Here is a 46540-nt window from a genome sequence, read left to right as displayed (position 1 = left end):
CAGGTGGGAGAGTAGGTCGTTGCCTTTCTTTATAAACCTCATTACTTGATGTAATGAGGTTTTTTGTTTTATATGATCTCTACTATTACAACTAAAAAAAAGCCTGTATAAAGCCTTTTTTATCCTTATATACCCAATCCTTTATTGTAAAGTCTACTTGGCTTAGAAAGACTGTTTGAACGATAGCACCATAAAAAAACTCAACCTGAATAGATTGAGTTTGTGCTGTATAGTTATAATCTTAGGAGTTCTTATATGGAATCTTATTTGTATTATGTAAATTTTCTTAGAGTTAAGAAGTGGTATTGTTTTGAATATCATTTTTTTTAAACTATATTTATGTTCATATTAATAATGATAATGAAAAAATTGCCAGATTTATCTAAGTTTGATGAAATATGTGATAATGATGAGGAATTTAAAATGCAAATGCTAGCTATTCTTATAAAAGAGTTCCCTCTAGAAAAAAAAGCATTTTTAGATTCAATAGAAAGAAAGAGTTATAGAGAAAGTGCAGAAATTGTTCACAAACTAAAGCATAAGATAAATCTTTTAAATTTAGGAGACGGTTATTTGTTGGCTTCTAAATTTGAAAGTCAGTTGTTCAATAATTCCAAGGAATTATATGATGAGTTTATCATTATTCTTAACCAAATAGAACAATTCCTTAAAAAACTATAAATGATAAATTCAATAATAATAGATGATGATGAACTAGCTAGAGTAATTATTGAGAAATATTGCTCTAAAGTAGATTACATCAATATTCTGTCAACTTTTGATAATGCGCTTGATGCTATCGATTTTATTAATACTAATAAAGTTGATTTAGTATTTTTAGATATTCATATGCCTGAATTAAGCGGATTTGATTTTATAGACAGTTTAAACAATCCTCCAAATATTATATTAACCACATCAGATGAAAATTTTGCTCTTAATGCTTTTGAGTATAAATGTATTATTGATTATCTGGTAAAGCCAATTAAATTACCTAGATTTATAAAAGCTGTAACTAAGCTTGATGTAAAAAAAGAAGAAAAGAGTGTTCCGAAGGAAGAGATAAAAAACGGAGAAGAGAAAAATGAGCTATATGTTAATATAGACAGGAGATTGGTTAAGATATTAATTCCTGATATATATTTAATTGAGGCTAAGGGTGATTATATTAATATTAAAACGGAAACAAAAAATCATATCGTTCATACTACGATGAAAAAGATAGAGGATAAGCTTCCGGACGATCTTTTTTTGAAAATACATCGATCATATATTATTAATCTTAAACAAATAATTGATATAGAAGATAATAGCGTACTTATAAAAAAGGAAGTAATCCCTGTAAGTAGATCAAACAGACCAGAGTTAATGAAGAGGCTTAATTTATTGAATTAGAAATGACATTTTAATACAATTCCTATCTCATTAAATTCAAAGCCTGAAGCATTCCCTATTGCTTGGTTGCTGTATTCAGCAAAGCCAGTAACAATAACAGTATTGCTAAATTTGTAACCTAAGTTAGCTTTTATTCTAAAACTTTGTTGTTTACTGTCATTATTAATTATTTGATAACCATAAGCAGCATTTCCATTTGCTATTAGTTTTTGAGATGGTTTGGTAAAGTTAACATCAATAAATCCTTCAAAAACAAAATATTTTTTCGGGCTGAAGTATACTTCAGCTCTTTCTTTATCAAAGCCCATTATAACTGTATTTAGTCCTACTTTTAAGGGAGTTTCCTTTTTTAATAGATAATATAATGAGGAAAATAGCAAATTTCTATTGTTATTATCTGATTGAATGGTATGATAGTACTGTGTAAAAAGCCCAATATTTACTTTTGAGATGATATGATAATTAGCATAAAAGTGATTTTGACTTATTTTACTATTAACTAATTGTACGTTGAAATTATGATATTCTTTTTGATTATAGATATTTAAATCTTGATTATAACTAAGTTTTATATGCGCGCCAATGGTGTAAATAAAATCTCGATAACTGTTATTTCCAGAAATAGAAGTATTGCCAATATTCCCTGTTAGTTTTATTTTATTAGTAAGTTGGTAAGAAGCTTTTACACCAAAGCTACCTTGCTGAGAAGATTCACGAGTAATTGTATTTGATGCTTCTCTGAAATGATAAAAAGCACCAACAGAAGTTTTGGTAGAAAGAGGATACGTAAAATCTGTATTAGAGTTTATTGATTGGTTATGGCCACTATCAGATGTAATGCTGTTTTTCTGAACTATCTGCATTGTATATTTTTGGGTAATTGATTTTTTTAAATTAATAAGTTGTTGGTTTTTTACGTCTAACAATAAAGCTTTATCTATAGTTTCTAAAGCTAATTGATCTTGATTATTTGCCTGATAAGTATAAGCAAGTCCAATATATATACCCAGTATTTTAGGGTTTAGTAAAATACCTTTGTTATAATGATGTATGGCAGTTTCAAATTTTTTAAGATTACTATATGTGTTGGCAAGACCAAGTTCAATAATAGGATTTGGGTCATAATTTTTTTCAAGTTCTTTATATTCAATTAAAGCAACTTCAAATTGTTTATCCCAAAGTAAACATTCTGCAGCATTAATTCTGAATTCTAAATTGTGAGGCTCTGAGTTTAACAGTTCATCGAAAATTACTTTTGCTTGCTTCGGGTTTCCACTTAAACCAACGGCTCTTCCATAACATAATTTAGCAGTTTTGTTCTCAGGATAATCTTTTAAATAGGCTTCAAAAAATAATTTGGCTTTGGCAAATTCTCCTTGTTCTAATAAACTAAAGCCAGAGTTCATGCCTGATTGAGAAACAATAGTTGAAGAAAGTAATAAAATACCATATAAGAATAATAACTGTACACTGTTTTTCATAATTTTTTGGTTTCTGATTTATAAGCAAGTTAAGAGATAATCATGCTTCATTAATCTTTGATAATCTGCATTTTGTCGAAACAAATAGAAAAATGAGGGTAAATTCAAGAATTTTGACGTAGGATTAATTTTAAAAACTTAAAAAATGCTACAAATAAATTATACCAAAGGAAAATATGAGTTAAAAGGAAGTTTAGAACTTGAAAACTCTAAAAGCTTATTATCATACTTTAACACCCTTTTAAAATATGACTCAAAAATAGTGTTAAGCCTAAAAAATCTTAAAACTATTGATACTTCAGGAATTGAAGCATTGAAGGAATTGTATAAAACAGCAGCTACTCATAATAAAAGAGTTAAGATTTTTAGAAAAGTAAATGAAAAAATTGCATGGATATTAAATGAACCTAAATTAAAAGGTATTATTAAATCATAAATTTGAAAGTTATGCAGGTAACAACACTTAATAATAGAATTAAATTATCATCTGCTCAATGGTTTATGATCAGTGTTATGATTGTTAACGCAGGTAATTATGTATATAATTTAGTTTTAGGAAGATGGTTGGGACCTGAAATTTTTGCAGATGTTGCCGTATTAATAACCTTATTATTAATACTGTCGTTTTTAGCAATGACAATTCAATTATTGAGTGCCAAGTTTGTTATTGAATTACCGGAAGAAAAAATAAAGAACTTTAAAAAGGTAGTATATAAATATACTTTGTACGTAAGTGCTATTGTGGGGGTACTTTGCATTTTATCTGCAGAAACCTTAAGAAATATATTTCAGCTTCCTAATAAATATGTTTTTTATTTTTTAGGAATAGGTGTTCCTATATATTTTATAATGAGTATTTCACGAGGATTACATCAAGGAAAGCAAGAATTTTTTGCTTTATCTCAATCGTACTTATTAGAAATGTTTGGAAGGTTGTTTGTAACCTTCTTTCTAATTGGTTTTCATTTAGCAGAGCCAACAATTGCTGTTGCGATAAGTATTCTTATATCATTTGTTATGGGAGTTTTTCCTAATCAATTTAGTTTTTCCAGTATTAGAGAAAAATCGATTTTGAATAAAATAGAAATTAAAAGTATTTATAGTTTTTTATTGATAACAGCTTTATATGAGGGAACACAAATAATTATAAATAACTCAGATATCTTAATAGTTAAACATTTTTTTAATTCTAAAGAAGCAGGTTTATATGCTTCTTTAGCGTTAATAGGAAGAGTAGTTTATTTTATAATTTGGATGCTTGTTATGGTGTTATTACCTAAAGTAATACAAGCAAAGAAGGATGGTGAAAATCCACAAAAAATATTAAATAATTATTTAAAAGTTATACTAATTCTGACCATTACATTAGTTGTTTTTTGTTATGTGTTTCCAAAAACAATTATAACTCTTCTTTTTGGAGAACAGTATATCAGTTTAGGTTATTTATTGTATAAGTACGCTTTGGCTACTTCTTTGTTTGCTTTAGCTAATGTATTTGTATACTATTTTTTATCTCTTTCAAAATATACACCTGTTATTATAGCTATGGTTTTTGGGGTTTTACAGGTGGTTTTATTATTTAATTTTCATACTTCATTAAACCAAGTTGTTCATATTCAAATAATATTGATGTTTCTTTTGTTAGTCAGTACATTATTTTATAAATTATACACAGAAAGTAAACTAAAGTAATCCTATGTAGAAATAGGAGCTAAACCTTTCTCTTTTTCCTTTTTCTTTTTGAAGTTTTCCCCTTATTTTTTATTTGATAAGATCTCTATTTATAAAATATAGCAGATCTTAATCGATTTTATGGATCTTTACTTTAGGTTTAAAATTCTGTAATTTAATTGCAGGATTTTTTAGTTATATGAAAAATTAATATCATTAGTTTGGAAAATCGGATACAAAAAGGTTAATGAGTATATAAGGTTATGATGGTAAGAATATACTCAGATAATTTTATATTAGAACAAGCAAAGAAGCTTTAATTCCTAAAGTATTAAAAAATCCTTAAGTTATAAAGTACAGAGTGATTTAGTTACTTGTTTTCTTGAAAAAGCTTTTTATATGTTCTTATTGGAATAGAAAAAAGACATTCTTATTATAAGAATGTCTTAAAAAAATAAATGCTTCTTGTGAAGTTAAGCCAAAGCTTGGTTTAAATTAACTTTTTCTTGAGTTTTAAATGCATGTAAATACATCTCACATATTTTTTTCATAGGATAAGCTGTAGCAGCCTTGTAGTTGTTTTTTTCTAAACTTAACCTGTAATTATCATTTTGTAAAATAGTTTGTATAGCATCTGCTAAACTTTCAACGCTTTCCGGATTAAAAAATTCTCCGGCATATCCTTCATCTTGAATTAATTCTTTTAAATCACCAATATTAGGTAGTACAACTGCTTTTCCATAGCTACCAGCTTGGTGTAAAACGCCCGAGCTTCCGGTAGTAGAAGTGTAAGGAAAAACAACAACAGTACTTTCATTAAAAATTTGTTCAACATCTTCTTCAGGAACATACCCGGTAAAATGTATATTAGGAATGTGTTTGTATTTTTCTTCAACACTTTTAAGATACCCTAAAGTATTTGGGTTGTCTGTGCCTGCAATAACAATTTCTATAGATTCATTGGTACGCTGTCTTATTTTTTCAACAGCTTCAATTAAGATTTCAACTTTTTTATAGGTGCCAAACTTACCAAATGTCATTACTCTTTTGATAGTGTAAGAAGATGTATATTCAGGTTTTTTGGCAATTTCAAATGTACCGTGAGGAATCACTGTAATGTTTTTGGCTTTGTACTTTTTTTCTAGAATGCGCTTATATCTCGCAATGGTTACAGCTACTGTATTGGCACTTAAAATAAACTTGGTTAAACAAAACCCAATAGCATTATAAGCCGTTTTTAGAATCGGGTTTTTAGTAAAACCAGCACTTTCTAAATCTACAGCTTCTAAAATATTATGAATTAAAACAGTGGTAGGAATTCCACTAAGACGGATGGCTTTTGGTAATAATAGTCCTAGGGCTGCTACTGTTTTTTTATCGCCAAATTTCATGAATTGAAGGTTAAACAAAACTTGATTCGGTTTGTGCTTTTTTACTTCTTTTACTACTGAGAATAATGTTTTATGATTATTAAACTCCCAACATTCAACAATTGTTACTTTTTCAGAAAAAGGAAAGTCAAGTACTTTATCTTCATGAGTTTTATCACAAAACAATATTACTTCTTCAACTTTATCAAGTGAAACAAACCCTTTAACTAAATGATAAGCATATTCATTTAGGGTTATTTTACTTGGTGGAAACGATGATACGATACCTAATTTCATATTATTATGTTTTAGTTGTACTGTAAAATTATGAAGCATAACATGTTACGATTAGGTATTTCGATTAAAACACACTAAGTATAGATAAGAAGCAAAAAGAAACCCATTCTGGTGAGAATGGGTAACTATAAAAAACATATTGTCTAAAGCCCCCCCGACTTTAAACTGGGCAAATTTTGTAAAATAAATTTAAAAATCCGATAAGTAGTAACCCTGAAAGATGTTAAGTGTTATCCCTGAGTTGATATACCTAAAAACCCTAGTTTGCATATGGGATTATATATTTTGAAGAAGGCTTTAGTTGTCCGTTTACATCAATAAAACCGTAGTGTTTTTGAGGTCCCGTTTTATATGGAGCCCTACCAAATATAGAAGCATCTATTTCAGGGAAGTCATAGAGTGTCCAACTAACAAAATGCTTAACACCTAAACTTTTGAAGTTTGTTTGCATTTCTTTATGATAGGCAGCCTGTTTTTTTTCACTATGGCTATATAGGTTCCATATACTATTATATGAATGTCTACCAAATTCCTGAATAACAATTGGCTTGTTAGTTTTTTCTTTTACCATTAAATAAGCATCTTTAAATTTTTCGGGAGATTTATAATAGTGAAAAGAAATAAAATCAACTTTTTTTTCTAGTATAGAAGTAGATTCAGGAGCGTACCATCCAATGGTAACAGGGGTATTTTTATCATAATTTTTTACCTGTTGAATAACAAAATCTAACCAATTAATTACTTTTTGCTTGTTGTGTATTTTGAAGTCTAAATCAGGTTCATTTTTAACGTCATATTGAATTAAGGCCGGATGATTTTTAATATGTGTTATAATGGTTTCTAAATGTCTATCACAAAGAGTATAGTCTAAAACCTCATAATTGCTGTAAAAGTCAAAAAAAGTAACGATTATTTTTATATTGTTTTTTTGAGCAATATCAAGTGTAGTTTTTAAATGGTTTAAATGAGTTGTTAATACTTTTTCTTTTCCGAATACTTCATAAGGAATAAAAATTCTGATAGCATTTAATCCTAACTTTTTTATTAAACTGAAATCTTTATTTACAACTAAACTATCGTAAGCATTCCAAAATTTAAACCAAGGCTTTTTTTGCGGATAATAGTTGATGCCTTTTATATTAAAAGGATAATCCTTAGTTTTAACGGTGTCCTTTTCAGGCTTATATACAGTATCACTTACTAAATGTCTCACTCTCCAAAAGCCATCTTCAAGCAACAGTATAGCTTTATAGTTTTTAATTGTTTTTTCTTGATGTATTAATTGATTTTGTTGGTAGAAAAATGTTTGTTCATGAACCTTACTATCATTAACATAAGCAACTTGACCATCTTCTGAAAAAAAACGAATATTAAGATTATGATTAAGAGAGGTCGAGTGAATTGTAATTTTACTTTTAGCGTTGTTATTAATTATTCTTTTAATTTTTACTTGAGCAGAATCGGTATAAAAATCTTCAATAGCTTTTGCATCGTTATTTTGTAAAGCATATTTTCTTACGTACCAAGATTTAATATAATCTTCTCTAATGTTTTTTATTATTTCTTCATTTAGTTTTCTTCCTTCAGTATTTTCAGTATAGATATTAATTTTAGGTAAATAATAATTGTTAAACTTTAAATCAATGTGTAAAAGATTACTTCTATCAGCTCCGGAATTAAATTCGTAATAGATAGTTGATAATAAGCTTATCACAGCAAAATTAGTTAGTAAAAAAACGATAATAACAAGTATTTGTTTTGTTTTTCGTTGGTTCCAGTGTAATCTTTTCATAGTTTAATAATTGGCTTTAATATAGTTAATTATTAGGCTGTTACTTGAAGAAAAATTTTCTACATAAGCTTTTACGGTGTATTTTTTTTCTTCTGTTGGATGAACAAATTTAGCTGTAGCAATTCCGTTAATAGTTGATCCGTAAGCTTTCATATATATAGAGTCATTAGTAGTCATATAAAAGCTAACTAAAGTTCCGTTTTCAATACTATTTCCATATATATCTTTAATAACTGAGGTTTTTAAAGTGGTTAGTTCTTTACCATCAGCAAAAGAAGTATTTCTATGATATGTAATTGTAAAGTTTACAGGATTATTAGCTAAAATAGACAATTCAAGTGTTTTTGATTTGATACTGTCTGTATAAGCTTTGACAAATATTTTCCCTTTTTTTTCTTTGCTATTAATATTACTATAACCTAAAAGTTCATGATTATCAACATATTTATCAATCTTTTTTTCATTATACATTTCAGAAGTAAAATAACCGGACGCATTTGGATTATCATATAAATCATTAGGAATAACTACTAGCATAGAGTAATCTTTATCTGAAGCCACTAAATAAGACGGTCCACAATAAGTTTCTAAAAGCTGAGCATAAGGTATAGGTTTTATTGTAACTGTTCCTTTATCTATAATTTGTCCGTTTGTAGTTAGAGAAAAAAGGAACTCTCCGGATATTTTTGTAAAAAAACTAGGAATGGCAAAAGTTAGTTTATTACCTTGTAGAGTAGGTTCTATAATAGTATTTCCGTAATCGTTAGTAATAAAAAGATACGTGTTTTTTGTATTAAGGTTTCCGGTTAAAATAAAGTTCATATTTTCATTAGCATACGAAGCAGTAGGCTTTTGAATCCAATTAAATACTATTTCAGATGAAAAATTTGATAGTTCATCTGTATCTCTATGATTACAAGAAATAAAAAATAGTAAAAGTATGCTAAAAATAAATTTCATAGTTGTGATCAGTTACCAATAAAGTTAGCAATTTGAAGTTTCATTTGGTTATTATTTTGAACTACCATAATGTTTTTATCTTCTAAGTTGTTAAATCTTTCTAGTCTGTCAGCAGCGCCAACAGTATTTTGTAAACCATTTACAAAGCAATTGTTTGTGGTATTGGTTATAATTTCAATGACAGATGTATTTAAGGTTTTGTAATTAAAAGTTCTTTTTCTATGTGGTCTTACACTTTCTTTAATGAATTGATGATCAATCCATAATAACTCATTTTCTTTATAATATGAAATTAATAACTGGGGTATAGTAACTTCTTTAGCACCTGCGTTAAAAAGCAATCCATTAATATAGTTGTTATCAAAAGTTAACTCATTAATTTGAACTGATTGATATAAATTTTTTGTGGCTACACTGGTGCTTACATGTAAAATGAACTTTACAGGTTTATGTGAAAATGTTTTTTGATGAAATTCATTAGGGTTAAAACTCTTCTCTTTTTTATTTGAATGTATCCAAGCTACTTCTTCAAAATCAATTTTAAAAACTGTTTTTTCAAACGGATTCAAATAATGTTTGTTTTGAAACTTAGAGCTGTACGAAGCTAATTCTACATTATTTTCATCGTATAAAACGGCTTTTAGATTTATAGCTGAAGGAAAATAATCTACATTTTGAATTTCTCCAATTACATGATATTGATTTTCGTTTTTATTAAAAATTAATTTAGCCTGTTGCACATACGCTACAGGTTGTGGTAAAATATCTTCATGATAAGTTTGTTGTGTTGTAATTTTACGTCTACCCTGATTATAAAATGTAGTTTCATTTACATTAAAAAATAAATTGGCAGGTATATATTCGTCATTTTTTTCGGGAATTATATACCATTTACTATTTCGTTGTAATGTTTTAATTATCTGTTTTTTATAGATAGTTTCTAGAGGCGTAATCCATTTTGTTTGTGTTTCAACAAAAGTAGTATCGCCGTTTTTCTGTACTATTTTGGTCGTAATATCTTCCAATTTTGCATAAGAACTTAATAAACCATCAGAAACTGAAATTTCTAACATGAACTGATCTAGTGATTTTTTAACATTAGCATCTAAATAAGAATGTGCTGTTGTAAACTTTTTAAAATCAAGAGCATCAAAATAAGATTGCACTACATTTTCTGATGAAATTTGAGAATTGTTTTTAATATAAAATAAATAAGAACCGTACATGGTAGCTCCTGTTAAAAAAATATTCCATACCCACATAGTTTTTGAAAATTTTAAAGAAGTAGCCTTATGTTTGATATTGTAAGCTGAGTGATGATTGTAAAAAGTTAAGGTTAGTAAAAACCATATAATACTTATAGATATTAAACTTACAGGAATAAACGACCAAATTATTTTTTGATATAAGGGTACATCAATTCGAGGAATAATTACAGGTAAAGGTTTTATGTTTTTTTTCTCCCAAACCATAATTCCGTTTTCTAAAAGAGATAGTTTTTCCCAACCGGTAAAGAAAAGAATGGGGTCATAAAATTTATCATTAGAAAAAATGTATTTTAAATTAAATTTTTCTGAATTTGCTAAAAATTGTTGAAGCGACCCTATACCTTCAATACCTCTGAATTTAGAGTTTTCTAAGCGTTCAACAGCTTTTGTAGTAAGCTCCGGCAAGCGTCTGGCAGAATGATAATTACCATCTACCGTAAGTGCTTGGGTTTGGGCAGATAGCCAAGCCATTTGATCTCCAAAACCTAAAGTTAAATAGCGCCATTTATAATGCATATCCTGATTTAAAAAATTAATGATAGGCAGCATTTTTATAGCTTGAGGTTGACTTGGTCTTAATTTACCTAAATTAATAGTGAAAATGGAAAAAAAAGTTATCAGGCTCCCCAATAAAATTATAATAGAAGTAAAATAAATTCTTCCAAATTTTTGTATTAAATAATCCTTATAGTCCTTTTTGGCTATTCTATATAAAAATTCACCTACTAAAGGTAAACTCATTATTGATGCCCAAAAGGTAAAACGATCGAGTGTTAAAATTGAAAAGGCATTTTCTCCAAGAATCATTTTAGGGAGTGGAGTAGTTCCTCCGGTGCCAAGTAAGAATAGCATTGAAAATGATAATCCAAAAAATAATAGACGTTTAGAGAAAAAACGATAAAAAATATAAGGAAACAAGACTATTATTACCCCATAAGGAATTAAAAAGAAAACCAGCCCGGAAGATAAAACTTCTAAAAAATTATCACGGGAACCATGAGGAATAGGAACTTGTGTTATTGGATTTTTCTTAGTGTTTATCCAATATGGTAAAATACAAGTAATCATTAAAAATAATGAGGCTATTCCAAAAATAAGAATGGGTTTTATTGATTTGGTTAATTGCTTTATAAAAAAGGCTAATCTTATGGTAGAGTAACTTCCTGTAATTTCTTTTGAAATATCCATAATAACTAAGCCTATTAATGGAAAGATAAAAAATACCATCCCAAAAATAGGAGTTACGTGGTGTGAACATACCATAAGTCCCATTAAAAGTAAAGACGAAATTAAATACCTTACTTTTTGGGTTTTAATCCATAAATAAATTTCAGGCATAGAATGCATTAAAAGCGAGATCCCAGTTAGGGTTGGTAACTGACCAAATAAGTGAAATGTTTCTATAAAAACAGATGAGAATACCGAAAAAATAGCAGCAAATCCTGCATAATTTTCATTCTGAGTTAGTAGTAAACTAGATCTGTAAACTCCTGAAACAAATAAAATAATGATAAGAAAAGAAAAAGAAAATAAAGCAAATTTAAAACCACCAATAAACGATAATATAGCTAATACTTGATGTACTAGAGGAGGATAACCCATAACCGTAAAACCGGTATACCATTTATAAGACCAGGGTTCTTGCCAGTTACTAGCATAATGTTCAGCAAAAAATAAATGTATTAGTGCATCATAAGTTTGTTCTATAGTATAAAACAAAGCACTTCCATGAAATAGAAGAGCTAGCCCTAATGCTAAAATGAAGTATTTATTTAAACTTCTTTTCATTTATTTATCAGCAGGTTTAATTTATATTATAAAGGTAACTAGTATAATCAATAAACTAATCTATAGATATTTACCGTTCAACTTATAAAAAAATAGATTAAACGATTTTCAATATAAATGCCGCTATATGCAACTACCTTTGAATTTGTAAAACAACATATTTTATGAAGGTAGGTATCATTATTCCATGTTATAATGAAGAAAAGAGGTTAAATATTGAAGTGTTTAGAAAATGGTTAAACGATTTTGATGATTTTCATTTATGTTTTGTAAACGATGGAAGTAAAGATAACACTTTAAACATTTTAATTCAATTTAAAGAAGAATATGAAGAAAGAATTTCAATTATAAATAAAAAGAAAAATCAAGGAAAACCTATGGCTATTAGGGCAGGAGCAAGGTATTTTTATAGTATTTCAACTATAAAATATGTAGGGTATTTTGATGCTGATTTTTCGGGAGATTTTGAAAGTTTTAATGATTTATTAAAGAATTTAAAATTGAATAAAAAGTTAGAAATGACCTTTAGCTCTAGAAAAAGCGCAATAGTTACCTTATCTCATAAGATGTTGTTAAAGAGTAAAAGTTTATTAGTAACCATTTTATATAATATTAGATATAAAAAATGGACAAAAATTATAAAGTTTAGTTAGTAGTTTGTTTGTATTTTTTTTTAGTGATTTTAATAAACCTCATTATATGTATACATATAATGAGGTTTTTAATTATAATAATATAACCATTTGTCTGTGTTTTTTTACAATTCACCGATTAAACAGATAGTTTCATCGATTGACAGACCATAGTTTTTGGTTGAATGATTATTTTTATTGTTGTTAAGAGATTTTAGAAATTCGTAAACTTATAAACAAGAATAAAATACAGTTTGTAGTTTGTTTGTATCCCCCTCTGATCCTTCACAAGACCCTCATTATTATTAAATAATGAGGTTTTTTATTTACTTTAATATTTTTTTAGCTAGGTAAATTAGTCATTTCACCGTTTAAATATAACAACTCATCTATTATAATGCATATTTACATCGAAGGATAATTGTTTTAGAAACAGATATTTATTAACTTTATAGAGATAAATAAAACGTATTGTTTTTATTAGCAGATTGTATTGTATTTTCAATTTATGAAAATGGGCCTTTTTAATTGAAAGATTAAAGAGGCTTTTTCTTTAATTCAAAAAAGAAAGAAGTTCCTTGATCCGGTACACTGTCAACCCAAATTTTTCCGCCGTATAAGTCTATAATTTTTTTAACAATTGATAAGCCAATTCCGGTAGAATTTTCATCGTGTTTGCCCAAGGTTTCAAATACTTTAAAGATCTTTGAGTGATATTTTTCATCTATTCCAATACCATTATCTTGAACAGAAAACTGATATGAATGTTCGTGTTCAACTACATCAATAATAATAAAACCTTCTTCTTTATCATTATACTTAATAGCATTACTAATTAAGTTTTGAAATAGTTGTTGATACCTGTATTTATCACCATAAATTACGGGAAGTGTATTTTTAATAGTAACAGTAATATGCTTTGGAATAAAAATGGTGTCTATTATTTCAGAAACCACATCTTGTAAATTGACTTTTTGATTGTTTTTTTCAATTTTATCAATACTTGAATATTTTAAAATACCATTGATTAGAGAGTCCATTTTATCAATTTTACCTAAAAGCATGTTACAGTTGTTAGAAGTTTCCTTATCAAATTTTCCGTTATTATCTTCTTTAATCCATGAGATTAACGTAGCCATGCTTCTTAATGGTGACTTTAAGTCATGAGAAACAACATGTGCAAAGTTTTTTAGTTCTTCATTATTTTTTTCTAACTGAACTAATAAATTATCTTTTTCTTTTTGGGTTTTTCGTTCTTTTTCCAGGCTTATAGCACTATTGAATTGAGCTGATGCCAGGTTGGCAATATTTGTAAACACTTCAACATGTTCTGTGTTAAAGTAATTTTTTCTGCTATTTTCAGAATCTATCACTCCAATAACATTTCCATTTGCAATAATAGGTACAGCTAGTTCGGATAAACGAAAACAATCGTCAACATGATAATTTTTATTTTCTGAGGTATCGTTAATAAGTAAATATTTACCGGTTTTAGCTACTATACCAACAATTCCTTTACCTAAAGGAACACTTTGCGGATTGGTTATAGTGTTACCATTAATTGTTTTATTGATATAAGCAGCAATCTGTGTTAACATACCTGTTTCGTTATTAAGAGTATATACAACGCAGTCTTCTAAGTTTAAATGATTAGCTGTGCTTTTAGCTATTTCCCAAGCAATTTCATGCAAATCTCTTTTTCCTAAGATAGAAACAGAAAGCTTGTTGAGTGCATCAAGCATTTTTGTTTTTTTATCTATTTCTGTAATATTCTCAATTAATGCTACCTGGTATTTAACTTCTCCTTTTGTATTTCTAATAGCGCTTACATTGGTGTTGCATGATATGTAGGTACCGTCTTTTTTACGATATCTTTTTTTAATTGAAAATTTATCAATTTTATTGTTTTCTAATAATGCTATTTGCTTGTTGGATTTTTCTATATCATCCGGATGTGTAAAGTCTTTATTAATATTCATTTGGATGAGCTCATCATATGAATAACCCAGTAAATCAATAATTGCCTTGTTTATTTTTATGAGCTTACCATTTTGTGAAAGTACAATTCCTAAAGATGAATTATCAACAATAAGTTTAAGTTGAGCAGTTTGATCGTCTAATAACTCTTCAATTTTTTGATTTGTTTCAAAAAGTTCAAGAGATTTTTGCTCAAGAATTTCTTCAGCTTGTTTTCGGGCCTTTTTTTCTCTTTCTAAAGCACGTTCTAATATTTTTATTTTATCCTCATGCATTTTTAACTAGTGTAAATAGTACTTTAGTTCCTTTATCATTTAAAAACTCTTTTTTAATGGTAGCTTTTTCGTTATAATGTTCTAAAGTTCTTTCCATTAACCCTTGGGCGAATGCATACATGGCTCTTTCTGATTGATATTCTATAACAAGTTTAGAATCGTCTTCTTCATGATTAATGAAGTAAGGGAGTTCTGCATCAGGATAAATTTTTCTTACCTGAACATGAATGTGTTTTTCAATTCCAGCAATTAACTCAAAAGCAGTTTTATAGTAATTAAATATATAAGGATATCCATTTTTTAAGCTGTCAAAAAAATACAAGCCGTAAGAATGAATAAGTGAATTTATATCTATGGTAGTTTGTTTGCTAAGATTGGCTAATAGGTTTTGCATTTCCCAAAAATCATAAGTACCTACAGAAGTATAAGCGCCTTCAGATTTTAAGTTAGACTCCACTATTATAGTATCAACAGTTTCAATCCCGAATTTTTTTTCAACCATTTCTAAAAATTCGGTAAAAACAATTCCTTTCATCTAGTTTTTTATTGGGGGATTAATAAGTACTATTACTAGAGTTGAAGATACTAAAAAATTATAAAGTCACCAATTCATTTATAGACCAATATCCTATAATTTTTTCAATTTGGGTTACATAATCAGAATAATGTAATGGTTTTACAACATAACCTGCTATACCTATTTTATAAGCATTAATCATATCTTGATGGTTATTTGATGTTGAAAATACGACGGTTGGAACAAATTTTAAATTTTCGTCCGACTTTAATATTGATAGAAATTCCAAGCCATTCATTTTGGGCATATTTAAATCTAAAAGAATTAAATTGGGAAGTTCTTCTTTACATTTTAATAAAGCTTCCTCTCCGTTGCCCGCTTTAATTATGGTATGATTGGTCCCTAATTTTTTTAAAGCTCTTTCAAATTTTAATTTTTCAATTTCGTCATCTTCAACTAATAAAATTTTTAAATTCATAACTTTTGTATAAGTAGGCTTTTAGTGTTAAACAAATATATTTTTTTAAACTGACAAATACATTGTCAACAGGCAGTAGTAAGTATTATGTAGATGAACGGTTAATTTATATCGTTAAATGGTTTTATTCAATAATTAATTTTTCTGTATTAAACTATTTCTATGATATACTAATTTCTTCAGATATCTGAAGAAATTAGTAGTAGCGAAACTTTAATTTTTATTATTGACTTTTAATATTTTAAAGCAAAATTACAAGTGTAGCTTTACTACTGTTTTTTATTAGATTGTTGTTGTTAAAATATAGTTTAAGGGTAGGATTTGATAGATGAATAAAAATTATAAATAGTATGATTAAAGTCATATAAATCTCCAATGTTTAATCTCACCTTTGTATCAGAAAAGCAAAATGATAATACGCAAACAACATATGAAAATAGTATCACCACAAGAAGCAGTTGCCATTGTAAAATCTAACAATAAGGTATTTTTTCAAGGGGCTGCTATGACTCCTAATTTATTAATTGATTCTCTTTGTGAACGTTATAATGAACTAAAAAATGTAGAAATTATTCAAATTCATACTCATGGTAATGCAAAGTATTTAGAGCAACCGTATTCTAATTCTTTTAAATTGGTTAGTTGCTTTGTAGGAGACAATGTAAGAAAGGGAGTGAATACTAATAATGGAGATTATATTCCTATTTTTTTAAGTGAAATTCATTGGTTATTCAGAAGAGGAATTTATCCTTTAGATGTGGCTTTTATTCAAGTATCTACTCCGGATAAACATGGTTATTGTTCGTTAGGAACTTCGGTAGATATTACATTACCGGCTATACAAACTGCCAAAATAGTGGTAGCTCAAATTAATCCTAAAGTGCCAAGAACCCATGGTGACGGTATTATTCATATTAGTAATATTGATTTGGCTGTAGAGGTTGACATTCCTATTCACGAATCGATTACCGGAGAGCCTTCTGAAATAGAGAAAAAGATAGGGTTTCATGTAGCGGAATTAATTGAAGACGGAGCTACTTTGCAAATGGGAATTGGTAACATACCCAATGCCGTTTTACACAATTTACATGGCCATAGTCGTTTAGGAATTCATACTGAAATGTTTTCTGATGGTATTTTACCATTAGTAGAAAAAGGAATTATTACCGGTGAGGAGAAAGAAATTAAAACCGGGAAAATAGTAACCTGTTTTGCTGTAGGTTCACAAAAGTTATACGATTTTATAGATGATAATCCGTTAGTACATTTTAAAGAAGCGGGTTATACAAATGATACTTCAATTATAAAACTCAATCCTAAGGTAACTGCTATTAATAGTGCTATAGAGATTGATATTACCGGACAAGTTTGTGCAGATACCATTGGTAAATATCAATACTCAGGGGTTGGTGGTCAGATGGATTTTATTAGAGGAGCCTCTTTATCAAAAGGCGGTAAAGCAATTTTTGCAATGCCATCTGTTACTAATAAAGGAATATCTAAAATTACTCCGTTTTTAAAAGAGGGGGCAGGTGTAACTACTACAAGAGCGCATGTTCATTATGTAGCTACAGAGTATGGAGTGGTTAATTTATTTGGCAAAAGTTTAAAACAAAGAGCCAAAGCATTAATTTCTATAGCACACCCTAACTTTAGAGAGGAGTTAGAAAAAGAAGCATATGAGAGATTTAAAGGTTAATGATTAAATCTCAAAGCCTCAAAAGATGTTACAATCTTTTGGGGTTTCTTTTTATTAGCATGACAAATATCATGTTTTAGTTTCCAAAGTTCAGATACATTTGTTTATATAAAGGATAAAAACATCTTTTATTAAAACTAAAGAAAACATAACAAAAACAAATACCATGAAAAACATAAAATTAGGTTTAGTTATTCTTTTTTCTTCAGCTTTATTCGTGAGTTGTAAAGAGGAAAAGAAAAATAAAAACAATTTAGCAGTTGTTGATCCTACTGAAATAGCTATTAAAGGAACAATTAAGGCTGAATTAACGGCTCCTCCGCATGTGCCGGCACCGGTGGGGAACAGAGGGGCAAAAAAGCTACTGGTGAATATGGAAATTTTAGAAAAAGAAGGAGAAATGACCGATGGTGTTAAATATGTATATTGGACTTTTGGGGGCTCTGTTCCGGGAAGTTTTATAAGAACCAGAGTGGGGGATGAGGTAGAGTTTACACTGTCTAATCATCCGGACAATAAATTACCTCACAATATAGATTTACATGCTGTAACCGGACCGGGTGGTGGAGCAACTTCTTCTTTTGTAGCTCCAGGGCATGAAAAAACATTTTCTTTTAAAACATTAAATCCCGGATTATATGTTTATCACTGTGCAACGGCTCCTGTAGGTATGCATATTGCTAATGGAATGTACGGTTTGATTTTGGTAGAACCTGAAGGAGGATTACCTAAGGTTGATAAAGAGTACTATATTATGCAGGGAGATTTTTATACTAAGGGTGAAAATGGTGATCCTGGATTACAACCTTTTGATATGAAAAAAGCAGTAGATGAAGATGCTGATTACGTAGTGTTTAACGGAAAGGTCGGTGCTTTAACTGGAGATAATGCTATTACGGCTAATGTTGGAGAAACAGTACGATTATTTGTTGGAAACGGAGGACCAAATTTAACTTCATCTTTCCATGTAATCGGTGAGATTTTTGATAATGTGCATATTGAGGGTGGAAGTACCATTAATAAAAACGTGCAAACAACTTCTATTCCGGCAGGTGGTGCTGCTATTGTAGATTTTAAGGTTGATGTTCCGGGAACTTTTATTTTAGTTGATCATGCTATTTTTAGGGCATTTAATAAAGGTGCTTTAGGAATGTTGAAAGTAAAAGGAGAAGAAAAGAAACGTGTGTATTCAGGCGTTAAACAAGAAGGTATTTATAATCCGGAAGGTGGTACTATTCAGGAAATGCCGGAAACCACTAAAAAAGTAGAGGTAGTTGAACAAACAAAATCATTAGAACAAAAAATTGCTGACGGTAAACAAGTGTATATGAAAACCTGCTTTGCATGTCATCAAGCTAATGGTGAAGGTATTCCTAATGCGTTTCCTCCTTTGGCAAAATCTGATTATTTGAATGCTGATGTTAAAAGGGCTATTAGTATTGTTTTACACGGAAAAACAGGAGAAATTACAGTGAACGGTAAACAATATAATAGTGTTATGACTAAACAGGCATTGAGCGAAGAAGAGGTAGCAGATGTGTTAACCTATGTGTACAATTCATGGGGTAATAATAAAACAAACGTAGCTGTAAATACGGTTAAGGAAGTGAAAAGTAGCCACTAAAATTAATTAAAAAAGGATATCATGAAAATTGTTTTACGATTGGCAATTTGTCTATTTATTTGCTGCATTTCCAAGGTGAATTGCCAATCTAAAATGGCTATGATAAAAGGGGGAGAGTATATTCCTTTATACGGAAGAGATTCTGTAAAAGTTTTAGTAAACGATTTTTTTATAGATGTATATCCGGTAACGAATAAAGAATTTTTAGCATTTGTAAAAGAGAACAAACAGTGGAGAAAATCTAAGATTATTAAATTGTTTGCTGATAAAAACTATTTAGTTGCATGGAAAAATGACACGTTGCTAGGTGAACAACAACAACTTATTTCACCGGTAACTAATGTGTCGTGGTTTGCTGCTAAAAGTTATTGTGAAAAGAAAGGTAAGCGATTACCAACAGTTGATGAATGGGAATATGTTGCTATGGCTAATGAAAAAGTACCGGATGCCCGAAAGTTTAAAACGTACAATACTTTTATTTTAGGGTGGTATGAAAAACCTAAAACGTTTAAAAATAAGGTGGGATCAACATTTAAAAATTATTGGGGAGTATATGATTTGCATGGATTGGTATGGGAATGGACTTCAGATTTTAATTCTGTTTTGGTTTCCGGAGAGTCAAGAAAAGATGTAGATAATGATAGTAATTTATTTTGCGGAAGTGCAGCGGTTGGAGCTACTGATTTAATGAATTATGCTGCTTTTATGCGTTATGCTACACGAGGAAGTTTGAAAGCGAGATATACTATGAAAAATTTAGGGTTTAGATGTGTAAAAGATAAAAACTAATATGATAAAATTTATAAAACAGCTACTAGTTATTCTTTTTTTAATGGTTTTGATGAATGCCTGTAAAAAGGAAAATAAAACAGCTTTGGAAGAAGTTGTTGCTTACGAATGTCCTATGAAATGTGAAGGCGAAAAAGTGTATATGCATAAAGGATCATGCCCGGTTTGTAAAATGGATTTAACATTAAAAGAAGAGAAGGTATTACAAGTAGCTGATACTTCTTTTTCTGAAACATCCATTTTTAACCTAATATCTGTATGGAAAACGGAAGAAAATAAAAGTATTCATTTAAAAGATTTAAAGGGGAAAACATTGGTTATGGTAATGATTTACACGTCTTGTAAAGCTGCTTGCCCTAGGCTAGTGGCAGATATGAGAAATATTGCTGCTAAAATACCTGAAAAGTATACTGATGAGGTTCAATATGTTTTGGTAAGTATAGACCCAAAGAATGATACCCCAGAACGATTAAAAGAGTTTGCTAAAGAAAATTATATGGATGGTGATCAATGGACTTTTTTACAGGGAAATGAAGATTCTGTAAGGGAGTTTGCCAATGTTTTGGCAGTGAAGTATAAACAAATTTCACCGTTAGATTTTTCTCATTCAAATATTATAAGTGTGTTTAATTTAAAAGGAGAGTTAATACATCAACAAGAAGGTTTAGGTGTAGATAATAAAGCAACTATTGCCAGTATTTTAGATACGGTAGGTGATAAATAAAAATAAAGGTCTTTTTAAATTTAAAAAGACCTTTATTTTTTTACTTTCTATTTTCTTCAAATTGAGCTTGAATAAATTCTTTTGATTTTCCTTTTGGTATTGATGCAGATTGCCATTGTGTGTTTAAAATCATTTTACCAATGTATGCAATTTGGCCTATATGGTAGGGGTAATGCGCAATTTGCCTTGTAATACTCTCAATTAATTTTACTTTTTTATTTCGTATTATAACAGGTGTATTAAAATTTTCAGAATTTAAACTAAGTAAAGCGTCAAATAAGCAATTCCAACCTTTTTCCCATCTATTTATTAATTCTTCTTTAGAGATTAATTGTTCTTCAAATTCATTATCTCTATTTCTCCATTCTTTTTCCCCATCTGAGGTAAAAAAATCTGTCCATCTGGATTGCATATTTTCAGACATATGAATAATTATAGAAGCAATACTGTTGCTTTCTTCATTATACTTCCAATGAATATCTTTTTCCTGTAGTTGACTCAGGGTTTTATCGGCAACTTTTTTGTATGATTTAAATTGAGCTATACTATTTTCTATATATTCTTCTATCATAAATTGTGTATTAAAAAAGGAGTTCTGTACAGAACTCCTTTTTAACTCTTATATTATCTTACGATGGTTTGTTTTCGATCAGGACCTACTGATACTATTTTAACAGGAACCTCGGTTTCTTTTTCTATGAAATCAATGTAGTCTAATAAACTTTTTGGCAATTCATCATTACTAGTCATTTTAGTTAAGTCAGACTCCCAACCTTTAAATTCAGTAAATACAGGTGTTACATTTTCAGGTTCAATATTATAAGGCAAATGTGTAATTTCTTCACCTTTATATTTGTAAGCAGTACATACTTTTAAAGTGTCAAAACCAGAAAGAACATCGCCTTTCATCATCATAAGTTGCGTTACTCCGTTTACTTGAACAGCGTATTTTAAAGCAACTAAATCTAACCACCCACATCTACGAGGACGTCCGGTAGTTGCTCCGAATTCATGGCCAACTCTAGCCATCGTTTCACCATCTTCATCAAATAATTCGGTAGGGAAAGGACCAGAACCTACACGAGTAGTATAAGCTTTAAAAATACCAAAAACTTCACCTATTTTATTAGGAGCAATTCCTAAACCGGTACAAGCTCCGGCAGCAGTAGTATTAGATGATGTTACAAACGGGTAAGTACCAAAATCGATGTCTAATAAAGATCCTTGAGCTCCTTCAGCTAAAATGGTTTTTCCTTCTTTTATTGCAGAGTTTAAGAGTTCTTCAGAATCAATAAACTGTAATGTTTTTAATTTTTCAATACCTGTAATAAATTCAGCTTCTAATTCTTTTAAATTAAATTGGATATCTACTTCAAAGAAATTTAACATTTTTAAATGTTTCTCAGTCAAAATGTCATATTTCTCTTTCCAATTATCAAGTTCTAAATCGCCAACTCTCATTCCGTTTCTACCGGTTTTATCCATGTAAGTAGGACCAATTCCTTTTAAAGTAGAGCCTATTTTAGCTTTTCCTTTTGAAGTTTCAGAAGCGGCATCTAATAAACGGTGTGTAGGTAAAATTAAATGAGCTTTACGAGAAATTAATAATTTAGAAGTATAATCTATATGATAAGCATCTAAATTTTCAAGCTCTTTTTTGAAAATTACAGGATCAATTACAACTCCGTTTCCTACTACGTTTAAAGCAGTTTTGTGGAATATTCCGGAAGGAATTGTATGTAATACGTGTTTGTTACCATCAAAAATTAATGTATGACCGGCATTTGGCCCTCCTTGAAAACGTGCAATAATATCGTAGTTTTTTGTAAGTACATCTACAATTTTACCTTTTCCCTCGTCTCCCCATTGCAGACCGAGTAATAAATCTACTGCCATTTAGTGTGTATTGTTAAGTATTTATTTGTTGTTGTTAATTTTGTTTTTTCTTAGTACCGTAGAAGTATAATGAGTGGTTATGAATATCTATATCAAAAACCTCTTCAATAGTTTTCTTTATAATTTGAATTCTCGGATCACAAAACTCTTTAACTTCACCTGAATCTGTAAAGATAACATGGTCGTGATTTTTGTCGAAATAGCTTTTTTCGTATCTGGCCATTGATTGCCCGTCAAATTGATGTTTTCTAACCAATCCGCAGTCAAGTAATAAATCTATAGTGTTATATAGTGTAGCTCTACTAACACGATAGTTTTTGTTTTTCATTTTGATGTATAATGATTCAATATCAAAATGCTCATCAGCCTCATAAATTTCTTGTAAAATAGCGTAGCGCTCCGGTGTTTTACGGTGTTTATTTTCTTCCAAATAGGAAGTAAATACCTTTTTTACAATTTCTTGATTGTCTGCAGAGTTTTCCATTCTGTTTGAATTTTACGAAAAGGCAAATTTACGTTTATTTATTGATAAATAAAGCATGATGTTAAAATGATATTTACAAAGTATTAACACGCTCTACTTTTTGAACACCATCAACTTTCTTAATATTTTCTATTAATTTAGTTAACTGAGCTATGTTTTTTATACCTAGAGTTAAGCTACCTTCAAAAACACCATCGTCCCCGGTTATATTAATACCATAAATATATACATCCATGTTGGTAGAAATAATACGGGTGATATTGTTGGCAATTCCTTTTTTGTCAATACCGGATACTTTAAGCATTACTTTAAACTCTTGCTGTGTAGAGTCTATCCACTTTGCAGGCATTATTCGGTAAGCATAATTAGACTGTAAAGAAATAGCATTCGGGCAGTCATTTTTATGAACTTTAATTCCCTCATTAATGGTCACAAAGCCAAATACTTTATCACCCGGAATAGGGGCACAACATTTAGAAAGTGTGTAGTCTAGAGTTTGTTCATCTTTACCAAAAACTAAAGAATCATAATTACTGGTAACTTCTTCTTTATCAGTGACGTTTTTTGAAGGGTTTCTTCTAAAAGTACTTTTAATAAAACTCATAAAAGCACCACTTCTTTGCGCTACAAATTCTTTAAGTTTAGTGTTATCGATAGCACCATTTCCAACCCGATAGAATAAATCAAAACTTGATTTTAATCCAAAATAACTGGCTATTTCATGAATTGTTTTTTCATTAGTGCTCATTTTAAGGTGACGTAATTTACGCAGTAAAATGGCCTTTCCTTCTTCAGCAATTCTTTTTTCTTCTGCTTTTAAGGCTGATTTAATTTTTGTTCTTGCTCGTGCTGTTATTACAAAGTCTAACCATCTTACGTTAGGTTTGTTGTTTGAGGCAGTTAAAACTTCAACCTGATCACCGCTATTTAGTTTATGACTTAACGGAACCAGTTTACCGTTTACTTTAGCTCCTCTACATTTTAATCCCACATCTGTATGAACAGAGAAGGCAAAATCAAGAGCAGAGGCTCCTTTAGGAAGCGATTTTAAATCACCTTTTGGTGTAAATACATAAATTTCTTTAGCGTAGAGGTTAAGTTTAAAATCTTCAACAAAATCTACAGCATTTAAACTTTGGTTTTCAAGAGTTTCTTTTAACCTGTTTAACCAACTTTCTAAACCATTTTCTCTAAGGTTTCCTTGTTTGTACTTAAAATGTGCTGCATATCCTTTTTCTGCAATTTCATCCATTCTTTGTGAACGAATCTGAACTTCAACCCATTTTGATTGTGGTCCTATCACAGTAATATGCAAGGCTTCATATCCGGTTGATTTAGGTTGCGAAATCCAATCGCGTAAACGAGCCGGATTAGGCTTAAAGAAATCGGTTACAATAGAATAAATTTTCCAAGCATCAAACTTTTCATCTTCAGAAGAAGGTTTGTAAATAATTCTAATCGCAAATTTGTCATATACTTCATCAAAAGTTACGTTTTGATTACGCATTTTTCTTCTGATAGAAAAAATAGATTTAAAACGACCTTTTATTTCATAAGAAAAGGCTTCTTTATTTAAGGCCGTTTTAAGAATGTCCGTAAAACTATCAATATACTTTTGTTGTTCTTCTTTACTGTCTTTTATTTTAGTAAGAATATCATTGTATACATCAGGTTCTGTATACTTCAAACCTAAATCTTCCAGTTCTGTTTTTATGTTATATAATCCCAGTCTGTGAGCTAAAGGTGCGTAAATATATAAGGTTTCAGATGCTATTTTTACCTGCTTATGAGGTGGCATAGCATCCATAGTTTGCATGTTATGATACCTGTCTGCTATTTTTATAAGAATTACACGAACATCATCATGTAAGGTAAGAAGCATTTTTCTGAAGTTTTCAGCTTGGATAGAATAATCCTGCTCTTTTTTCAGGTTTGAAATTTTGGTTAGTCCGCTAACAATACGTGCTATGTTTTCACCAAATAAGCGCTCAATATCCTCTACGGTATAATGGGTGTCTTCCACAACATCATGTAGTAATGCTGCAGCAATTGATGTAGCTCCAAGTCCTATTTCATAGGCAACAATTTTGGCAACCGCAATTGGATGAAAAATGTAAGGTTCTCCTGTTTTTCTTCGTTGTTGAGAATGTGCTTCAACAGCAATTTCAAAAGCTTTACGTATTAGTTTTTTATCATCATCTGTTAGCGTTTGATATGTTCCTTTGAGTAGGTCTTTATATCTGTTGGCTATTTCTTTATTTTCCTCTTCTATCGTTGCATTATAACTCATACTCATATATACTTTTATTAGCAAAGTTTCAAAATGTAAAATACTGTAAAGTATTTTATTTAACAAAGAATTAATTGAAAATGTTTAAAGTACTTTAATAGAGATTTATTATGCGTAAAGTAAGAGAGTTAGACGTTTTTTATAAAAGAAAAAGAGAGAAGTAGCTTCTCTCTTTTTTCAAAAAAATAGGTAATGTTATTTTTTTACAAACTTTTGCACCATTTTTTCTTCACCGTCATTGATTTCCAGTAAATAAATGCCTGCTTTAAGTTGAGCTACTTCAATATAGTTTGAAGTCATGTTTCCTTGAGAAACAACCTGACCTAATAAAGTAGTAATTCGGTAACTAATAGTATCTGTATCCGTTGTGTTTGATTGTAACTGAATATTCAATATTGAACCTGATACAGGGTTAGGGTATGCTTTAAAATCGGTTTCAAGTGTATCTAAGCCTGAGTCATAATGATGTAACAAGGTAATGGTGTTATCAGTATTTGTATTTTTAGCACTTCCTGATGTTGTTTTTCCTGTGATAGTAACTTGATCTATGAAAATTTGATCTGCGTTATCAGAGGCATCATTTTGAAAACGGAATTGAGCATTATTAACAAAGTTGTATTCAGATTTATGTATAGTAACGGTTGCTGTATAAAAGTTGGTGTTTTGAAAATCAGTACCGCTAACATATGTGGCAATAGTTTTCCAGGTAGTTCCGTCAAAATAACGTAACCAAAAGTCTTCACCATTCTCCATACTGTAAGAGTAGAAGTAGAATTCAACTTCAACAGTATCATAAGATGTTATATCGTAACTTGGAGAAGTCATAGAAGAGGCTACTCCTGAGTTATCTCTTAGTCTGATTGAAAAATCACCTTCATAAGATAAAGAGCCTGAATAGCGAGCGCAATCACTTCCACCGTCTACCCAATTATCCCAACCACTTTCAAAGTATGACAGAGAAAGTACCGTAGTTGTGTTTGAAGTGTCAGATTTAGTTGTTACGCCTATTGTGTTGCTTGATGCAGAAATATTACCAGCTCCATCTAGTGCTTTAACAAAAAATGTATAGTTGGTAGCAGAAGTTAAGCCTGTAACACTATAGCTAGTTGTTGTAACGGTAGCTATTTTTGTGTTATTTTGGTAAACTTCATATCCGGTAACGGCAATATTATCTGTTGAAGCAGTCCAAGCTAAGTCTGCCGAAGTATGCGTTATATTAGCTACAACTAAATCAGAAGGAGCAGAGGGCGCAGTTGTATCTATAGCAGTACCATTAATAGAATGTGCTCCTAACCCGGTAAAAGTATCGGTAGCTAAATTAGTCCATTCAGAAGTATTATAAGTTGTATTAGGAGCAGTAACAGAAGGTTTTCTTTGTAATGTTACATCTTGTGCAAAAGTAGCACTGCTACTAGGGTTGCCTAAAAGATCGATTAATGTATTGTTTTTAAATAATGCAACAGCATCATTACCATTAAATGTCATAACACTATTGTCTGTTATATTGGCTTTGTTTAGTATTTCTTGAGTAGCACTTCCGTGAGCGATTACATATACATTTCCGTTAGAAAGACTTCCACTTAATGCTAAAGTACTAGACCATGTACCTCCGCCATTTGTGCTTTTTTTAATTGAATAGTTAGACAAATCTATTGTACTTCCTGTAAAGTTGGCTATTTCAAGAGCTTTGTTGTATGAAGAGCCCTCTACATATTCTGATATTAATAGTTCAGAAGCAGTTCCGTTTCCTCCGCCATTTTCTGAAGTAGTTGTTACCTGAATGGTATTACTACTTTGTGAGTAATTTCCTGCAGCATCGTAAGCTTTAACCGAAAAGCTATATGTAGTTCCGGCTAAAAGATTAGTAACCGTTACGTTATTTGTAGAAGATGAAGCAATCTGAGTTGATCCGTTAAAGATAATATAACCGGAAACAGCAGTATTGTCAGTAGAAGCGGTCCAAGCTAAATCAACAGTTGTTTGTGTAATATTAGCAGACACTAGGTTACTTGGAGCTGTAGGTGCTTGTGTGTCTGTATTTCCACCATTACCAAATAAATCCTGAGCTTGTGGACCACCCCATATTTTTGTGGCAAAAGCAGGGTTGTCAATAAAAGGATTTCTGTTTCCTTGCATTTGTTCAAGTACCGGGTTTCGTTGTTTTTCAATATCAGAAACAGGATCTTCAGCATTCCATTGTAAAAATACATCAATCATATTAGGATCTGTTGCTACTGTAGTACCTACACCCACATTAATAGGTAAGGTTTGGTTACCATATCGTAAATACATGTACATAATCATACGAGCAACATCTCCTTTCCATTCATCGCCCGGATACCAGTAACCTTCCGGGGTAATGTAAGAAGCAATACCACTTCCTGCGGCAAATTTTCTGTTATTTCTTGTTGAATTTCTTTGAGAGTCGGCTGGGCGTAAGTTGTGCGCATCTGCTCCGGGTCCAGTAGTTCCTAAATCAGGATTAGCTAACGATTTAGCGTATACATGTTCTCTGTTCCATACACCGCTACCGCTACCATGGTTATCTTTATCTCTGGTTAAATCGTTAGTAATATCTGTATCTGTGTCATCCCATCCGTAGATTAATACCACTTTAGTATTATCACTAGGGGAAATATCTGTTTGTTTTAAGGCATTCCATACATCTGGAGTATAGGTTAGTACTGTTGTGTGCGTACTAATTATTTTTACAGATAAAGCATCTTTTAAATCTGAGCCTGCAAGGTTAATATTAACATCATTATAGTAAGAAGGGACTTGGGAGTAAATCCATAAAGAGGTTAATGTTACAATAAAAAATAGTAGTTTTTTCATTTGTTCGGTATTTAGTTTAATAAAATCATTATCAGGCAATATGAGGGTATTGCTGATTTTAAATTTGTAGAGTTTTTTAAAAGAAAAAAGCCTCATGTATGATGAGGCTTTAGGGGCTTTCTTTTATTTTTTTATAAATTTCTTAGTAATAGATTTATTACCGTCGTTAATTTCCAGTAAGTAAATACCTTTGTTTAAGGTAGAAATATTAATAGTTCTTTCTATTTTGTCAGCCAATATCATTTGACCTATATTATTGAAAATTTTGTAATTAGCTTCTCTCATATCTTTTAATTCGACAGAAAGAATGTCTATAGCCGGATTAGGGTAAACAGTTGCATCGAATAAAGGAAATTCATCTCTTAATTCTCCATCGATACGTACAGGTTGAGTCTTTCCTGTTTTGGCAGAAGCACCAATATTAACAGAATAATCTTCAACTTCTCCATACGAGAAAGCTTCACAAGAAGAAGGAGCAGCATCCCATTTCATAGAAACTCTCATTCTTGTTTTTCCTGCTAAAGCAGTATTTGGTACTGTAAAGGTATATGATAAATTACCTGAACTAGATGATGAACCACTGGCAACTTCCTCTGAAGTTTCAAAAGTTCCGTTTTGGTTAAAGTCTATCCATACTTTCCAAAACTCTGTATATGATGAACTAGAGAAACCGGCACTAACAATAATTGTATTACTTCCGTAAGAAACGGTACCTGTTAAAGAGGTAAAATCAGCATAGCCACTATTGTTTCCGGTAGCATTAGAAATTCCACCAATACCAACATAATCAATATATTCATAATTAGCATTGTTTCCTTTAGAAGTACAGTAAGAAATAGTATTTGCACTAGTTGTCACACTAATTGTATTACTTGCAGAAGAACTATTATTAGCGGCATCTTTAGCTTTTACATAAAAACTATAACTAGTAGAAGCAGTTAACCCAGTAACTGTATAGTTTGTAGAAGTAACTGTAGTTATTTTTGTTGAATTTCTATATACATCATATCCGGTAACAGCAACATTGTCTGTTGAAGCATTCCAGCTTAAGATTACAGATGTTTGTGTGATATTAGAACTCGTTAAATTTGAGGGAGTAGAAGGAGCTTGAGTATCTACAGAAGTACCGCTTCCTGTAATAGCATGTGTACCTAGTCCGCTAAAAGTATCTTGAGCAAGTGTATTCCATTCACTCGTAGTATAAGTAGAATTAGGAGCAGTAACAGAAGATTTTCTTTGTAACGTTACATCTTGTGCAAAAGTAGATGAACTGTTAGGGTTGCCAATCAAATCAATTAACACATTATTTTTAAATAACCCAATAGCATCATTTCCATTAAAAGTAGTAACACTTGCTTCAGTTATTTGAGCTTTGTTTTTTATGGTTGTAGAAGCACTTGAATTAGCTATAACATAAGTGTTACCATTTGCTAGTTGGCCGCTTAAAGTAAGTGTATTAGACCAGCCTCCACCGTTTGAAGCTTTTTTTAATGAATAACTAGAAAGGTTTATAGTACTTCCGGTAAAATTAGCTAATTCTATAGCCTTATTATTAGATGACCCTTCAATGTATTCTGAAATCAATAAATCTGACGCAGTACCTGAAGAAGGTGTAGATGTAGTAGTAACAGTAATTGTATTACTTGCAGTAGAACTATTATTGGCAGCATCTTTAGCTTTTACATAAAAACTATAACTAGTAGAAGCCGTTAATCCTGTAACTGTATAGTTAGTCGAAGAAACCGTAGTTATTTTTGTAGAGTTTCTGTATACATCATATCCGGTAACGGCTACGTTATCTGTAGAGGTATTCCAAGTTAAGTTAACGGTTGTTTCAGTAATGTTTGATGAAGCAAGGTTTGATGGAGCAGTAGGTGCTTGAGTATCCGAACTACTACTACCAAATAAATCTTCAGCTTGTGGACCTCCCCAAATCTGAGTAGCAAATGCTGGATTATCTATAAAAGGATTTCTATTACCTTGTAAGTTTTGTGCAATAGGGTTACGTTGTTTTTCAAAATTAGAAACCGGATCTTCGGCATTCCATTGCAATAATAAGCTAATCATATTAGCATCAGATGAAGGAGCACTACCAACTGCTACATTTTTAGGTAAACATTGGCTACCGTATCGTAAGTACATATACATCATCATACGAGCCACATCTCCTTTCCATTCATCTCCCGGATACCATCCGCCACTTACATCACCTGAGTGTCCGCTACCTTGGGCAAACTTTTTACTACTTCTTTGAGAGTTGTAGCTAATATCTGCAGCACGTAAATGATGAATATCCGCACCAGGACCTGAAGTACCTAAATTAGGAGTACCTAATGATTTTGCATATACATGCTCTCTGTTCCATTGTGTTCCGGCAGTACCACCATTAGCATTTTTGCTTCTGGTTCTATCAGTAACATAATTACCGTCAGTATCACTATAACCATAAATTAGAAGAACTTTAGTGTTATCGTTAGGATCTAAATCTGTCTGTTTTATGGCATCCCAAACACCCGGAGTATATGATAAATTATTTGTATGGGTGCTAATAATTTTTGTTGCTAAAGCATCTTTTAAAGAAGCTCCGTTAAGATTCAAATTAACATCATTATAGTAAGAAGGGATTTGGGAGAAAACTACTATTGATGTTAAAAACAAAAGGAAGGGTAATATGTTTCTCATAAAGTTTTGTTAAAATTTTAATTTGTGCACAAATAAAGATATTTTATGTATTCTATAGGTTATCAATATATATCTTTAATGTTACTAAAATGTTAAGTATAAGTAAAATATAAACAAAAGGAAAGAGTTGAGTTTTTTGTATTAATTTATGTAAATTTGCAGGCTAAATCAGATATTTAAAAGATGAAGATATCATATAATTGGTTACGACAATTTTTACAAGTTCAACTGGAAGTAGAAAAAATAGGAGAATTACTAACAGATTTAGGACTTGAGGTAGAAGGAATTCAGAAAGTAGAAAGTATAAAAGGAAGTTTAGAAGGTGTAGTAGTAGGTGAGGTGTTAACTTGTGAAAAACATCCAAATGCAGATAAACTAAAAGTAACAACCGTAAATTTAGGAAATAACAATGCTCCGGTACAAATTGTTTGTGGAGCTCCTAATGTGGCAGCAGGGCAAAAAGTTCCGGTAGCTACTATTGGTACCAAATTATATGATGAAAAAGGAGAAGAGTTTACCATTAAAAAAGGAAAGATAAGAGGTGAGGAAAGTCACGGAATGATTTGTGCCGAAGATGAGCTAGGCTTAGGCAAAGGTCATGATGGGATTATGATTTTAGAAGAAAGTTTAGAACCAGGAACTCTTTGCTCTAAAGTATTTAACATTGAAACAGACTATGTATTTGAAATAGGTTTAACTCCTAACAGAGCTGATGCGATGAGCCATTATGGTGTAGCAAGAGATTTAAGAGCCGGTTTAATTCAACAAGGAAAAAATTTAGAATTAATTTCTCCTTCTGTATCTGATTTTCATGTTGATGAACGTATTTTAAAAATTGATATTGAAGTAAAAGATAAAGAATTAGTACCTCGTTACTGTGGAATCACTATTACAGATGTTGAAGTAAAAGAATCACCTAAATGGATTCAAAATCGCTTAAAAGCAATTGGAATAACTCCTAAAAACAATATTGTAGATATTACCAATTATGTTTTACATGAATTAGGCCAACCACTCCATGCTTTTGATGCATCTAAAATCAAAGGAAACAAGGTAGTTGTAAAAACGTTAGAAGAAGGAACCAAATTTGTAACTCTAGATGAAGTTGAAAGAGAATTATCTTCAGAAGATATCATGATTTGTGATGTAGATGGTAATCCATTATGTATCGGAGGAGTATTTGGAGGATTAAAATCAGGAGTAACAGAGCATACAACTACTGTATTTTTAGAAAGCGCTTACTTTAATCCGGTTTCAGTTAGAAAAACAGCAAAAAGACACGGATTAAATACTGATGCTTCTTTCCGTTTTGAAAGAGGAATTGATATAAACATGACTAAGTATGCCTTAAAACGTGCTGCTTTGTTAATTGAAGAATATGCAGGAGGAAAACTATCTTCTGATGTATTAGATTTTTATCCTGAAAAAGTAGAAGATTTCCAAGTGTTTTTATCATTTGAAAATGCTTATAGGTTAATAGGTCAGGAAATACCTAAAGAAACTATCAAAAATATTTTAGCTTCTTTAGATATTAAAATTAGCAGTGCCACAGAAGCAGGTTTGGGTTTAACCATACCTTCTTACAGAGTAGATGTTCAAAGAGAAGCAGATATTATTGAAGAAATATTACGTGTTTACGGTTATAATAATATTGAGTTTTCTCATAAATTAAACACCTCAATTTCGTTTGATAAAAACAACGAAACTAAAATTGAAAATATAGTAGCCAACCAGTTAACCTCACAAGGGTTTTTTGAAACAATGGCTAACTCGTTAACAAAAGCAGAATACATAGCGTTTTCTGAGAACTTAAATCCGGACTATAATGTAGAAATGTTAAATCCGTTAAGTAACGATTTAAAGGTTATGAGACAATCGTTGTTGTTTAGCGGATTAGAAAGTATAGCTTATAATTTAAACAGAAAGCAAAACACACTTAAGTTTTTTGAATTCGGTAAAACCTATCATAAATATGAATCAGGTTATCAAGAAGATAAACATTTAACATTATTAGTTACAGGAAACAAATCTAAAGAAAGCTGGAAAGTAAAAACTCAAGTTTCAGATTTCTTTTATTTAAAAGGAATTGTAACTACTTTGTTAACCAGATTAGGAATTGATTCTTTAAAAACAACCCCTATTAAAACAGATGTTTTTTCAGAAGGAATTGCATTGAGTTTAGGAAAGCTAAAATTAGTTGAGTTAGGAGTTGTTAAAAGAACTATTTTAAAAGAGTTTTCAATAAAACAAGAAGTATTATTTGCTGATTTTAATTGGCAAAATGTATTAAGCTTGTTAGGAAATAAAAAAGTTAAAGTAGTAGACTTACCTAAGTTTCCTGCAGTAAAACGTGATTTAGCTTTGTTGTTAGACGAAAAAGTTGAGTTCAAAGAAGTTTATAACTTAGCATTTCAAGCAGAAAGAAAGTTACTAAAAGAAGTAGATTTATTTGATGTATATGAAGGAGATAAACTACCGGAAGGAAAAAAATCATACGCAGTAAGTTTTGTTTTGCAAGATGAAGATAAGACATTAGAAGATAAACAGATAGATAAAATAATGCAAAAACTACAGCAATCATTTGAAAAGAATTTAGATGCTGTTTTAAGATAATTTGAAAACTCCAATTTTTGGAGTTTTTTTATACCTGAAAAATAAAGTAACGTAATTAGATATTCAATAATACATGTATAAACTATTCATTCGCCCTATATTTTTTCTTTTTGACCCAGAAAAAATACACCATTTTACTTTTTCATTAGTTAAGTTCATGTCAAAAATACCTTTAATCCCGGCTATTTTTAGAGCAGTATATACTGTAAATAACAAAAAGTTGGAAAAGAAAGTATTTGGATTAACATTTAAAAACCCTGTTGGGCTTGCAGCCGGTTTTGATAAAAATGCTGTATTGTATAATGAGTTAGCTAATTTTGGTTTTGGTTTTGTTGAGATAGGTACAGTAACTCCAAAAGGACAAGTAGGGAACCCTAAAAAAAGATTATTCAGGTTAAAAGATGATAAAGGAATTATTAACAGAATGGGCTTTAATAATGAGGGGTTAGAAGCTGCTATAGAGCAACTAAAAAAGAATAAAGGAAAAATTATTATTGGAGGTAACATAGGTAAAAATACACATACAGCGCCTGAAAATTATACAGAAGATTATGTAGCTTGTTTTAAAGGTTTACACCCTTATGTAGATTATTTTGTATTAAATGTTAGTTGTCCTAATGTAAGCAGTCATGCAAAGTTAGAAGATGCAGAATACTTGAAAGAATTAATTACGGAAGTACAAAAAATAAATAAGAAAGAAAAAGAACCAAAGCCTATTCTTTTAAAAATAGCACCGGATTTAAATAATCAACAATTAGATGAAATTATACAGTTGGTTGCCAATACTAAAATAGATGGCGTTATTGCTTCTAATACTTCAGTAAACAGAGAAGGATTAAAAATAACAAATGAAAAATTACAAGAAATAGGTAACGGAGGTTTAAGTGGTCAACCAATTAAAGATAGAAGCACAAAGGTGATTAAATATTTAGCAGATCATTCTAACAAAGCATTTCCAATAATAGGAGTAGGAGGTATACATTCAGAAAAGGACGCACTTGAAAAACTAAACGCCGGAGCCGATCTTGTACAGATTTATACCGGATTTATTTATGAAGGGCCAAGTTTGGTGAAAAGAATAAATAAAGCTGTTTTATCTCAACTTTCTTAAGAAGTTTTCAATGAACTTTTACAAAAACTAGACTACTTTTTTTGCTATTATAAGTATATTGTACGGTAATTACATAACCTAACTAAAGGAATGAGTTTTAAAAAAGAGTACGATTTAATTTGTATTGGAGGCGGTATAATGAGTGCCAACTTAGCCTTACTTGCTAAATCAATAAATCCGGAACTAGATATTTTAATTGTTGAAAAGTTAGAAAGCGTAGCAAAAGAAAGTTCTTCAGCGTGGAATAATGCCGGAACAGGACATGCTGCCTTATGCGAGTTAAACTATTGTCCTGAAAAAGAAGATGGAACGGTGGCTATTGATAAAGCCATTGAAATAAGCAAACAGTTTGAAATATCAAAACAATTTTGGGCCTATTTGGTTGCACAAAATTTAATTACCAATCCTGAAGAATTTGTAAACTCTGTAAAGCATCATAGTTGGGTTATCGGGGAAGAAAACAGTACATATTTAGAAAAAAGATACCATACCTTAAAAGAACATTTCATGTTCGATACCATTGAATTTACAAGAGATAAAGAGAAAATGAAAGAATGGTTTCCTTTAATTGTTAATAATAGAAAAGAAGATGAAGTTATGGCGGCTTCCAGAGTTGGTAGAGGTACTGAAGTAAATTATGAAGCATTAACCAAAGATTTATTTAAAATTTTAGCGGAAAAGTACAATACTCCTGTACATTGTAATTGTGAAGTTTTAGATATTGATCCGGACACAGAAATAGATTGGACAGTCCAAATAAAAAATACGCTAACAGACGAAATTTACCATGTTGATGCAGAACATGTTTTTATCGGAGCCGGAGGAGGAAGTTTATTACTACTACAAAAGGTAGAAATTGACGAAAAAGATGGATATGGAGGATTCCCGGTGAGTGGAGAATGGTTAGTGTGTAAAAATCAAGAATTAATTAATCAGCATAACGCAAAAGTATATAGTAAAGCAGGTATTGGAGATCCTCCGATGTCAACTCCACATTTAGATACACGTTATATTGATGGTAAAAAACAATTGATGTTTGGTCCTTTTGCCGGTTTTAGTCCTAAGTTTTTAAAAGAAGGTTCTAACTTAGATTTGATTAAGTCTATTCAGGTCGATAATATATCACCAATGTTAGGAGCATTTTGGCATAATTTACCATTAACTAAATATTTAGTAAAGCAAGTGCTGATGAATAAAGATGATCGAATGGAAGCATTACGAAAATTTGTAGTAGATGCTAAAAATGAAGACTGGGAAGTTGTTAAAGCCGGACAGCGAGTACAAATCATAAAAAAAGATGAATACGAAGGAGGTAAATTACAATTTGGTACCGAAGTAATTAGTAGCAAAGATGGTAGTATAACCTGTTTATTAGGAGCCTCTCCGGGTGCTTCAATCGCAACATCTATTATGCTATCAGTTTTAGAAAAAGCATTTCCAAAACTAATGCAATCCGCTAGTGTAAAAGAAAAATTAAAAACAATAGTTCCTTTTTACAATACAGAAGTAACAGAAGAGTTGTTTGCTAAGCAATTGGAAGAAGTAAAATCAATTTTAAAATTATAATAACATATTCATGTTAGAAATTCTTATCTCATTTGTATTGGCAACTGCCACCTTAGCAATTTCTCCCGGACCGGATAATATATTTGTATTAACACAAAGTATTGTAAACGGAAAAAAGTATGGATTGGCAACAGTTGCCGGTTTAATGACAGGCTGTATAATTCATACTACACTGGTTGCTTTTGGAGTTTCTGAAGTAATAAAAAGAAATGAAAGCCTGTTTTTTATGATTAAACTTTTTGGAGCAGGATATTTATTATTTTTAGCATATAAAGTTTATAAAAGCGATGCTAAAATAGTTTTTTCAACAGAAAATGTTGTGCACAAAACAACAGCAGAATTGTTTAAAACAGGTTTTTGGATGAATGTATTAAATCCTAAAGTAACTATTTTCTTTTTAGCGTTTTTTCCTCAGTTTTTGTTTTCTAAAACGCTATCAACAGTTTTACAGTTTTATGTTTTAGGAGGATTATTTATCATGACATCTTTTATAATTTTTTCTAGTATTGCAATTTTAGCCGGAACTATTTCTAAGTATCTAAAACAACACGAAAAAGTAGGAGTCTATTTAAAATGGACTCAAATAGTTGTGTTTATAGGAATTGCAGCTTTGATTTTAATATAATTCTAACGAAGCCATTTGAGCATATTAGGAAACGGTTTAATGTCAGGTGTTTGTTGAGGTGAAGTACTTACACACAAGCCCATCCATTCTAATAAAGGGAGTCCAATAAAATTTTTAGTTTCAAACTGTTTAATTAACCATTGTGACTGGTTTTTGTAACCATTTTCATGAAAAACAACTTCCGGAGAAATTTTTAAATGACAAAGAGCTGCATACGACCATAATACACTAGCAATTTCATTACCTTCATCAGGCCAATTACTATCTATTTCAGGAGTACCTATAAGTGCTCTTTGCTGAGGTTCTGTTACGGCTATATGACCAGCTTCATGAAGTAAATCACCCGGATACAAAAGCTTTTCTTTATCAATTAGAATACTGTTTTTGTAAATTGTTAATCCGGGAAGAAAACAAGAATCTTCTAAATTTTGATAAACAACTTCAATGCCTATTTCTTTTAAAAAAGAAGTGATAATATGTATAAGCTCATTTTTTTCAACCATATAAAATAATTAAATCTAAAGCCAATTTTTACGAATTGCTAAATTTTCAATATGAGCATAATGATGATTGCAATGCCAAGCATAAATACCAATATTTTCTTTAAGAGTCACTTTTTTATTTCCTTCAGGATGAATAAAATAAGTAGATAAATCATTGTCTTTTAAACCTTTTAAAAGATATACCCATTTGTTGTGTAAAGCCTTTAAATAGGCAATAGATAATTCAATAGGCGCATTTTTGGTGTCAAATAACTCAGCCCATCTATCTTCATAATAAGCTTTAATAATTGGAGCATCCTCAGTTAAAGCCCATTTGAAACGAGTATATGAATTATGATGGCTATCGGCACAATGATGTACAACTTGCCTAACCGTCCAACCACCATCTCTGTACGGAGTGTCAAGCTGCTCAGTAGTTAAGTTTGAGGTTAGTTTATCTAGTTTCACAGGAAATTCTTCAATGATTTTAACCCATTGATTTATCAGTTCTGAAGTAATTTCTTTTGGTAAATCAATTTTACCAATAGGATATTTTAAGTGCTCCATTATTTAGGCATTAATTGGTTAAGTTTTCTTTTTGAACCGTTATTTTCAGGATTAATTGAAAGCGCTTTTTTATAACTATCTATAGCATTAACAGTATCATTGTTTTTTAAATAACCATCTCCTAAACTATCATAAGTGTTAGAGCTGTTAGGGTATAAAACTGTATTGATTTTAAAAACTTGAATAGCTTTGTCTATATCGTTATTTCTAACATAGGCATAACCTAATTTATTAAGTGAACGTTCTTTAATTACAGGATTTAAACTGTCTTTTTCTTTTATAGCTAAATACCCTTTTAAAGCCATTTCATAGTTGTTGGCAGCCAAATATTCACTTGGTGTTTTTTCACCGTCTTTTAACTTATTAAAAATATACTTTTCACCTTGATGTTCTCTTTTAGGAGCCAGTACAATTTTAGCTCCTTGTGGTTTAAAAATTAATTTTTCATTCAATTCTCGTACATAAAACGTACTATCATTAACTTTAAGAGGTTGTAAATTTTGTTGTCTCCATTTTAAAAAGAGAACGTTATTTGTATAATAAACTTCAATAGTTTCGTCAGCATTAAAATAATAACGCCCTTGGGTTGCAGAGATAAAGTCTTGTGAATTTTCTTTTGAATTACACCCCATTAAAAAAAAGAAAAAGCCTAATAGAAAAAAGTTTGTTTTCATAGTTACAATATAGTTATAATAACTTGACGCGTGATCACAAAAATAGTTACAAAATTTTATTCGTATTGTCATATTACTTGGCATAAGAATTGAAATATTAATATAAATTTATAATGATTTTTGGTGTTAATGTGTTGTTTTACAATGTGTTTTACTAAAAATTAAGCATTTTTATACAGTGTTTGCTGAAAATAAAATGCCAACATGACAGATAAAAAAATTATGAGTAAATCAAAAATAATACATTTAGACAATTTGTCGCTTCAAGATGTTTTTAACGAAAATTCGGAATTAATTCCATTGTTAACGGCAGAAGATGAAGAGAGCATGAATAAAGAAGAAATTCCTGAAGAACTTCCCATATTACCACTTAGAAATACGGTGTTATTTCCGGGAGTTGTTATTCCTATAACGGCTGGAAGAGATAAGTCAATTCAGTTAATTAAAGATGCTAACAAAGGAGACAAAATAGTAGGGGTAGTAGCACAAAAAAATGCTGAAGTTGAAGATCCTACCATTGATGATATTTACAAAACAGGTGTTGTAGCTCAGATTTTGAGAGTTTTAAAAATGCCTGATGGAAATACTACAGTGATTATACAAGGTAAAAAACGTTTTGAAATTGAAAGCGTACTACAGGAAGAACCTTATTTAAAAGCTAAGGTAAAAGAAGCCGTAGATGAAAAAGAAGTTGATGATGAAAAAGAGTTTGACGCTATAATTGATTCAATTAAAGAACTGGCATTAGAGGTTATTAAAGAAAACCCAATGTTGCCATCTGAAGCATCTTTTGCTATCAAAAACATACACTCAAACTCATTTTTGGTGAATTTCATTTCCTCAAATATGGAATTAAGTGTATCTCAAAAACAAGTTTTACTTGAAAAAGATAATTTAAAAGAACGTGCACTTTTAACACTAAAAAATCTAGATAAAGAATTACAAAAACTACGTTTACGTAATGATATTCAGTCTAAAACACGTTCTGATTTAGATAAACAACAACGTGAATATTACTTACATCAGCAACTGAAAACCATTCAAGACGAGCTGGGAGGTGTTTCAAATGAGCAAGAGCTAGATGAAATGCTTATTAAAGCTAAAACCAAAAAATGGAATAAAGAAGTAGCTGAAACATTTGAGAAAGAATTACATCGCTTAAAACGAATGAATCCTCAAATGGCAGAATACGGAGTTCAACGAAATTATCTTGAGCTTATGTTAGAACTTCCTTGGGGAGAATATTCTAAAGATAAGTTTGATTTAAAGAAAGCTCAAAAAATACTGGACAGAGACCATTTTGGTTTAGAAAAAGTTAAAGAGCGTATTATTGAACATTTAGCTGTTTTAAAACTAAGAGGAGATATGAAGTCTCCGATAATTTGTTTATACGGACCTCCGGGAGTTGGTAAAACGTCATTAGGTAAATCAATAGCTGAGGCTTTAGGGCGTAAATATGTACGTATGTCATTAGGTGGTTTACGTGATGAAGCTGAAATCAGAGGGCATAGAAAAACGTATATTGGAGCAATGCCTGGGCGATTAATTCAGAATATTAAAAAGGCAGGAACTTCTAATCCGGTTTTTGTATTAGATGAAATAGATAAATTAGGACAAAGTCACCAAGGAGACCCGTCTTCAGCCATGTTAGAAGTGTTAGATCCTGAGCAAAATACAGAGTTCTATGATAATTATTTAGAAGTAGGCTATGACTTGTCAAAAGTATTGTTCATTGCTACTGCTAATAATTTACAGGAAATTCCATGGGCATTACGTGACCGTATGGAAATTATAAATGTAACCGGATATACTATTGAAGAGAAAGTTGAAATAGCAAAGAAATATTTATTACCTAAGCAATTAAAAGAGCACGGACTTAATGAAGAACATTTAAAATTAGGAAAAGAGCAAATAGAAAAAGTTGTAGAAGGCTACACAAGAGAATCCGGAGTACGTACTTTAGAAAAACAAATCGCTAAAGTTGTACGTTATGCAGCAAAATCTATTGCGATGGAAGAAACCTATAATATAACGCTTATTAATGAAGATATTGAGTCTATCCTTGGAGCTGCACGTTTAGAAAGAGATAAATATGAAAATAACGATACGGCAGGAGTCGTTACAGGGTTAGCTTGGACGAGTGTTGGTGGAGATATTTTATTTATAGAGTCTATTTTATCTAAAGGTAAAGGTAATTTATCTATAACCGGAAATTTAGGTACGGTAATGAAAGAATCGTCAACTATTGCCATGAAGTACATTAAGGCAAATGCTGAAGAGTTCGGTATTAATCCGGAAATATTTGATAAATACGATGTGCATATTCACGTACCGGAAGGAGCTACGCCTAAAGACGGACCAAGTGCAGGAGTTACGATGTTAACTTCATTGGTATCATTATTTACTCAAAGAAAAGTAAAAAATAAACTAGCCATGACAGGTGAGATTACTTTACGTGGAAAAGTACTACCTGTAGGCGGAATTAAGGAAAAAATATTAGCAGCAAAAAGAGCTAATATTAAAGAGATAATTTTGTGTGAAGAGAATAGAAAAGATATTGAAGAAATTAAACAAAGTTATTTAAAAGGGCTGAAGTTTCATTTTGTTACTGAAATGAGTGAAGTTATAGAGGTTGCTTTAACAAAGCAAAAAGTAAAAAATGCTAAAAAGTTAGATTAACTTTTCACTAAGCTAAAAAGTAAAAAAGCGGGAATTTCATTTGAAATTCCCGCTTTTTATATTGTGTAGGTATTGAAGAAGATTAAGAGTACATTTTTTCTCTTAACTCTTTAATTTTAGGATCATCTAAATAATCATCAAAAGATGAATATTTGTCAATAACTCCATTAGGAGTAATTTCTATAATTCTGTTAGCAACCGTTTGAGCAAACTCATGGTCATGTGTCGTAAATAAAACAGTACCTTTAAAGTTGATTAAAGAGTTATTTAACGATTGAATAGACTCTAAATCAAGGTGATTTGTAGGCTCATCTAACAATAAAATATTAGCTCTGGTCATCATCATTCTTGACAGCATACAACGTACTTTTTCACCTCCGGATAATACATTACTCTTTTTTAAAGCTTCTTCACCTGAAAAGATCATTTTACCTAAAAAACCTCTTAAAAAAACTTCTTCTCTTTCTTCTTCGGTTTTAGCATATTGACGTAACCAATCAACTAAATTTAAATCACCGTTTTGGAAAAATTCAGAGTTGTCAGAAGGTAAATAAGATTGTGTAGTAGTAACTCCCCAACTGTATTCACCGCTATCCGCTTTTTCATTATCTGTAATTATCTGATAAAAAGCAGTGGTAGCTTTCGAATTTCTTGAAATTACGGCTACTTTATCTCCTTTGTTTAAATTGATATCAATGTTAGAAAATAAAACTTCACCTTCAACATCTGTTTTAGAAAGGCCTTCAATATTTAAAATTTGATCACCGGCTTCACGATCTCTTTCAAAAATAATAGCAGGATAACGACGGCTTGAAGGTTTAATTTCATCAACATTCAATTTCTCTATCATTTTTTTACGAGAAGTCGCTTGTTTAGATTTAGCTACGTTTGCAGAGAATCTACGAATAAACTCTTCTAATTCTTTCTTTTTATCTTCTGCTTTTTTGTTTTGTTGTGCACGTTGTTTAGCAGCTAACTGGCTAGATTCATACCAGAAAGTATAGTTTCCTGAAAAGTGGTTAATTTTACCAAAATCAATATCTGAAACATGGGTACATACAGCATCTAAGAAGTGACGGTCATGCGATACTACAATTACTGTATTGTCATAATTCGCTAAAAAGTTTTCTAACCAAGAAATAGTTTCAAAATCTAAATCATTGGTAGGCTCATCCATAATTAAAACGTCAGGATTTCCAAATAAGGCTTGAGCTAAAAGTACACGTACTTTTTGTTTTCCATCTAAATCTTTCATTAACGTGTAATGAAAATCTTCTTTAATTCCTAAGTTAGAAAGTAATGCAGCAGCATCAGAATCGGCATTCCATCCGTTCATTTCTTCAAACCTTACCTGTAACTCACCAATTTTATCAGCATTTTCATCACTATAATCGGCATATAAAGCATCAATTTCCTTTTTTATGGTAGATAATTCTTTATTACCCATCACTACAGTTTCTAATACAGGAACCTCGTCAAAAGCATAGTGGTTCTGAGAAAGTACAGACATTCTTTTGCCTGGTTCTAGATGCACTTGCCCTGAAGTAGGGTCAATTTCACCAGATAATATTTTTAAAAAGGTAGATTTACCTGCACCGTTAGCTCCAATAATTCCGTAACAATTACCCTGTGTAAATTTAGTATTTACTTCATCAAATAAAACTCGTTTACCAAACTGAACTGATAAATTAGAAACTGATAACATTTATAAATTTTTAAAATTTGGTGCAAAAGTATGAAATATAAAGGGTTTAAAAGAATTTGGATAAAAATATTTAATAGGATAAATTTGGCAGATTTTTAAATCGTTTTTAACAACGAATTAACAAGTTAATTCTTTATAGATTTTTATTTTTGGTCATTACTTTAGAGTGAAGATATAAATATGATTAAACGTATAGTACCCTTATTGCTGCTGATGGTGGTTTTTACAAGTTGTAATAACCCACAAAAAAATGGATACACTTATTTTGGGGGAAAGATTATAAATCCTAAGTGCAACTATGTTGTTTTGTTAGACAACAGAGGGTTTAATGACACTATTTATCTTCATAGCAATGACAACACTTTTTTAAGTAAGTATGAATCTTTAGAAGAAGGGTTGTATTATTTTAAGCATGGTCCGGAACACCAATATGTATATATTGAACCTAAAGATAGTTTACTTTTTCGCCTAAACACTTGGGATTTTGATGAATCATTAGTTTTTAGCGGTAGAAATGCGGCTAGAAATAATATGCTAATTGAAAGTTTTTTAGAAAATGAAGAGGAAGCTAAGCGTCTTTATGAAAAAATGAAGTATGCTCCGAATGACTTTTTAAAAACAATTGATTCTATTAAAATCTTAAAAGAAGAAAAGTTAAAAGCTTTTGTTAAAGAAAAAAATGAAACTTCAAAGGAATTTATTAATGTTTTAAAAGCTTCACTAATCGTTCCGTTATATTTAAAGTTAGAAGAATACGCCATTGATAATATAAGAATGCATTCGGAAGAGAAACTTCCAAACAATTTTTTCGATTTTAGAAAAGAGTTTGAATCTCAATCGGAAGAATTAATGTTTTACAATCCGTATTACAATTATGTATTAATGGGCTTATATGCTGATGTATATAGAACCGGAACAGATAGAAGTTCAGAAGAATTTATTGTAAAATTATTAGATGATATTAATAAAAAAATAAATTCTGAAGCCATTAAAAATAAGTTACTATATAATGTAACAATAAATACTTTTTTTAAGCAACCGGATAATTATAAAAAATTATTCTTCACCTTTTTTAAATACAGTACCAGTATAGAAGATAAAAAAACAGTACAACGTTTATTAAATGATATTAAGTTTTTAGGAGGTGAGAAAAAGTTGCCGGATTTTAAAATTCAAGAGGCTACCGGAAACTTAGAAGCTATACAACATTTAATAAAAAATAAAAATAATGTAATTTACTTTGAAAATCACAGGTACTTTTCTGATGATTGGGTAGCATCAAGAGTTAGTTTTCTTGTTAAGAAATACCCGGAAGTAAACTTTATGGTTATTAATACATCTTCTAATAGTTATATTAAAAACCTAGCTATAAAACATCAATATGTTTTACCAAAAGAAAGTTCTGCTCGTGAATATTTAACCAGTGGCTTTCCAAGAGTTGTTATTTTAAATAAAAAAGGAGAAGTTGTAAGCTCGTTTAACAGCTTGTCATCAAGAAAAATAGAAGGGGAAATAAATAATTTGCAAAAAAAATAAAAAATAGCAGTTATTAATTTTATTTGCAGTACTTTTGCGCCGTCCAAAATCTCACGAAGAGATATTTAATTAATTAAGAATTCATAGGGGGGCATCTGTGAATTCGCTTAAATTCATAGTATGTCAACATTTTTAGAATTAGGCTTGAAAGAGCCTATTAGTAAGGCGTTAATTGATTTAGGTTATGAAAAACCTACATTAATCCAAGAAAAAGCAATTCCACAAATTTTAAGTTCAGAGCAAGATTTAAAAGCATTTGCTCAAACCGGAACCGGTAAAACAGCTGCGTTTAGTTTACCTATTATTGAGTTAATAGATGAAAAAGATGTAAATACGCAAGCTATTATTTTATCACCAACCAGAGAGTTAGCGGTTCAGATAGGAAATAATATAGAAGAGTTTTCTAAATACATTCCTGAGTTAAAAACAGTAACTGTTTACGGAGGAGCTAATATAGAACAACAAATTAAACAACTAAAAAAAGGTGCTCAAATAGTAATAGGAACACCAGGTAGAACTGTTGATTTAATTAAAAGAAGAGCGTTAAAGTTAGGTAATGTTAAGTGGTTGGTTTTAGATGAAGCTGATGAAATGCTTAATATGGGATTTAAAGAAGAGTTAGATAATGTTTTAGAAGCTACACCTGAAACTAAACAAACTTTATTATTCTCTGCAACATTTCCAAAAGAAGTAGAAGCCATTGCCAGTAATTATATGAACAATCCCGTAGAAATTAGTTCGGGACAAAAAAATCAAGGATCAGATAATGTAAGTCATGAATATTATTTAGTGACTGAAAAAACACGTTACCCGGCTTTAAAAAGGGTAGCAGATGTGAATCCTGATATTTATGCTATCGTATTTTGTAGAACCAGAAGAGAAACACAAGAAATAGCTGACTTTTTAATTAGAGACGGTTATAATGCTGATGCTTTACATGGTGATTTATCTCAAGCGCAAAGAGATAGCGTAATGGAAAAATTCAGAAAGAAAAACATTCAAATGTTGGTAGCAACAGATGTAGCTGCCAGAGGTTTAGATGTTGATAACCTTACTCACGTAATTAACCATAAGTTACCGGATCAAATTGAAAACTACAACCATAGAAGTGGTAGAACAGGTAGAGCCGGAAATACAGGAGTTTCAATAGCGTTAATAACTAAGAAAGAAAAATCAAAATTATTTCCTATTGAGCGTATTTTAAATAAAAAGTTTATCCATACTTCTATACCAACAGGTAAAGAAATATGTGAAAAACAATTATTCCATTTAATAGATAAAGTGGAGAATACTCAGGTTAATGAAAGTGAGATAGAAACTTTTTTACCAAGTATTTATGAAAAACTAGCAGGTTTAACAAGAGAAGAATTAATTCAAAAGTTTGTATCTGTAGAATTCAATTCATTTTTATCATATTATGAAAATGCTCCTGATTTGAATGATTTATCTTCAAGAGAAAATTCAAGAGGAATATCGTCTAATGAAAACATGACGCGTTTCTTTATTAATTTAGGTAGAAAAGATCGTTTGAATCCTGCTAAATTAATGGGGCTTATTAATGAGCAAAATATTGGAGAGAAAGTTGAAATAGGTGCAATTGATATTTTAGATACCTTCTCATTTTTTGAAATTGATAAAGATTTTGAAGATAGAACTCTTGAATGTTTTGAAGAGAACAGACCTGATTTTAATGGTAGAACAGTAAATGTTGAAATTACTAAAACCGATAGAGGTGGAGGTGGTAATAGAAGAAGAAGAGGAAGTAGTAATAATGCAGGTAATGGAGGTTTTGGAGCCGGAAGAAGAAGAAAAGAAGGTGCAACTAAAGTAATGTCTAACAAAGATAGAGAGTTTGGCAGAAGAAGAAGCGATAGTGGTAAAACCAGAAAAGCTGCTGAAGGTTTTGGAAGAAAACGAAAAAGAGCATAAATATGAGTCGTCCTAAAATGGGTTGACAGATTTAAAAAATATTATTTAAACTAGAGAGGCTAGCTTCTCTGGTTTTTTGTTGTGTATAAAATTAGAAGTTTTCATATTCAAATTCAAGTGAGGTCTTAA

34 protein-coding genes are annotated in these 46540 nt (G+C 30.5%); 16 read left to right on the top strand and 18 right to left on the bottom strand.

Features of this window, described 5'->3' with window-relative positions; genetic code table 11:
• Positions 1–360: 360 nt before the first annotated feature.
• Together ACQY1Q_RS13795 and ACQY1Q_RS13790 are read left to right on the top strand one after the other, a co-directional pair.
• Entirely contained in the window at positions 361–681 is a 321-nt protein-coding gene (locus ACQY1Q_RS13795) for an Hpt domain-containing protein (protein WP_431005904.1), read from the top strand.
• A gap of 3 nt (positions 682–684) precedes the next feature.
• Entirely contained in the window at positions 685–1395 is a 711-nt protein-coding gene (locus tag ACQY1Q_RS13790) for a LytR/AlgR family response regulator transcription factor (protein ID WP_431005907.1), read from the top strand.
• On the opposite strand, the gene ACQY1Q_RS13785 is transcribed toward ACQY1Q_RS13790, so the two are convergent.
• Positions 1392–2876, bottom strand: coding sequence for a tetratricopeptide repeat protein (locus ACQY1Q_RS13785; RefSeq protein WP_431005903.1), 1485 nt, complete (start codon positions 2874–2876; stop codon positions 1392–1394). The genes ACQY1Q_RS13790 and ACQY1Q_RS13785 overlap by 4 nt on opposite strands.
• A gap of 145 nt (positions 2877–3021) precedes the next feature.
• Between ACQY1Q_RS13785 and ACQY1Q_RS13780 the strand changes: the two genes are divergently transcribed.
• Positions 3022–3312: an STAS domain-containing protein gene (locus ACQY1Q_RS13780; protein WP_431005902.1), complete on the top strand. Its 291-nt coding sequence runs from the start codon at positions 3022–3024 to the stop codon at positions 3310–3312.
• An 11-nt stretch (positions 3313–3323) separates the two neighbouring features.
• Complete coding sequence (locus ACQY1Q_RS13775) at positions 3324–4568, top strand: oligosaccharide flippase family protein (protein WP_431005901.1); 1245 nt, start codon at positions 3324–3326, stop codon at positions 4566–4568.
• A 452-nt stretch (positions 4569–5020) separates the two neighbouring features.
• Here ACQY1Q_RS13775 and ACQY1Q_RS13770 read toward each other — a convergent pair whose 3' ends face one another.
• The 4 genes from ACQY1Q_RS13770 to ACQY1Q_RS13755 form a co-directional block, all read right to left on the bottom strand.
• Complete coding sequence (locus ACQY1Q_RS13770; RefSeq protein WP_431005900.1) at positions 5021–6214, bottom strand: glycosyltransferase; 1194 nt, start codon at positions 6212–6214, stop codon at positions 5021–5023.
• Between the two features lie 259 nt (positions 6215–6473).
• The gene (locus tag ACQY1Q_RS13765; protein ID WP_431005899.1) at positions 6474–8006 is read right to left on the bottom strand and encodes a glycoside hydrolase family 2 TIM barrel-domain containing protein; all 1533 of its coding nucleotides are present in this window, start codon (positions 8004–8006) and stop codon (positions 6474–6476) included.
• A gap of 3 nt (positions 8007–8009) precedes the next feature.
• Positions 8010–8966, bottom strand: a complete 957-nt coding sequence (locus tag ACQY1Q_RS13760) for a hypothetical protein (RefSeq protein ID WP_431005898.1) — start codon at positions 8964–8966, stop codon at positions 8010–8012.
• 8 nt (positions 8967–8974) lie between these two features.
• The gene (locus ACQY1Q_RS13755) at positions 8975–12022 is read right to left on the bottom strand and encodes a hypothetical protein (protein WP_431005897.1); all 3048 of its coding nucleotides are present in this window, start codon (positions 12020–12022) and stop codon (positions 8975–8977) included.
• Between the two features lie 164 nt (positions 12023–12186).
• On the opposite strand from ACQY1Q_RS13755, the gene ACQY1Q_RS13750 reads away from it, so the two are divergent.
• A complete protein-coding gene (locus ACQY1Q_RS13750; RefSeq protein ID WP_431005896.1) occupies positions 12187–12675 on the top strand; it encodes a glycosyltransferase in 489 nt (162 codons plus the stop codon).
• A gap of 515 nt (positions 12676–13190) precedes the next feature.
• Here ACQY1Q_RS13750 and ACQY1Q_RS13745 read toward each other — a convergent pair.
• From ACQY1Q_RS13745 to ACQY1Q_RS13735, 3 genes are read right to left on the bottom strand one after another with little or no spacing between them, the layout of a single operon-like run.
• Positions 13191–14906 carry a GAF domain-containing sensor histidine kinase gene (locus tag ACQY1Q_RS13745; RefSeq protein WP_431005895.1) on the bottom strand — a complete coding sequence of 572 codons (1716 nt, stop codon included), beginning with the start codon at positions 14904–14906 and terminating at the stop codon, positions 13191–13193.
• On the bottom strand, positions 14899–15441 hold the full coding sequence (locus tag ACQY1Q_RS13740) for a heme NO-binding domain-containing protein (protein WP_431005894.1): 543 nt from the start codon (positions 15439–15441) through the stop codon (positions 14899–14901). The genes ACQY1Q_RS13745 and ACQY1Q_RS13740 overlap by 8 nt, the downstream gene beginning before the upstream one ends.
• Positions 15442–15499: 58 nt before the next feature.
• Positions 15500–15901, bottom strand: a complete 402-nt coding sequence (locus ACQY1Q_RS13735; RefSeq protein WP_431005893.1) for a response regulator — start codon at positions 15899–15901, stop codon at positions 15500–15502.
• 430 nt (positions 15902–16331) lie between these two features.
• On the opposite strand from ACQY1Q_RS13735, the gene ACQY1Q_RS13730 reads away from it, so the two are divergent.
• The 4 genes from ACQY1Q_RS13730 (at position 16332) to ACQY1Q_RS13715 (ending at position 20737) form a co-directional block, all read left to right on the top strand.
• The gene (locus tag ACQY1Q_RS13730) at positions 16332–17600 is read left to right on the top strand and encodes an acetyl-CoA hydrolase/transferase family protein (RefSeq protein WP_431005892.1); all 1269 of its coding nucleotides are present in this window, start codon (positions 16332–16334) and stop codon (positions 17598–17600) included.
• A gap of 166 nt (positions 17601–17766) precedes the next feature.
• Positions 17767–19224 (top strand): copper-containing nitrite reductase, encoded by a 1458-nt coding sequence (gene nirK / locus ACQY1Q_RS13725; RefSeq protein ID WP_431005891.1) that lies wholly within the window; start codon positions 17767–17769, stop codon positions 19222–19224.
• 21 nt (positions 19225–19245) lie between these two features.
• Entirely contained in the window at positions 19246–20013 is a 768-nt protein-coding gene (locus tag ACQY1Q_RS13720) for a formylglycine-generating enzyme family protein (RefSeq protein WP_431005890.1), read from the top strand.
• A 4-nt stretch (positions 20014–20017) separates the two neighbouring features.
• Positions 20018–20737, top strand: a complete 720-nt coding sequence (locus ACQY1Q_RS13715; protein ID WP_431005906.1) for an SCO family protein — start codon at positions 20018–20020, stop codon at positions 20735–20737.
• 40 nt (positions 20738–20777) lie between these two features.
• On the opposite strand, the gene ACQY1Q_RS13710 is transcribed toward ACQY1Q_RS13715, so the two are convergent.
• The 6 genes from ACQY1Q_RS13710 to ACQY1Q_RS13685 all read right to left on the bottom strand — a co-directional run bounded on the left by ACQY1Q_RS13710 (position 20778) and on the right by ACQY1Q_RS13685 (position 30924).
• Positions 20778–21308, bottom strand: coding sequence for a DUF1572 family protein (locus tag ACQY1Q_RS13710; protein WP_431005889.1), 531 nt, complete (start codon positions 21306–21308; stop codon positions 20778–20780).
• Between the two features lie 53 nt (positions 21309–21361).
• Positions 21362–22633, bottom strand: a complete 1272-nt coding sequence (locus tag ACQY1Q_RS13705; RefSeq protein WP_431005888.1) for an adenylosuccinate synthase — start codon at positions 22631–22633, stop codon at positions 21362–21364.
• A 34-nt stretch (positions 22634–22667) separates the two neighbouring features.
• Positions 22668–23117, bottom strand: coding sequence for a Fur family transcriptional regulator (locus tag ACQY1Q_RS13700; protein WP_431005887.1), 450 nt, complete (start codon positions 23115–23117; stop codon positions 22668–22670).
• 73 nt (positions 23118–23190) lie between these two features.
• Positions 23191–25407: a RelA/SpoT family protein gene (locus ACQY1Q_RS13695; protein WP_431005905.1), complete on the bottom strand. Its 2217-nt coding sequence runs from the start codon at positions 25405–25407 to the stop codon at positions 23191–23193.
• Between the two features lie 195 nt (positions 25408–25602).
• Positions 25603–28242 carry an endonuclease gene (locus ACQY1Q_RS13690; protein ID WP_431005886.1) on the bottom strand — a complete coding sequence of 880 codons (2640 nt, stop codon included), beginning with the start codon at positions 28240–28242 and terminating at the stop codon, positions 25603–25605.
• 123 nt (positions 28243–28365) lie between these two features.
• Complete coding sequence (locus tag ACQY1Q_RS13685; RefSeq protein ID WP_431005885.1) at positions 28366–30924, bottom strand: endonuclease; 2559 nt, start codon at positions 30922–30924, stop codon at positions 28366–28368.
• A 183-nt stretch (positions 30925–31107) separates the two neighbouring features.
• On the opposite strand from ACQY1Q_RS13685, the gene pheT reads away from it, so the two are divergent.
• The 4 genes from pheT (at position 31108) to ACQY1Q_RS13665 (ending at position 36839) form a co-directional block, all read left to right on the top strand.
• A complete protein-coding gene (gene pheT, locus ACQY1Q_RS13680; protein ID WP_431005884.1) occupies positions 31108–33537 on the top strand; it encodes a phenylalanine--tRNA ligase subunit beta in 2430 nt (809 codons plus the stop codon).
• A gap of 73 nt (positions 33538–33610) precedes the next feature.
• A complete protein-coding gene (locus tag ACQY1Q_RS13675) occupies positions 33611–34648 on the top strand; it encodes a quinone-dependent dihydroorotate dehydrogenase (protein ID WP_431005883.1) in 1038 nt (345 codons plus the stop codon).
• Between the two features lie 90 nt (positions 34649–34738).
• Positions 34739–36214: a malate dehydrogenase (quinone) gene (gene mqo, locus ACQY1Q_RS13670; RefSeq protein WP_431005882.1), complete on the top strand. Its 1476-nt coding sequence runs from the start codon at positions 34739–34741 to the stop codon at positions 36212–36214.
• Between the two features lie 10 nt (positions 36215–36224).
• The gene (locus tag ACQY1Q_RS13665) at positions 36225–36839 is read left to right on the top strand and encodes a LysE family translocator (RefSeq protein ID WP_431005881.1); all 615 of its coding nucleotides are present in this window, start codon (positions 36225–36227) and stop codon (positions 36837–36839) included.
• Positions 36840–36841: 2 nt separating this feature from the next.
• Here ACQY1Q_RS13665 and ACQY1Q_RS13660 read toward each other — a convergent pair whose 3' ends face one another.
• From ACQY1Q_RS13660 to ACQY1Q_RS13650, 3 genes are read right to left on the bottom strand one after another with little or no spacing between them, the layout of a single operon-like run.
• The gene (locus tag ACQY1Q_RS13660) at positions 36842–37342 is read right to left on the bottom strand and encodes a hypothetical protein (RefSeq protein WP_431005880.1); all 501 of its coding nucleotides are present in this window, start codon (positions 37340–37342) and stop codon (positions 36842–36844) included.
• 15 nt (positions 37343–37357) lie between these two features.
• Positions 37358–37888 carry a YfiT family bacillithiol transferase gene (locus ACQY1Q_RS13655; protein WP_431005879.1) on the bottom strand — a complete coding sequence of 177 codons (531 nt, stop codon included), beginning with the start codon at positions 37886–37888 and terminating at the stop codon, positions 37358–37360.
• A complete protein-coding gene (locus ACQY1Q_RS13650) occupies positions 37888–38562 on the bottom strand; it encodes a tetratricopeptide repeat protein (RefSeq protein ID WP_431005878.1) in 675 nt (224 codons plus the stop codon). Before ACQY1Q_RS13650 ends, ACQY1Q_RS13655 begins: the two co-directional genes overlap by 1 nt.
• Positions 38563–38766: 204 nt before the next feature.
• Between ACQY1Q_RS13650 and lon the strand changes: the two genes are divergently transcribed.
• Positions 38767–41241, top strand: coding sequence for an endopeptidase La (gene lon, locus ACQY1Q_RS13645; protein ID WP_431005877.1), 2475 nt, complete (start codon positions 38767–38769; stop codon positions 41239–41241).
• 82 nt (positions 41242–41323) lie between these two features.
• On the opposite strand, the gene ACQY1Q_RS13640 is transcribed toward lon, so the two are convergent.
• Entirely contained in the window at positions 41324–42946 is a 1623-nt protein-coding gene (locus ACQY1Q_RS13640) for an ABC-F family ATP-binding cassette domain-containing protein (protein ID WP_431005876.1), read from the bottom strand.
• Between the two features lie 306 nt (positions 42947–43252).
• On the opposite strand from ACQY1Q_RS13640, the gene ACQY1Q_RS13635 reads away from it, so the two are divergent.
• Positions 43253–44482: a TlpA family protein disulfide reductase gene (locus tag ACQY1Q_RS13635; RefSeq protein WP_431005875.1), complete on the top strand. Its 1230-nt coding sequence runs from the start codon at positions 43253–43255 to the stop codon at positions 44480–44482.
• A gap of 120 nt (positions 44483–44602) precedes the next feature.
• Positions 44603–46411 carry a DEAD/DEAH box helicase gene (locus tag ACQY1Q_RS13630; RefSeq protein WP_431005874.1) on the top strand — a complete coding sequence of 603 codons (1809 nt, stop codon included), beginning with the start codon at positions 44603–44605 and terminating at the stop codon, positions 46409–46411.
• Positions 46412–46540: the final 129 nt, after the last annotated feature.

This window comes from Tenacibaculum sp. TC6, assembly GCF_050606265.1.
Lineage (GTDB): Bacteria > Bacteroidota > Bacteroidia > Flavobacteriales > Flavobacteriaceae > Polaribacter.
The sequence above is the reverse complement of the archived record's forward strand: the minus strand, read 5'-3'. Positions and strand labels throughout refer to the sequence as shown.

Excerpts from the sequence above, each read along its gene's own strand:
- ACQY1Q_RS13795 (WP_431005904.1), top strand. The coding sequence starts at position 361 with ATGAAAAAATTGCCAGATTTATCTAAGTTTGATGAAATATGTGATAAT.
- ACQY1Q_RS13785 (WP_431005903.1), bottom strand. The coding sequence starts at position 2,876 with ATGAAAAACAGTGTACAGTTATTATTCTTATATGGTATTTTATTACTT.
- ACQY1Q_RS13780 (WP_431005902.1), top strand. The coding sequence starts at position 3,022 with ATGCTACAAATAAATTATACCAAAGGAAAATATGAGTTAAAAGGAAGT.
- ACQY1Q_RS13775 (WP_431005901.1), top strand. The coding sequence starts at position 3,324 with ATGCAGGTAACAACACTTAATAATAGAATTAAATTATCATCTGCTCAA.
- ACQY1Q_RS13770 (WP_431005900.1), bottom strand. The coding sequence starts at position 6,214 with ATGAAATTAGGTATCGTATCATCGTTTCCACCAAGTAAAATAACCCTA.
- ACQY1Q_RS13765 (WP_431005899.1), bottom strand. The coding sequence starts at position 8,006 with ATGAAAAGATTACACTGGAACCAACGAAAAACAAAACAAATACTTGTT.
- ACQY1Q_RS13760 (WP_431005898.1), bottom strand. The coding sequence starts at position 8,966 with ATGAAATTTATTTTTAGCATACTTTTACTATTTTTTATTTCTTGTAAT.
- ACQY1Q_RS13755 (WP_431005897.1), bottom strand. The coding sequence starts at position 12,022 with ATGAAAAGAAGTTTAAATAAATACTTCATTTTAGCATTAGGGCTAGCT.
- ACQY1Q_RS13750 (WP_431005896.1), top strand. The coding sequence starts at position 12,187 with ATGAAGGTAGGTATCATTATTCCATGTTATAATGAAGAAAAGAGGTTA.
- ACQY1Q_RS13745 (WP_431005895.1), bottom strand. The coding sequence starts at position 14,906 with ATGCATGAGGATAAAATAAAAATATTAGAACGTGCTTTAGAAAGAGAA.
- ACQY1Q_RS13740 (WP_431005894.1), bottom strand. The coding sequence starts at position 15,441 with ATGAAAGGAATTGTTTTTACCGAATTTTTAGAAATGGTTGAAAAAAAA.
- ACQY1Q_RS13735 (WP_431005893.1), bottom strand. The coding sequence starts at position 15,901 with ATGAATTTAAAAATTTTATTAGTTGAAGATGACGAAATTGAAAAATTA.
- ACQY1Q_RS13730 (WP_431005892.1), top strand. The coding sequence starts at position 16,332 with ATGAAAATAGTATCACCACAAGAAGCAGTTGCCATTGTAAAATCTAAC.
- nirK (WP_431005891.1), top strand. The coding sequence starts at position 17,767 with ATGAAAAACATAAAATTAGGTTTAGTTATTCTTTTTTCTTCAGCTTTA.
- ACQY1Q_RS13720 (WP_431005890.1), top strand. The coding sequence starts at position 19,246 with ATGAAAATTGTTTTACGATTGGCAATTTGTCTATTTATTTGCTGCATT.
- ACQY1Q_RS13710 (WP_431005889.1), bottom strand. The coding sequence starts at position 21,308 with ATGATAGAAGAATATATAGAAAATAGTATAGCTCAATTTAAATCATAC.
- ACQY1Q_RS13705 (WP_431005888.1), bottom strand. The coding sequence starts at position 22,633 with ATGGCAGTAGATTTATTACTCGGTCTGCAATGGGGAGACGAGGGAAAA.
- ACQY1Q_RS13700 (WP_431005887.1), bottom strand. The coding sequence starts at position 23,117 with ATGGAAAACTCTGCAGACAATCAAGAAATTGTAAAAAAGGTATTTACT.
- ACQY1Q_RS13695 (WP_431005905.1), bottom strand. The coding sequence starts at position 25,407 with ATGAGTTATAATGCAACGATAGAAGAGGAAAATAAAGAAATAGCCAAC.
- ACQY1Q_RS13690 (WP_431005886.1), bottom strand. The coding sequence starts at position 28,242 with ATGAAAAAACTACTATTTTTTATTGTAACATTAACCTCTTTATGGATT.
- ACQY1Q_RS13685 (WP_431005885.1), bottom strand. The coding sequence starts at position 30,924 with ATGAGAAACATATTACCCTTCCTTTTGTTTTTAACATCAATAGTAGTT.
- pheT (WP_431005884.1), top strand. The coding sequence starts at position 31,108 with ATGAAGATATCATATAATTGGTTACGACAATTTTTACAAGTTCAACTG.
- ACQY1Q_RS13675 (WP_431005883.1), top strand. The coding sequence starts at position 33,611 with ATGTATAAACTATTCATTCGCCCTATATTTTTTCTTTTTGACCCAGAA.
- mqo (WP_431005882.1), top strand. The coding sequence starts at position 34,739 with ATGAGTTTTAAAAAAGAGTACGATTTAATTTGTATTGGAGGCGGTATA.
- ACQY1Q_RS13665 (WP_431005881.1), top strand. The coding sequence starts at position 36,225 with ATGTTAGAAATTCTTATCTCATTTGTATTGGCAACTGCCACCTTAGCA.
- ACQY1Q_RS13660 (WP_431005880.1), bottom strand. The coding sequence starts at position 37,342 with ATGGTTGAAAAAAATGAGCTTATACATATTATCACTTCTTTTTTAAAA.
- ACQY1Q_RS13655 (WP_431005879.1), bottom strand. The coding sequence starts at position 37,888 with ATGGAGCACTTAAAATATCCTATTGGTAAAATTGATTTACCAAAAGAA.
- ACQY1Q_RS13650 (WP_431005878.1), bottom strand. The coding sequence starts at position 38,562 with ATGAAAACAAACTTTTTTCTATTAGGCTTTTTCTTTTTTTTAATGGGG.
- lon (WP_431005877.1), top strand. The coding sequence starts at position 38,767 with ATGACAGATAAAAAAATTATGAGTAAATCAAAAATAATACATTTAGAC.
- ACQY1Q_RS13640 (WP_431005876.1), bottom strand. The coding sequence starts at position 42,946 with ATGTTATCAGTTTCTAATTTATCAGTTCAGTTTGGTAAACGAGTTTTA.
- ACQY1Q_RS13630 (WP_431005874.1), top strand. The coding sequence starts at position 44,603 with ATGTCAACATTTTTAGAATTAGGCTTGAAAGAGCCTATTAGTAAGGCG.